Below are 57,671 nucleotides of genomic sequence, written 5' to 3'. Positions count from 1 at the left end.
CCTTACAAACTACTTTTTGCCGCAAATCCTGGATTCTGTCGGCAATTTGCCTGAAGGAGCGGTAATCGATATCCCGCCGCCTGAGCCTGAACAGATTTTGGCAGCCGTTATGGGACAATATCAATTGGTTGGTCTGCTGGTTCTGATACTTGCCTACATGGGGACTATTGCTGGAGAACGGAAAAATGGCACTGCTACACTTTTGTATGTAAGGCCGTTGTCGTTTACTGCTTATTTCCTAAGCAAATGGATCCTGGCAAGTGTGGTTGGCCTGTTGAGTGTCTGGCTTGGGTTGATCACGGCTTATTACTACACGATGTTGTTGTTTGAGAGGATTGACTTTACAAAGTTTCTGCAGTTTGCAGGTACCTACAGTTTATGGATTTTATTAGTAGTAACTTTTGTGCTACTGCTAAGTGCAGCCATGCCTAATGCCGGAATGGCAGCGGCAGCTTCGTTGCTTCTTATTATTATCTTTCAGCTTGCAGATGGACTGTTTGGTGCCTATTGGACAGTTTCGCCACTGAAAATTCCGGGTTATGCCGTCTCGTGGTTGTTGGATAGCCCAGGAAACAAGGAGTTCTGGGGGACAATGGGAATCAGCGTGTTCCTGATTTTGGCAATGCTCGGTTCTGGTATTTGGATGTCTAAATACAATGCCTCAAAAACAAAAGTATAATATTTTAAGCCATAGCCTTTAAGGCTGTGGCTTTTATATTGCAGTGAGTTTTAAGTGAGCCTAAAAGAAGCATTTTTAAGACTCGAACTTTTCGGTTTCACTCTGTTAAACTGAAAAAAAGGAGGCGGTGACTTTGCTGCATCATGTAGAAATAAACGTTTCAGATCTGGATGCTTCAAGAAAATTTTACAGCGCCCTGCTTTCGGAACTTGGATATGTGGAATATCAGAACTGGCCGCTTGGATTCAGCTACAAAAGCGGTTCTGCTTATCTTGTATTTGTCCAAACAGAAATGCACTATTTACAGCTGCCTTATCACCGCAAAGCGACTGGATTAAACCATTTGGCTTTTCATGCAGAATCCCGCGGGAAAGTGGACAGCTTGACTGAGAAAATGAGAAGATTAGGGGTACAGATTTTATACGAAGACCGCCATCCTTATGCTGGTGGTCCGGAACATTACGCGGTTTTTATGGAAGACCCTGATCGGTTGAAAATTGAAATTGCAGCTGCTGAAGGTGGTGGCCATTTTGCCTAGTCAGAACTCGGCACGCTTTATCGTGGCCTTTAATAAAATTGAAAAAACCTTGAAGGAAATAATCGGAGGCGCAAGCTATCTTACCTTTTTCAAAGCGATTGATTTAGCGAAAAAAGACAATGCTACGGTAAGGAAATATGAAGATGACCTACGGGAATTCGCCGACCTTCGAAACGCCATCGTCCATCATCGCACGGCTGCTGAGTATGTAATTGCCGAACCGCACCTTGAAGTTGTAGAATTAATAGAGCATATTGAGCTGTTGCTGTCACAGCCTGTCACTGTCGGTACGATGTTTGCGAGGACAGTGCATACTTTTGATGCGACAGATAGTTTGGCAAAAGTATTACGTATTGTAAAGGTACGCAACTTTATGCAGTTGCCGATTTACAGGGAAGAAGAGTTCATTGGATTAATTACTGCTGCAGGAATTGCACGCTGGCTTGCTCAAACTGTTGAAGAGAAAATCATTTCCCGGGAAATGATCACGATGAATGATATTTTAAAGCACGAAAAAGATGGAAAAAACCATCGTTTTATCGCTTCAAATACGTCTGTTTATGAAGCGGAAGAAATATTTAAGCAATCCGTGATGGAAGGCGGACGTCTGGAAGCGCTCCTCATAACGAGAACTGGAAAGAAAGAGGAAAAATTGACGGGCATAATCACGCCTATTGATTTGATCAAGATCGAATAGAGGTAAGGTATAGATGAAAAAAGTAATTGTATTTCTGGCTTTGGTCTTTTTTGTTTGGGGCTTTGTTTGGGTCAATAATAAATGGGTTGTGACAACAGAATACACAGTAGCGTCAGAAGAATTGCCAGCAGCTTTTGACGGGAAGAAAATTGTACAGATCTCAGATTTGCATAATGCCAGCTTTGGCAAGGACCAATCTTCACTGATTGAAAAAGTGGAAATAGAAAAGCCGGATGTAATTTTTATAACCGGTGATTTGATTGATAGTGACCGTTACAATTTAGATGTCAGTTTAACTTTGGTGGAAGCGCTGGTAGAAATGAGTGAAGTTTATTTTGTAGTCGGAAACCATGAAATATCGGTGAATAAACTTGATGAAATTACAGCAGCATTAGAAGAAAGAGGCGTAAACGTTTTAATGAACGAAACTGCTCCCTGGGAAGTTGAAGGAGAAACGATTCAAATTGCAGGAATCAATGATCCGCTAATGGATGTGGATCTTTCAGAAGAAGATTTCACCCGTCAAGCAATTGATGAGGCGGAGCTGACAAATGCTTTTACTTTATTGCTGGCGCATCGTCCTGAAATGTTCAGCACGTATGTAAAGGAAGAAATCGATGTGGTGTTTTCTGGACATGCCCATGGCGGGCAGCTGCGCATACCAGGCCTGGGTGGCTTGATTGCACCGGGACAAGGATGGTTTCCAACAATGACTGAAGGTGTTTTTCGCGAAAACGATACACAGCTGGTTTTAAGCAGGGGACTTGGAAACAGCGGATTTCCAGTAAGATTATTCAACTTGCCGGAAATTGTGGCAATCACATTGGAAAAAGCATAAGAGGTGTGTAATGGACATAACGTTTAAACTTGATCATCAGGTATTCAATTACCGGGTAGCGGCGGTTTAGATAGAAAATGCCCATGTTTTGCTGCATAAGCAGACAAAAGAATCCCACTGGGCGCTTCCAGGAGGGCGTGCGCAGATGCTGGAAAATTCTAAAGCCTGTGTGCAGCGGGAACTGAGAGAAGAACTGGATGTAGAAGTAGAGGCAGAGGCAGAGCGTATGTTATGGGTGACAGAAAACTTTTTTACATACGATCAAAAAAATACCATGAGCTAGGTTTTTACTACCTGGTACATAGTAAAACAGGAGAAAAATTTTATCGTCCTGAACCGTTTTTTGGACCGGAAGGCGATCATCTGACATACCAATGGATTCCGCTTGAAGAGGTCTGCACTGTAAATCTTTATCCTCACTTTCTGAGAGAGGCATTGCAAAAAATGCCGCAAGCAACGGAGCATTTAATCTTAGCAGATTAAATGCTTTGAAAAATATACAGAGAAGTTCTATAACTAGTAGGGGATAAATGTCAGCAATTTTGTTAGGAGGCGCTTAAAGTGATTAAAAAGAAGGAAGTCACTCTTCATCCTTATTCATCGAAAGTGACTGTCGAATATAGCTTGCCGTCAGACCAATTAAAATTTACAGGTATGCCGCAGGACATAATCGAACGGGATGCCAAAAATCCGGATAAGCACTTGGTTGTCATAAGAGCGCGCGATGAAGTGGCCGGTTTTTTTGAACTGGATGAATCAGATGACCGGAAATTGTATTCAAATAATCCCAAAGCGCTGCTGCTCCGCGGATATTCAGTTAATCCGAAATACCAGGGCCGCGGGATTGCTACTGGCTCGATTTACGCTTTGCCTGATTTTATCCGAAAAGAATTTCCGGAATTCAATGAAGTTGTGCTTGGAGTGAACGCGAGTAATCCGGCAGCTCAGCGGGTCTACCAGAAAGCAGGATTTGAAGATACCGGCAGACGGCTGATGCGGTCTAAAGGCGAGCAGATTGTTATGTGTTTAAGAGTGAATCCGAAACAAGAGAACAGCTAAGGTAGTGACCCCTTAAAGTTAGAGTTTCAGTTATGCAGCTAATTGGCTGGCATGAATTCGGTAGTTCACCGGGCTCATGCCGGCCAATTTTTGCTTGATGCGTTCATGGTTGTAGTAATGGACGTACCGTTCAATTTTCAGTTTCAGTTCTTCGAAGGGGACCAATTCTTCTCCGTAATACATCTCTTGTTTAAGCAGGCCGAAGAAGTTCTCCATGGCCGCGTTGTCGGCACACGTCGCCTTTCGGGACATGCTTTGGAAAATCCGGTTCTCTTTCAATGTCTTCGCCCAGTATCGGTGCTGGTAATGCCAACCTTGATCGGAATGGATGGTGGTCCGATACCTGGCTTGTTCTCCGATGACTGGCAGGGCATTCCGTAACGATTCCATGACGAAGTCGAGGGTTGGGCGTTTCGCCATACTCACGCCAATGATTTCCCCGTTGTAGAGATCCATCAGCGGACTCAAATACAGCTTTTCTTCTCCTGCACATTTGAATTCCGTCACGTCCGTCACGATTTTTTGCAAGGCATGCGTGGTGTGGAACCGGCGGTTCAACCGGTTTTTGGCGATGGTGCCTACTTGCCCCTTATAGGAACGATAGCGCGATTTCCGAATGAACTTTACGCAAGTGAGGTTCAATTCGCCCATGATGCGCTGGACTTTCTTGTGGTTGATGACGTACCCTTGCGCCTTTAATTCCAGAGAGATCCTGCGATACCCGTAACGGCCGTCGTGTTTTTCGAAGAGCGCCAGAATCAACGTTTTCCATTCCAGATCCGGATCTTCCAACCCAAATCGCTGGCGGTGGTAATGATACGTCGCTTCTGGCAGATCGACGATCTCCAGCACATCCGTTAATCGGAATCCTTCTTTTTGGAGTTCGAATGCCAGCGCTGCTTGTGCTTTTCGAGGTAGGCATCCGGATTCTCCTGGAAAGCGTTCAACTTTTTTAAATAAGCGACTTCCAAACGGAGAAGCTCATTCTCGCGTTCAAGTTGTTCTTCACGGGACATCGTCCCAGCCGGTTTTGCCGGTTTCTTTTTCGAATTTTTCGCCATGGGTGGCCGTCCTTTCTTTCTCAGGCCTCCTGCCCCTTCCGCCAAAAATGTCTGTTTCCATTTCACAATAAGCGTCGGGTTGTGCATCTTGAATTCAATCGCTGCGTCCTGGTAGGAAGCGCCTGTTTGTTTCATAAAGTGTAATACATCCAATTTGAATTGAACAGAATACACCTTGTTTTTTTGCCTGTTCCGCAATCCTTCTTTTCCGAATGCCTGGAAAGCCCGCACCCAGCGTGCTATTTGCCCGTGGCTGGATATCCCGTATTTTCGGGCTAAGCGTGGATAACCCAACGGGCCAGCCAAATACTCGTTGACCAGCTTCAGTTTAAATTCTTCGCTATATTTCATCATAGAAAAACACCCCAAAAGTTAGATTTTTAACTCTAACTTTTGGGGTGCAGTACCTAATGCTCTCTTGTTTTCAGCTTGTTGAGAAAGTTGAAATTTGTATTAGTGATCATCCCTTAACCGATATTCCGCCAACCAGCTGCGCTTGCCGCGGGCGAGCGCCAAGCCTCCTCAGCCGCTTCGCGCCTTGCGGGGTCTCGGCTGTCTCGCTATCCCGCAGGCGTCTCCGCTGTTTGGCTCCATATCTAGAGAAGTAAGCATAAGCATTAGAGAGCTTTCCGAATCAGCTCTCTATTCCAGAGAATCTCTAAAGGTGACAAAAGAGAGCTGAATGCAGCGGAAGGCGGCGACTTCTGCGGGAATAGGGCGAGTCCTGAGACCCCGCAGGGAGCGCCAGCGAGCGAGGAGGCTCAGGCCGCACCCCGCGAAAAGCGTCCGCCCTGGAGCGAAATGGAAAAGGCTGTCGAGAGTTTCTCGACAGCCTGGAAACAAGAGAACAGCTGATGTTCTCTTGTTTTTTATTTGGGTCAATATAAAAAAACTGATTTCACGGATATTGTTGCGATACTTAATAATTACCCGAAATACAAATGCTTATGCAAGCTGCAGCCCGGATTGAAACCTGCACTGCATACTGGACACGATGACGAACAGTCCAAATACTCCTGAACAGTCAGTTCATGACCGCATGCACCGCATAAAACGGCTTTTTCATCGAAACGATCTTTTGGCCAGACTTGGGGATTTCCACAACCCACGGCTTGGTGGCATTCAAAGCAAGGATAATAGATGCCACAGCAGAAAAACTTGATGGCAATGCGATCGTTTTCTGAATGATAATGCGCGCAGCGTGTTTCATCGTCAACACCAATTCCTTTTACTGCTAAAGAATGTGCCATTTTTCAACCTCCATTGTGAATAAAGCAAATATTTACTGACTATTCTTCTATTTATGCTACTATTAATTGAACGAATAATCGAATCAATTCTTCGGGGCAAGGTGAAATTCCTTACCGGCGGTGAGCAGGAAACTGTAAGTCCGTGACCCGATCTATGAAAATGAGCAGCAGTGTAAACTTGCGCCAGCTGTCGTGGCTTGACATGCGCCAGCGCTTTTCAGTGTCCAGCTCCGGCAATCAGACCCTCGGGGTCATAAGTCAATCCCTCTTTGCGGCAAAAAGCGCCGCGCAGAGGACTCGCCTTATGCCTGTCGGGCCTTGCGCGATTGCCTGAGCTTTTCATTTTTTCATAGACGGTGGAGCTGGTGTAATTCCGGCACCGACAGTTAAAGTCTGGATGGGAGAAGAAGTTGAAACGTTTTTCGTTATGCATTTTTTCTGATCGGTGAGAATTTATTATTGCTGAAAAAAGATCCGGCTTTTTAAGCATATTATAATAGTGACCTCAGAACTAAAGTGCATTCTCAATAATTTTATTACATCCTCTTTATTATCCTTTCCTAGCCACCCGTCTGCCCCTTGGTGGAAAGAACCCATTTTGTTTTACTTTTTGAGGGCTTACATGCCGAATAACGCGTTCAGCTGCTTGGCTGTAGTCTGTCGAAGAAATTGTTACATATAATTTAATAAGGTCTCATGACCAGACAAAAGCTTTTGGCTTTTTCAAAGGAGCGTGATTACAAGTGTTTACTGGAATAGTGGAGGAAGTGGGAAAAGTTGCCTCACTTCGTGCGAAGCCGCAGGCCATGGAACTGACAATTGCCTGTTCGCTTATTTTAGAAGATGTGAAACGGGGAGACAGCATTTCGATAAACGGAGTCTGTCTGACCGTTTCAACTTTTACGCACGATACATTTACGGTCGATGTTATTCCGGAAACGGTCAAATCTTCTACGATGTCGGAGCTGAGAAGCGGTTCCCGTGTGAATTTGGAACGAGCTATGCCGGCTAATGGCCGTTTTGGCGGCCATTTTGTCAGTGGCCACATTGATGGCGTTGGTGTCATCCGTTCTGTAAAAACAGAATCGAATGCTTTAACGAAAGTAATTGAAGTGGAGCCGGAACTGATGAAATATATGATGCACAAAGGATCGGTTGCAGTAGACGGTACTTCGCTCACCATATTTGAACTCGGCAAGAACACGATAACCATTTCCTTGATTCCGACTACACAGGAAGATTCTCTTTTAGGGGAAAAAGGCATTGGCGCACGCGTCAATATCGAATGTGATTTGCTTGCGAAATACACAGAACGAATTCAAACAGCGAAGCCGGCAATGACCCGCAGCTGGCTGGCTGAAAACGGATTTTGATGGAGGCGAAAGAGATGTTCTATACTGTAGAAGAAGCTGTGCGCGATTTGAAGAATGGCAAAGCCGTTATTGTTATTGATGATGAGAACCGCGAAAATGAAGGTGACTTTGTCGCATTGGCAGAGCATGCAACACCGGAAATCATTAATTTGATGGCAACCGAAGGACGCGGATTGATTTGTGTGCCGGTTGAAGAAGCAATCGCGAAAAGGCTGAAAATCGGTTTAATGACTGATAACAACACGGATGAATATGGAACAGCTTTCACCATAAGCGTTGATCACAGAGATACCACTACAGGAATCAGTGCGTTTGAACGGTCGCATACCATCACAAGTATGTTGGATCCTGACGCTAAAGCGGCGGATTTCAAGCGTCCTGGCCACGTCTTTCCGTTGATTGCCAAAAAAGGCGGTGTTTTGCGCCGTGCCGGCCATACGGAAGCAGCAGTGGATTTAGCGAAACTGGCTGGCTCTGCTCCGGCAGGCGTGATATGTGAAATTATGAATCTGGACGGCACTATGGCCCGCGTTGACGATCTGCAGAAAGTGGCAGAACGCCTAGGCTTAGGGATATTGACCATCCAGGATTTAATCGCTTATAAACGCAAGAATGAAAAATTGATCAAACGGGAAGTGGAAGTGACCCTTCCGACTGAATACGGGGAATTCCGGGCAGTAGGCTATACGGAACTGCTGACTGGACAAGATCACGTAGCCTTTGTAAAAGGAGACATTGATCCGGAGCATCCGGTACTGGTCCGCGTCCATTCCGAGTGCTTGACCGGAGACGTCTTCGGCTCCCATAAATGCGATTGCGGCCCACAGCTGCACTTAGCACTGGAACAAATCAATGCAGCAGGATCCGGCGTTTTACTGTATATGCGCCAAGAAGGCCGCGGCATTGGCTTGATCAATAAATTGAAGGCCTATGAGCTCCAATCCCAAGGGTATGACACGGTAGAGGCCAACCAAAAACTAGGATTTGCAGATGATTTGCGTGATTACGGAATCGGAGCGCAAATATTGCGGGATTTGGGAATCGTAAAAATGAAGCTTTTGACGAATAACCCAAGAAAGATTGCCGGCATTGGCGGATATGGATTGGAAGTCATCGAACGGCTGCCAATCGAAATGCCGACCAATAAAGATAATGAAGCGTATATGAAAACCAAAAAATCGAAACTCGGCCATTTGCTGAATTTCTAAAGGAGAACTGAACATGACGGTACATTTTGAAGGATATTTAAACGGCGAAGGGTTGCGCATCGGCATTGTGGTCGGGCGTTTCAACGAATTTATCACCAGCAAATTGCTTAGCGGAGCGCAAGATGCATTAAAACGCCACGGCGTAAATGACTCGGACGTTTCGGTTGCCTGGGTTCCGGGAGCATTTGAAATCCCGCTCGTTGCAAAAAAGATGGCGACAAGCGGCAATTATGATGCAGTTATTACACTGGGCACGGTCATCAGAGGCGCTACACCGCATTTCGATTTTGTCTGCAGCGAAGTGGCAAAAGGTGTTTCAAGAGCGAGCGACCAAGCGAATATCCCCGTTATTTTCGGCGTTTTGACTACCGATTCAATTGAACAGGCAATTGAACGTGCAGGAACAAAAGCCGGCAACAAAGGCTGGGAATCGGCAGCAGGCGCGATTGAAATGGCAAACTTGATGAAAAAACTGTAAAGCACAACCCGGGACTTTAGGTCCTGGGTTTTTTTATTTAGCTTAAACGCTATAGAAAGGGGAATGGGGATGATATAGAACAACATAGAGAAATTGACTGGAGGAGAAGGGTATTGACTTATTTTGATATTGGGATGAAATTGATTTTCGGGCTTGTGGCATTGCTGGTGGTGACACGGCTGCTTGGGAAAAAAGAGATGTCCCAGCTTACTCCTTTTGATTTTATTTACTCTATTGTTTTGGGCGGAATTTTAGAAGAAAGTATTTACGATGATAAAGTTTCAGGGCTGCATGTATGGTTTGCCGCAGCTGTCTGGGGACTTATGCTGTTTGGCATTGAAAAACTTTCGAAAAAATACGATAGAGTGCGGGTATTGCTTAAAGGAGATGCATCCATCCTGATTCAAGACGGGGAGTTTATGGTAGATGAACTGAACAAAAACCATTTGGAGATGGAACAGCTCAGAACCATGCTTCGTGAACAAGGTGTTTTTTCGCTGCGGGAAGTGCGTGATCTGTATTTGGAGCCAGGCGGTACCGTCAGTTTGCGCAAATATACCGAAAAGGATAACCTCACTCCTGAAATGCTCGGGATTAAACCGAAAGATGATTCCTTGACCTTCTTGTTCATTGACGAAGGCGAGATCAATGAAGGGATTTTAAAGTATGTCGGAAAATCGAGGGAATGGCTTTATTCGGAGTTGGAAAAGGAAGGATTTAAAGACATTGAAGAAATCTTGTATGCTGAATGGTCTAAAACAGACGGATTTTTCATAAAGACTTATAATGAATCTAAAGAAGGCGCCGCAAAAGGAAATTAGGAGGGGCATATGAAAAAAGTGATTTTTTTAGTTCGGCATTGTAAAGCAGCCGGCCAGGATCCGAGTGCTGGATTGACTCCCGAAGGCAATCTCCAGGCTCAAGAACTCGCACGTTTTTTTGAAAGCCAAGAAGTTAACCGTATTATCTCCAGCCCGTATACACGGGCTATTCAATCTATTGATCCGACAGTGGACAAGCTTGGCATTCGTCTTGAAATTGATGACCGCCTGGCTGAACGTGTATTAAGTTCTGGGGAAATGCCTGATTGGATGGAGCGGTTAAGAGCATCTTTCCATGATTTGGATTTGAAATTTTCAGGAGGAGAATCCGGTCTTGAGGCGACTAAGAGAGCCATGGAAGTGCTGAGAGACGCTTCTGATGGCACTGTCTTAGTAACGCATGGCAATTTGCTGGGACTGATATTGAAACGAATCAATGAATCTTATGGATACGAGGAGTGGGTGAAGCTTTCGAATCCTGATGTTTACAAAGTGGAAATAGAAGAGGAAACCCATCAAGTGATGAGAATATGGGAGTAAAATAAAAGCCTGCTGATAAAGGACTTTGTTTTTGATTCTGATTCAATGAAGTTATAATAAATTTATAAAAGGTGGCCGGATTCTTAATCCGGCTTTTATTTCCCGTTCCGTAAACTGATGAAATATTTAACTGGTTCAATTGCCAACTAAAGGGGAGGTGGAACTCATGAACTCAGCAAAGGCAGTTCCCTATCTATTGCTCTTTCTCTTCCTGTTCATCAAAGTAAGTGCGTTTCGAATGCTGATCTTTGACACGAAGTCCATCGGGCATATTGCTTTTGTCGAGTTTCCGGTATGGGCACTCCTTTTGGCGATAGGACTTTTGATTTTTAAAAAGCATAGATGGCTTACCGTTTGGATCTACAGTTTTCTTGTCTCCGGCATTTTCTTTGCAGTGACGTTATACAGCCGCTATTATACGACTATCCCCTCCTATTACGATTTGCAGCAGACAACGCAGTCAAGTACGGTGGGAACAACGATTCTGCTATTGATCAACCCCCTGGATTTTTTATTTTTCTCAGACCTGATTCTGCTGGCTATTATAGGGCGCAGATGGCGCAGGCTGCCACGGACGAATGCACTCAAATACGCTGTCATCGGATTTTTAGTTATCAGCGCCATTACAACCGCCTATGCAATCAAACAGCCAATTATAGACATTTCATATTTTGCAAAAGAAAATGGGTATGCACAATCTCAGCTTGTTCAAATGTATCAGCAGACAACTGAAAAAGCTCATGCCTCTTCAACAGAACTGTCCCCCAAAAAACTGGAAGAATTAAAAGGGAATGAATTCATCCCAGTTCACAGCCATGAAAATTTCGGGTTAGCAGAAGGCCGCCATTTATTTGTCGTGCAAGTTGAATCAATGCAAAATTTTGTGGTCGGGAAATCATTGGCTGGGCAGGAAATCACTCCGAACATCAACGCTTTGTTGGATGAAAGCGCTTATTTCTCCAATGTTTTTCAACAAATTGGCGCCGGCACAACTTCTGACGCCGAATGGATTGCCAACACCGGGTTATACACTGAAGGAATGGTGCCAATCGTAAATCAGCTGAACGGCGATAAAGTGCCTTCACTCGCTAATGCACTTAAAGATAAGGGCTATGGTTCCGCTACTTATCATGCTGATGATATAGAGTTCTGGAACCGGGATGTACTGTATCCTGCTCTTGGGTTTGATGAAGTGTTTTCGATTGAAGATATGCCGGACATCAAACAAGTCGGTTTTGGACCTGCAGATGAAGTATTGTTTGATTTTGCCCTTGACGAACTTCCGCGTCAATTAAAAACCTACGACCGCATTTACTCCAACATCGTCATGATGACAAGCCATACTCCGTTCCTGATGCCTGAAAAAATGCAATATCTGAACTTACCGAAAGAATATGAAGATACACATGTTGGAAACTATCTGCAGGCAGTCCGGTATGCCGATGAACAAGTAGGCGTCTTTATCCAGGAGCTTAAAGATCAGGGGTTATTCGACGAATCACTGATTGTCATATTCGGCGATCATTCTGGAATCCACGGGTCTCCGCTTTCTTTAGAAGACGAAGTGCTGCTGAATGATTTTCTGGGCCATCCTTACTCCCTGAAAGAACGCTATACCGTTCCGCTTGTCATGACTGGAGGCGGTTTGTTCGAAGGGACTGAAATGAAAAGGCTTGGCGGCCAAGTAGATATTATGCCGACTGTGCTGGCACTGCTCGGAATAGAATACGACCACCCATTAATGGGCCATAATTTGTTCCAGTATGAGAAGAATTTGCTTGGCATGCGCTATTATATGCCAGGCGGATCGTTTATCCAATCGGAACAACTGTATAAAGCGCCGGGAGCGAAACTTCCGGACATGCTTTACGATTTGAAAACGATGGAAAAGCGAGGAAAAAACAGTGAGACAAAAAAACATATCCGTGATGTGCAAGTGATCTTAGAGTATGGGGATAGCTTGCTTAAACCCTATATCCAAGACTGAATATCACACGGAGGCATAGAAATTGATTATAATAGTCAGTAAAGATCGAAAAGGGGGAACGCCATATGGTGAAAGAGTTTGAACAAGAAGTTAGCCAAATGATGGATGCAATGTTTGAAAATGAAATGAAAAAAGTGAACGATATGCTCGAACAGGACTTGCTCATCTCGTTAATTGGTGAAGTGAACGCTGGAAAGTCATCGACAGTCAACAAAATCATCGGGGAAAATATCGCCAGCACAAACCCGATGCCCGGAGAGACAATCAGCGTGGATCCTTATAATATTCGCGGACTGGAAAACATCAAATTCATGGACACGCCTGGCCTCAACGACCCGAACGATGAAAATCCGAAAAAGACACTCGAATTTGTTCAGAAATCAGATGTCGTGCTCTTTTTCCTGAATGCAGCGGGAACAGTATTTTCGGAAAGCGAAAAAGAAAAGTTTACAGCGATTGAAAAACACAATAAAGATATTCTCATCGTGCTGAACAAAATCGATGCTGCCGAAGACATACCATCGATTGTCCAGTTCGTTAAAAATCATACAAAAAATAAATACAAAGTCATCGCCATTTCTTCAAAAACTGGTGAGAACCTTGAAAACTTGAAGAAGGAAATTCTTTTTTTGCTCGAAAAGAAGGGAAAAGACCTGCTCTTCGCTAAAAGCATGAAAGAGAAATCTTCTGCTGCCAACCGCTGGATTATCGGCTCCGGTGTCTCGGCAGGGGTAATTGGAGCGTCACCGATTCCAGGGTCTGATGTGATCCCTCTTACTTCTTTACAAGTGGGGCTAATTATTAAATTGTCGAAGTTATATGATAAGCCTCTTAGCAAAAAAGCGGCGAAAGACATGATTGTTATTACGGCAACACAGACAATCGGCCATACACTTTACCGCCAAGCCTTGAAATTCATCCCGGGTGCCGGTTCAGTCATAGGCGGAACAGTCGCTTCAGCAATGACACTGGCGCTTGGCTACGGCGTGAAGTACGCTTATGAAAACAATATTGCCATTGATTACGACATGATTGGCGAATTGTTTGAAAAATACCGGACGCGTGAGAAAAAAGTGTGAAGTGAATGATTGGAGACCGCTCTTTTTAGAGAGCGGTCTTTTATTTTCCCTTAAATTCAGCGCTTGTCGGGGCTGCACGGACGCTTGCGCTTTTCCATATTGTCCAGCTCCAGTGCCCAGATTCTAGAGTCATAAGCCAACCATCTGTACGGCAGAAACACGCCGTTTCGATGGTCCGTCTTATGCCCGTTGAATCTACATGGGCACTTGCGCTTTTCTTAATGGCTTGCGTCTTATTAAAATGTGTTTTACTTTTATAGAAAGAAGAGACGGAGGTTGGATATGAAAATTTTGGTGGTGGAAGACAACCCGAGTGTAAGTTCGATGCTGGAATTATTTTTCTCGAAAGAAGGAATAACGGGAGAGTTTGCAGCAGATGGACTTGAAGGATATCAAAAATATCAGCAGGGAAATTACGATTTGCTGATTCTGGACTGGATGCTGCCAGGGATGGACGGCATTGCACTTTGCCGGAAAATACGGGAAGAAGGAAATCTTGTTCCCATTATCATGCTGACAGCCAAAGACAGCGAATCGGATCAGGTAATCGGGTTTGAAATGGGGGCGGATGATTATGTGACGAAACCGTTCAGCCCGTTGACTTTAATGGCACGCATCAAAGCGGTCATGCGGAGATCCCAAAAAACGGAGCCGGTATCGGATACGATTCAAACAAAGCATTTCCTGGTCAATAAAGAGACAAGAGATGTACAGAAAGACGGAGAACAGGTTCAAAGTCTGACGCCAAAGGAATTTGATCTGCTTGTGTTTTTCCTGCAGCATCCAAAGCAGGTTTTCAGCCGGGAACAGTTGCTTGAGCAAGTGTGGGGCTATCAATTTTACGGGGATGAACGGACAGTCGATGTCCATATCAAGCGGCTCCGCAAGAAAATATCCGGCGGTGACACATTGTTCCATACCGTTTGGGGAGTAGGGTATAAATTTGAAGAACATGCGGATTAAATATTTCTATCAGCTTATTGCCAGCCATTTGAGCATCCTGCTCATCGCTTTTTTGGTTTTGAGTTTATTGTTTGTCCAATATGTAGAAGACTTTGCTTATGAGGAAAAAGCGGAAGAGCTTGAAAGTTACGGCCAAAAAATTCTCGAAGTGCTAGAAAGTCCGCGGCCAGGTTCAGGGCTGCAGTCCTATGTATCGATGTTAGAGGCGAGAAACATCAATTTCATTGTCTTTGACCAGCAAAGCCGGATTCTTTATCCATCTGCCGGTAATTTTCCGCCGGTCGTACTGACACAGGAAGAGTGGAATGTCATTGAACAAGGAGAAACCTTGGTCGTCAACCGTGATGTCCAGCGTTTTGAATATACCGTTACATTTGTGGCATTGCCTTATGTAGAAAATGGCCGGTTGATCGGAGGCGTGCTTTTGGCCTCGCCCATCAGCGGGACAAGTGAAATGATTTCAGAACTCAATAAATCACTCTTGACCACCATACTGATTGCACTGGCCGTAGCATTGCTGCTGAGCTTATTGCTGTCGAAACTGCATGTTAGCCGGCTTCAGCGCATGCAAAAAGCCGTGGCAATGATTAGTGAAGGCAATTATGCAGTCAACTTGCCGGAATCTCATTTTGATGAATTTGGTGACTTGGCAAAAGATTTCAACAAAATGGCAAATAAACTGCAGCGGTCCAATGAAGAAATAGAGCGGCTGGAAAATAGAAGGCGCCAATTCATGGCAGACGTTTCCCACGAAATGCGCACGCCATTGACAACGATTGCCGGAGTGATCGAAGGCCTGCGCAATAATATGATTGAGGAAGACCAGCGGGAAAAAGGAATCCGATTGGTGAGTGATGAAACAAAGCGCCTGATGCGGCTGGTTAATGAAAATTTGGATTACGAAAAGATCCGCTCGAACCAAGTGACGCTGACGAAAGAAGAAATTGAAGCAGATGAACTTTTGGAAATCATCCAGGAACAATTGCAAATGCAGGCAGCTGAGAAAGGAAATGTTATTGAAGTGCAAACAGAGCCTGACCAAGTGATTTATGGAGATATGGATCGCTTGATTCAGATACTGACGAATATCGTGAAAAATAGCATCCAGTTTACAGAGAATGGCCGGATTTTATTGAAGGCATTCCATGAACCGCGATTTATGGTCATCGAAGTGCAAGACAGCGGTACTGGTATTGATGTGGAAGAAATCGATATGATTTGGCGGCGCTTTTACAAATCGGATTTGTCGAGGGGGAGCGGCCAATTTGGCCTTGGGCTATCGATTGTGAAACAGTTGGTCACGCTGCACGACGGCGACATCCGGGTGGAAAGTGAAAAAGGCAAAGGCACGAAGTTTACCATTCACTTGCCGCATAAAGCAAAATCTGCAGATGAACCAGAAATAGTGTGAAGTTATTAAAAGACCTGAAGGCATGTTGCTTCAGGTTTTTTCTAATTACTCTTATTTGACCAAACTTTACATATCTCTTAAAAGTTTGGTCATAGTTTATTCATATTTGCTTGTTAAGATTAATTTAACGAGATGAAGGAAGAGGGTTGAGGATGAAAAAAGCAGTGTATATAGCAATCGGAGCAGTGATTGCCTCAGCAGTGTTCTTGGCAGCAAGCTTTGCGCCGAGCGAAGCGGTAGCAACAGTAAATGGAAAAGAAATCGAGCGGGATGCACTTTATGGAGAAATGGTGCAAGCGTCAGGGGCTGAAACGCTCAATTTAATGATTACAAATGAAATCGTCGACCAAGAAGCTGAAAAAGCGGAAATCGAAGTGACGCAAGAAGATCTTAATAAAGAGATGGCAGTATATGAAGAAGCTTATGGCGGAAAAGAAGCCCTCGCATCCGTATTGAAAGCAAGCGGTCTGTCAATGGATGATTTAAAACAGGAAATAGAAATGTATACGAAAATCAAAAAGCTGATCGGTCCTGAGATTGAAATAACGGATGAACAAATCAAGACCTTTTTTGAAGAAAACAAAGAAAGCCTGGCTCAGCCTGCTCAAGTTGAAGCGAGCCATATCTTAGTGGAGACAAAAGAAAAAGCGGATAAAGTTGCGGCGAAGTTAGCGGATGGCGGAGATTTTGCTGAATTGGCTAAAGAATATTCAACGGATGCAGCTACTGCAGACAACGGCGGTGAACTTGGCTGGTTTGGCGCAGGCAAAATGGCACCTGAATTTGAAAAAGCGGCTTTTGCCCTGGATGCAGATGAAATCAGTGAGCCGGTAGAAACGGAATTCGGTTTTCATATCATTAAAGTAACGGATAAAAAAGAAGCGAAAAAAGCCACTTTAGAAAACAGCAAAGAAAAAATCGAAGAAACTTTATTCAATGAAGCCTTAAACACCAGATTTGCTTCTTGGCTGACTGAGAAAAAAGAGTCATATGAAATTGAAAGTAAATTAACTTAAGGAGAGAAAACATTATGGGATATTATAAATCAAGCGAACCAAAGAAAAAACGTTCAGGCTATTTTGCATCAAGTTTTACGGGATTGATTGCTGGGGCAGTGCTGGTTGGAGTAGTAATTCCTGAATTTGCGGATATGGAGGCATCAGCTGAAAATCAGCCGAGAACCGTAGAAACGGCCAGCGGAGTGCAAAGTCTTTCCGATATCGTCACAACGGATGTCACAGAAATTGTAGAAGCCACTTCAGCAGCGGTAGTAGGGATAACCAATATGAAAACAGCACAGCAGAATCCATTCGTGCCAGCCGCTAATTCAGAAGCAAAAGAAGCGGGCACAGGGTCTGGAGTAATTTATAAAAAAGATAATGGGTCTGCGTATATTGTCACCAATAATCATGTAGTAGAAGGCGCAGAGAAAGTGAAAGTGACATTAGCGGATGAAACTGAACTGGACGCAGAAGTTCTAGGGACCGATGTCTGGACAGATCTGGCAGTATTGAAAGTTGACGGTGACAGCATTTCAACAGTTGCTGAATTTGGAGACTCTTCTGTGCTGAAAGCGGGAGAGCCGGTTATTGCAATCGGTAATCCGCTGGGCCTTCAATTCTCGGGATCGGTAACAACGGGCGTCATTTCCGGAACTGAACGTTTGGTGCCTATTGATATCAATGGTGATGGAACTGAAGACTGGCAGGCTGAAGTTCTTCAAACAGACGCAGCAATCAACCCAGGGAATAGTGGTGGTGCGCTGATCAACAGCCAAGGCCAAGTAATCGGGATTAACTCGATGAAAATAGCCCAGGACGCTGTGGAGGGAATCGGTCTTGCGATTCCGATCAATACTGCTGTTCCAATCATCGAAGACCTGGAAAAAGAAGGCGAAGTTGAACGTCCGGCTATTGGTATCAGCATTATGGATTTGGCAGGTATCCCGAAGCAATACTGGAACACCGAACTGTCTTTGCCGGCTAATGTAACAGAAGGCGTTGTAGTAAGTGAAGTAGCTCCAGGTTCGGGTGCTGACAAAGCGGGAATTCAAGCATACGATGTAATCGTCGAAATGGATGGAGAGCCGGTAAACTCGGTATTGGAACTTCGCCAGCATCTTTATAATGAAACTAAGATCGGTGAAACCTTGAATGTGAAAGTTTACCGTGGTGGAGAATTGGTGGAAGCTGAGATTGAATTAACAGAAAGCCTATAAAAAAGAAGCTTTTCGCAGCGCTGCGAAAAGCTTCTTTTTACTTATAGCTGAACCATAGAAAACTGATTGCTTACAAGCAATCAGCCAAAAAGTCCCCACATATTTGAACTGATTCCAATGATTATAATAATTAGCACAATAATAACGAAGACAACGATACCGATTTGAATGGGTTTATAACCGGTGACTCTCGGTTCTTCCAAACCTTCTTTTTTGTCGGGTGGATGTTTTAAGGTTTCCTTACTGGCTTTCATATATTCTTTTTCTTTTGGGTCTTTTTCACTCATGCCATTACCTCCCCGTTTTACTCTATACAATTTACATACCCTAAAGTTATTGGGTTAATCAAAAAACTTCTCTTCCTCTTTCTTCTCAATGCTTGTCAGCTTTTTCGCCAATTCCTTGCCAAATTGAGGGGAGGATTGTGGATCCCGGCCGGTCAAAATTTGGTCACTTCCCCATACGACGTACTCCTTTTCGTTGGTTTCAGCTTTGTAATTAGCAATTTTACGCAGCTCATCTTCCAGACTGAATGGAAGCAAGCCGCGGACTTCTTTCGGTTCCATGCTGTTCGGATATCCCGTGACATTCAATCCTTCCAGAATGCCGCGCCCATTTGGAAGTTTCGTGTAGACCAGAGGAGCAGGTCCATGGCAGACCGCTGCTACAATGCCGCCAAGTCCGTAAACAATATTGATGATAGCGTGCAAATCTTCATTATGGGCCAAATCAAACATGGCACCATGCCCGCCGACGATGAAAATGGCATCATAATCACTTGCTTTAACGTCTACAATAGGCGTGGTTTTATCGGCAATGCCGGATTCGTAAAGTTTTTTATATTTGCCTTCGGGATCATAATCTTCACTGAGGCTTAATGGATCTACAACAGGTTTGCCGCCTTTAGGCGAAGCAAGGCCAACTGTATGCCCTTCCTCCTGCAAGGCAAGAACAGGTGCGAATAATTCTTCAGCCCACCAGCCTGTTACATAATTGTTTTCTTCATCTGCATATCCACTTGATAAAACTGCCATCACTTTTGCCATAAGTTCTTCCTCCTTAGCGTAACTAATTGTCTATTTGTTCATTTACCCTCTCCGATAAACCTGAAACTTAGAAGGAAGACCGCTTCTTTTGGACTAACTTGACAGCAGACAGCCAAAACTATTGACTAGCGGGCGCAAAACTAGTACCTTTGAATTGTTCGTCTAATTATTTGAAAATTAAAAATAAGGAGATGGTAAAATGAGAGAATTATTCAAGACATCAGTAATAGCTACCGGAGGACGAGAAGGAAGAGTGGTTTCGGAAGATAATATGATCGATATTAAACTTGAAACACCGAAAGAAATGGGAGGTCCTGGAGGGGGAACAAATCCTGAACAGCTTTTTGCAGCTGGATACGCCGCTTGTTTCGATGGCATGTTAAACGCTATCGCCAAAAAGGAAAAAACAGAACTGACTAGCACTTCAGTCAAAGCAGACGTTAGTTTTCTAAAGGATGAAGCCGATAACGGCTTTAAACTTGCCGCTATTCTAAATGTTTCAGTAAAGGGAGTGGACGAAGAGAAGGCCAGAGAGCTGGTAGAGAAAGCTCATGAAGCATGCCCTTACTCGAAAGCGACAAGAGGAAACATCGAGGTAGAATTGAAAGTGGATTAACTCAATAACAAACAAGAAGGTTGTAAATTTACCTTCTTGTTTTTTTATGGAAATAAAATTACAAGACTTTTGTACGATTCAACTAAGGGTATACAGAAAATGGTTTTAAGTGAAAATGGAGGGGTATTCAGATAATATGCATTCATTTGACAGAAAGGAGGAAAATAAGATGGATAAGGAACAAAGAGAACACGAAGCGAAAATGAAGAAGATGGAAGACGACAGAAGAGAGTCGGGAGAGAACAGATATAGTTCTGAGGCTGACAAAACAAATTCCGGAAAAAATGGAGAACAACCAATAAATACTTCCTCTAAAGAAACCGTGAACGAGAAAACAGGCAATAAAAAATTCAATGCCGGTGGCAATGATTCTGACTACGACGGCGGTCATCCAGGATAAAAGTAATCTGATCGCGCGAGGCCGCATCGACTCCCGTTCAAAGAACTCCAGTAAAAACTAAAAAATTATCCAGGAGGTTATGTCTATGTTTTTCCACAGAAGCGAACTTCAATACCATGCTAAACCGGAGTCTCCGGATCCGGTATTCGCCAAGCAAGTACAGGAATTGATCGGCGGACAATTTGGTGAAATGACAGTAGCGATGCAATACTTATTCCAAGGGTGGAGCACAAGAGGAAACGAGAAATACAGAGATTTGCTGATGGATACCGGCACGCAGGAGCTCGGCCATATTGAGCTATTGGCGACTTTAGTTGCACGTCTGCTTGAAGGAGCGCCAGTCTACGAGCAGGAAAAAGCAGCAGCGGATCCGATTGTCGGCGCCATCATGGGCGGCATGAACCCGCAGCATGCGATTGTGCATGGACTCGGGGCTTCACCGAAAGACAGCAATGGAGTTCCGTGGAACGCTGGATATATTGTAGCAAGCGGAAACTTATTGGCTGACTTCCGGGCTAACGTCAACGCTGAATCACAGGGGCGCCTGCAAGTAGCGCGTTTGTACAGCATGACGGATGACCGCGGCGTAAAAGATCTATTCTCTTTCCTATTAGCGCGAGATACAATGCACCAGAACCAGTGGCTTGCGGCCATCAAGGACATGGAAGCCAAAGAAGGCCCAATTGTACCGGCAACGCTGCCGCCTGAATGGGAAGCAACGGAATTCTCACATATTCTTTACACAAATACTGAAACCAGCACCGCTTCACAATTGCCATGGGTAAGCCAGCCGGCTCCGGATGGCCACCCGATTACAGTTCAAAAGCCTGAACCATTAAGTGAAAGACCTATCTTAAAACCAGCTCCACCGGAAGCGCATAACACGCTACCGGAAGAAGAGTTAAAATAAAAGAACAAAAATAAGCCTCTTCCAATAAGAGGCTTATTTCTTTTGCGGATGAGGTGATGTGATGGAAAAAAAGCCTTGGGCAATGACACAAGAATGGCATGATGTGGTTTTTTTACACTGGCCGGTAAAAGAAGTGTGGGTGCGAGCGCACCTTCCTGCTGACCTAAAACTTGATTTGTATGACGGTTTTGCCTGGATTGGCGTCGTTTTATTTGAAGCAAAAGGAACTCGCCTGCGATTTACTCCGCCTACTCCAGGAGTCCAATCTTATCTGGAGCTGAATGTAAGGACGTATGTAAATTATAAGGGGCGTCCAGGAGTTTACTTTTTTTCATTGGATGCAGACAGCATACTAGCTGTGAAAACAGCGAATACAGGAGGATTTCTGCCTTACCGCCATGCTCGGATGGAAATGGACAAGCAAAACGGAAAATATGCTTTCACGAGCAGAAGAACCCATAAAAATTCATTTCCCGAATCATTAAGGTTAACTTATGAAATAACATCCGGTCCCATTCAGCGGACTTACCTGGAGCATTGGCTGACGGAACGTTATTGTTTATGGACAAGACCGGCGAATCGCTTAATTCGAGTGGATATTGAACATTCGCCTTGGAAGCTTCAGTACATCAAAGGGGAAATTTATAAAAACTCAATGGCCAGTTTCTTGCCGGAAAATTTGCATCTTAGTCGTCCTATCGCTCATTACGGAGGAAACCAGAGGGTACTTTTTTTCCCTCCGGTGCCTGAAGATTAAAAAGCAAAAAGAAGTGCGGAGGCTAAAGTCTCCGCATTTTCAGGCTGCCGAGAAACTCTCGATAGCCTTTTCTCATTTCGCTCCAGGTGGGACGCTTTCCGCGGACATGGCTTCAGTCGAAAACCTTGTGCTCCTGCATCGCTTCGCTAGCTTCGTCGCAAAGACTTGGCCTCACAGGTTTCGGCCAATGTCGCTTCGCTGCTCCTGCGAGGCCTTCAGCACATGTTATTTCCGCAGGAGTCGCCCACTTTCCGCTGCATTCTACGTCTCAACTTTACTAATCAAGTCTCCGCACTTCTTTTTTGGAACTATTTACGATTCGGTTCCTGTTTCAGTGTGTGGGATGTCTCTTTATGCTCCCATAAGCGTTTAGTCAGATAAATATGGTAAAACCATTCTCCGGCAGCTAGAAGCACGGCAGAGTAAATAGAGGCCATCACAATTGAAAAATCAGGATTCTCGATCCACAGCGCCGCCAAAAGCCATATGAGGATAAAGTCGAGAACAAGGTCACCGGCAGTCGCGACTTTGTTAGAAGTACGAGGATAGACGATTAAATCACCAATAAATCCAACGGCTGTAACAACCAGGCTGATCAGGAAAATATCAAAAACTCCTGTGCCATAGGTAAGTCCGAAAATCATAAATAATACAGCGAACACCATCGCGAATTTCATGAGTAATACTTCAATAAACTTCATATTGCCCACCTCCTTGTGTATAGATTTATATCTAATCTATACCCGAATTCAAACGGCAAAACCGCAAAAAAAGGAAGAAAACATGGGAGTTATCAAAAAAACCAGAACCTGAAAAACGGTTCTGGTTTTTTTGCAGATTAAGATGTAATAAAATCCCCGCCATTGACATGAATCGCTTGTCCTGTGACGTAAGTAGAATCTTTTGAAGCAAAATAAACGTATGCAGGAGCTACTTCTGAAGGCTGTCCACGGCGTTCCATAGGAGTGTCGCCTCCATGTTTTCCGACTTTTTCAGCGTCGAATGTAGAAGGGATCAATGGCGTCCAAATTGGCCCTGGAGCAACTGAATTGACCCGGATGCCTTTCTCGATCAAACTCTGTGAAAGCGAACGGGTGAATGACGTAATGGCACCTTTAGTCGACGAATAATCAATAAGGGATGAAGAACCTCTATACGCTGTCACAGAAGAAGTATTGATGATGGAATCACCTTTTTGCATATGAGGGACAGCTGCTTGAGATAAATAGAACATGCTAAAAATATTCGTTGTGAATGTCTCCATCAATTGGTCGGGAGTAATATCCAGAAAGTTATCTTGCGGGAATTGCTTTCCTGCATTGTTTACCAGTATATTCAGCTGGCCAAATTCTGAAATTACATCGACGACTAATTGATTGCACTTTTCTACATCGCTGATGTCAACAGCGGATTTAAAACCTTTCACTCCATAGGATTCCACTGCTTTGATTGTTTCCTCGGCGTCTTCGTGTTCATCAAGATAAGCAATTGCCACATTGGCACCTTCTTTAGCGTAGGCCACTGCCACTGCCCGTCCGATTCCACTGTCGCCGCCGGTAATCAATGCCACTTTTCCTTCCAGCTTGCCGGAACCTTTATAGTCCTTATCGTCATAAATCGGTTCAGGAGCCATTTCAGACTCGTGGCCCGGCTGTTCCGGCTGCTCCTGGGGTTCTACTTGCTCATCAATCTTTTCAAATTTGTCTTCATTTGACATTATATCGTCCTCCTTGTAAATAAGCGTCTAAAGGTTTTATTCCCGGTAAAGCCGTGACTAAACTTGGAAAAAGGAAAGGAGAAGGTGGAAGCCAAAAATGAATAAAAAAAAGCGGGCATTTGCCCGCTTCAGACTATAGACAAAGTCTAATATAGATGAATAGGGAGGTATGGTCCCAACCGGTCCGGCCACTTCGCTTTCCGTGGGCTCGGCTTCAGTCTCCTCGTTCCTGAAAACCATGCACCTGCATTGCACCTGCATCGCTGCGCTAGCTTCGGTGCAGAAAAAACCGCCGCTGCGCTAGCTTCGTCGCAAAGACTTTGCCTCGCAGGCGTCGGCCAATGCCTTTGCTCCTGCATTGCACTTGCATCGCTGCGCTAGCTTTATCGCAAAGACTTGCCTTCACCGGCTTCGGCCAATGCTTTTGCAGCTGTTATTGCTGCGCGGTGATAACGCCGCACGCCACCGACTCACTATTGTCAGTTCCTTGGATAAAAAGGGAAGCCCCGCCTTCTTTCAGCAAAGAATTCTCTTCTCCTGTTTTCAGCGTAACGCCTTCCACTACAAATTCTTCGGCAACGGTACCGTCATCTCCGGCTTCAATATCTGGTATATCGCCGCCGAAAGGTTCTCCTGTAGTTTCAAAATCCGGAGCTTCACATTTGCCGGCATCCCGGAATTCCACAGAATGTGGACCGGTTTCAAGTCCTTCCAAGTTAAGGGTTACTCCAACGCCGCTGCTTTCTGTACTCAATTCTGCAGTTCCTGCAGCATTGCCATCGCTGTCCATCATTTCCACAGTGACGAACATAAGATCTTCGCTTGAGCCTTCATCCGAGTTGTCTTCCGCTTCTTCACCATTTGGGGGATCTTCTCCGCCTTCATTTACATTTTCATCTTCAACTTCCGTAGCACCGTCGGTTTCTGTAGGTGGATCTTCGGCATTGCCGCAAGCAGCAAGTAATAGAAGTAAAAAAATTGCCAATACAAGCACAAGCCATCGCTTCATCACTTTCATCTCCCCGTCTGAATTTAGTGTTATTCTCTCATTACACTTTTTAAACTGAAAATAAACGCAATTCAAACAAAGGAGAACTTTTGTAGGAGTCTTTTGGAGATGCCATCCAAATGTCTCTTTAATGCTTTTTACGGTAAACAAATAGGCAGCCTATAATCAGCGATAAAACACTCATAATCAGAGAAGTCTTAAAAAATGGGGGACGGTATGTAAACTTTATTTCATTGCTGCCTTCTGCCAGTGGAACAGCAGCAAAAGCATAATTGGCTTTCAGCACATCCACTTCTTCGCCATTCACAGAAGCTTCCCACCCGCGTTCAAATGGGATATTCACGGTCAAGTAATCGTCTTTTTCTGTGTTATTATATTCCAACTGTACTTGGCTTCCGTCGATATCCAACTTTTTCAATCCGGTATTTCCTCCGCTTTGTTCTTGGAGAACTTGATAAGGCTCCTCAAAGACTTGAAGTTCTGTAAGATGATATTTTCCTTTTGGCATGCGAATTTTCACTATGTCTTCTGCAGGAATCCGTATGGTAATATCGTCAACAAAAGTTCTATAAATTGAAGAGTTTGATTTTCGTGTCGTGTGATAATCATTAACAGCTAAAGGGAAGCCTTCATCCGGTTCAATATGCTTCAAATGGAACGATACGTATAAATCACCTTCAGTAAAAGAAGAATCTTGACGAACAAGGTCAATGCCGCCGCTTTCTCCGTATATTGTCAATAAACCATCCTCGTAGGTAGCATCTGCTTCTTGAACTTTGAAGGCACTGGTCTGTTCTTCAACAGAAGGAAGGGGATGGGCAGCCTCACTGCCATCAAGCACTATTCCGGTAAGCATAGCATGTTCCCGGACAATAGCGGGCTCATCGGACAATTGCTGTTCGTGGTATACAGTTGAAGCAGCACGTGCAAAAGGCAAAGTGTTTTGATTTTCATAAACAATGTAGTTTTCAGAAGACAAAATTTCTGTAAAACCAAACGGAACGTTCGAATCTCCTTTTTCTTTTATCGAGTATTTGCCTTGCAGCAACCCATGGAGATTGGTGCGGTTGCCAAGAGTCGCGTAACGGCTGACGCTCTCGCGTCCCATATCGATTTCCAAGTCGTATAAATAAAAATACAGCAGATTTTTATTCAAGATGCTGGAATATGCACTTAGACCGCGAAAGTCCTGTACAATCGGGGTGTTATTCCGGACGTCTTCCATCCAGTCGATGCGGTAGGTGACACCGTCTTCCAGTTTATGAATTTCCTCGATAAGACCCTGGACTTCAGGGTCATTATATCCAGCGCTAGTCAGCAATTCTTCGTTCACATGCTCAATCTGTCCAATTTTAAGGAGTTTTTCAACTTGATAAAAGTTTGCAAAAATAAGAAGTGAAAAGATTAAAAAACCGGTAAGCAGCAATTTAAGGTGGGGCTGCTTGAACTGCAGAACAGCCAGTACAAGCAACCAGGTAATCAGCAAACTGCTGATAATGAACAGAGTGGACAGCGACTTCAATTCGAAAGTCTTGTCCATCATTGCTGCAATCAGATAAATTGCAGCGGTCAAAGCTCCTGCAACTGCAAATTGGCGCCATGCCAGTTTTTGAAGATGGTCCATACCGACAGCCACTGCTCCCCCGGCAACCAATGACAAGAAGTATTCCCAGCGGTACTGGGGAGCTGAAAAGCCGTTAAAGATGCTGCCAGCTATGGGGCTGTAATGAAGCATGATTCCGATGATCCCCAATGCTGCAAACAGCTGGAAAGCTTTGTGGCGGTATAGGGGAACTGAAAAAAGAAATAACACAAAAATGGCTGGGAGCACAATGAACCGGCTTGTAAATAGGATATTATCGGATAAATCAATCCAAGGTATTTCCTGTTCAAAAGCAGGGCGATGATTATTTAAAAACGCATAAACCGCCGGAACAAATGACACGGCGCTAATGCCGAAACCGATAATTCCAGTAATCAAAAAAGTGGCAATGGCTTTTAACCAGCCGGTTTCCTGAGGGGACAACCGGATAACTAAACGAACTAGTATGTATATTCCTGCTAAAAGAAAATTGATATAAGAAAAATAGAAATTATCGATTAAAGAAATTGATACCGCAAAAAGAAACCAGCCGGGTTTTTGTTCCCGCATGATTTTCTCAATCCCGAAAATTAGGAGCGGCAGCCAAAGAAAAGCATCCGCAAAAAATTCCCAATAAACGGTATGGCGAAAATACATTCCGGATATCCCATAGATGCTGGCTCCGAGAAAAGCAGAAAGCCGGGAAATCTTCATGTACATAAACAAGTGGGAAGTAATGAATAAGACAAAGCTTAAACGGACTACACTGATGAAAACAGCAGCATTTGCCCAAAACAGCACATCAGTGGATGGGATGGCATTCAGTGATTCTAAAATAAAAACAATAATTACACTGATCAAAAACACAATTGAAGTGGAAAAATAATACGAAAGCTCACTGAAAGTCCCTGCCCCAAGCCCGAAATCGAACGAATAGAAAAATTCTCCGCTTGTGTACTGTTCGTAAAGCAAATGTTTAAACGGCAGCATCTGCGAGCTGCCGTCGTCGATTCCGACCATATAATGCCGGCGGGTCCACTGATAGAGAAAAACCAAATGGGCTGCAGCAGCTAGCATAAAACAAGAAAGAAACAATATGATATTAGAAGATTTCCTGCTCATAAATTCACCGTCTTTTAGCTTCAGCCGTTCTGACCGAGCCTTTTAAAATTTTGCTGGAGATAACAAAGGTAATTGGAATGGTAAACAAAACCGCCGCAAACGGAGCGATATTGCTGTTTAAATGCAAATATTCCACGAAAATAAAAATCAATGCAGTGGAAACAGACATATTGACCACTTGGGTCAAAGGGAAATACAAATACTTTTTCAGCGTTGGTTTAGTCCTGTACGTAACGTAACAGTTCAAGAAAAACGAGATATTCAAAGAAATGATAAAGCCGACAATATGTGCAAGCAAATAAGGCAGCGAGAAAATATTGTGTAAGACCAGGTAAATGGAATAGTAAGTGGCTGTGTTAATGACACCGACAAAGATAAAGCGGGTAAACTCTGTGTTTAAGGCGTTAAGACTCATCATAATCATCCGCATTGCTAATATCGATTAAAAAGTTAGGACGTCTTTTGGTTTCATTATAAATCCGCCCTATGTATTCTCCGATGACTCCCAAGCTGATCAATTGAATTCCTCCTAAAAATAAAATAGCGGTGATGGTGGTGAAATAACCCGGAGCACCTACACCTTCTTTTAGTATTTCATAAAAGGTCACACCGATGTAGATAAGTGAGAGGAGTAAGACGAGAAACCCCGTATAAAAACAAACTCGCAGCGGCTTTAAGTTAAAAGAAATAATGCCGTCAATCCCGTAATTGACGAGACTCCAGAAAGACCATTTGGATGTTCCGGCAACACGCTGAACGTTTTCATAGCTAATAATCTTTTTGCTTAAACCAATCCAGGAATACAGGCCTTTTGAAAAGCGGTTGCTTTCGCTTAGAAGCAAAATGGAATTGATGGCTTTTCGGCTGAGTAACCTGAAATCACCTTCACCATCTACAAAGTCTACATCCGTAACGGAATTCACAAACTTATAGTATAAGGAAGATAAAAAGCTTCGCAGCTTCGAATCCCCTGTCCGGGACCGTTTAGCCACCACTTGATGGAAGCCTTCTTCAAATCCGTCAATCAGCTGGCCGATCAATTCAGGAGGATGCTGCAAATCGCTGTCCATTAAAATAGCCGCATCTCCTTTGATGCGGTGGAGTCCTGCCAGGATAGCGGATTCTTTGCCGAAATTTCGGGTCAGGGAAATATATTTAACGTCGGCATGAGTTTTGGCGAGCTTCAGAATTTCCTGCAGGGTGCCGTCACTGCTGCCGTCATTGATAAACATGATTTCATACTCGTATGGAAGCGGGTGAAATTCCTGGACCAACTTTTCATACATAGATAAAATATTTGCTTCTTCGTTGTAAGCTGGTACAACAATTGAAATCAGCTTCATCTTTACTTCACCTCTTACTGTTTTTTGCCGCGCAGTTAAAAAAGGTCATTTGGTTTTGTTTACCCTGCTTCGCACTGAAATATGCTGGAACAGCGAGCTAATGAATAAAGAAGTGTAACTTCTGTGACAAACGAAACTTATTGAAATATTAATCGTATATATTTATATCAGGATTTTTTCAACATTTCCATGGTTAAACGTTTCCTTATCATGATGGGACGCTAGAAGAGGCAGCATGGTTTCATTTCAAGGCTGCTGGCTGTAACCCTTAATGATTGAAATTTTCCGGATTTACAAATACTATTAAAACTAAGTACATATCGATGAATGGAGAGTGCGAAGAATGGCTATCAATCTTGTAAAAGGTCAGAAAATCGATTTAACTAAAGGACGTTCATCGCTTTCAAGCTTAATGGTCGGCCTCGGCTGGGATCCGATTGCCCCTAAAAAAAGCGGCGGATTTTTAGGCGGCCTGCTTGGAGGCGGCGGCGGTGGAGCTGATGTTGACTGTGACGCATCGGTCATCCTGCTTGATGAAAACGGCAAGTTAAAAGGGAAAGAAAACCTAATTTACTTCGGCAACAAAAAAAGCAAAGATGGCAGTGTTGTCCACTCTGGAGATAACTTGACCGGTGCTGGAGAAGGAGACGATGAAACGATTCAAATCAATTTGAAGAGTATCTCTCCATCAGTTCACCGCCTGGTGTTTGTTGTGAATATTTATAATGCAAAACAAAAGAAGCAGGATTTCGGCATGATCCAAAATGCTTTCATCCGTTTGGTCGACAACCAATCCAAAGAAGAACTGATTCATTATAACCTAACTGACAACTATGCTGGCAAAATGTCGTTGATTCTTGGTGAACTTTACCGCCAAGGAACCGAATGGAAATTCTCAGCTGTCGGTGAAGGTACTATTGATCCTGATATTGGTTCAATTGCAAACAAATACGCATAAGGAGTGGTAGAAGAATGGCAATCAATTTATCTAAAGGACAAAAAGTAGACTTAACAAAATCAAACCCGGGATTAACCAATGTAATCGTAGGTCTTGGATGGGATACGAATAAGTACGATGGAGGGCAAGATTTTGACCTTGACTCATCCGTATTCTTATTAAATTCAAGCGGCAAAGCATCGTCTGAAGCTGACTTTGTCTTCTACAACAATACAGTAGGTGCTGCTGGTGCCGTTGAACATACAGGCGATAATAAAACCGGCGAAGGCGAAGGAGACGACGAGCAAGTAAAAGTGAACTTGTCATCAGTCCCTTCTTCAATCGAGCGCGTGACATTTGCCATTACGATCCATGACGCAGAAACACGCGGCCAAAACTTCGGCCAAGTAAGCAATTCTTATGTACGCATCGTAAATGGCGACAGCAATGAGGAATTGATCCGTTACGATTTAGGAGAAGACTTCTCAATTGAAACAGCGATTGTGGTAGGAGAGCTGTACCGCCACAACAATGAATGGAAATTTAATGCTATTGGCAGTGGTTATCAAGGTGGGCTAGGCGCACTTGTTCGTGACTTTGGATTAGAAGGCTAATTGTAAGAGAAAAAGCAAGGAGCACACCTCCTTGCTTTTTTAGCCTTTATTTACTTAAGTAAATATTAATTTTTTGGGACTTGCTTTTAGCGGTGCCGGGAGGAACAATAATGAGACATTTTGACGTATTAACTGATTCTGAGCTAAATACTTTTTTTAAATATTCCCCGGCAGAATTCAATCGTGATACGGAACGGGAAACTTTAGGGTTGGCACTGGGTGCTGCCCTTTACACCCCGGGTTCCAGACCTGATTTTGGAAACAAGATTCTATCTGGGCAATACAGACGCGGCGCTTTTTCGGGATTGGCCACACTGATCATCTGTCTGGAAGATGCAGTGGCCGATTCGGAACTGCCACAGGCGGAAGCTAATGTTATAAAAGAGCTAAAATTGTTGGAAAGGGCAAGGACCTTTCAGCCGGAAGCCGGACCGGCGCTTTTTTTGCGTATCCGAAATGCTGCCCAGCTTGATAAACTGATTGCAGCTGCCGGTGCCGCTTTAGGTGTCTTAACTGGAATTGTCTTTCCGAAAAGCAGACCTGAAAATCTTCCTTCTTTTTTTGCAGCATTGGACCGCGCAAGCGAAGCCGCAGGCCGAAAGCTTTTTGCCTTGCCTTTGCTTGAAACCAGAGAAGTGTTGTATTCAGAACTGCGTGATCAGACACTTCAGGAAATTCATCAGATTCTGCTGGCCGAAGTGGATCGGGTGTTGACTGTCCGGGTTGGAGCTACTGATTTTTCTAGTCTTTACGGATTGCGCCGTCCTGCGGAGCGGACTATCTACGATGTCCACGTCATCCGGGATGGATTAACTGCCATTCTGAATCGATTTGGCAGAGCAGAAGACGGCTTTATCGTCTCAGGACCGGTATATGAACATTTTACTTCGGGGCAAGGAAACTTGCTTCCGTCGAAACCGGAACAAGTATTATGGCAGGAAGTGCAGTTGGATGCCTTAAACGGCTTTAAAGGGAAAACATGCATCCATCCTTCCCAAATCCAGATCGTCAATGCAGGTTACATCGTTTCCCATGAGTCTTTTGAGGATGCATCGCTGATCGTGTCGGAAAGCTTTAAGCGCAATGGCGTTCTGCAAAGTCCGAAGCGCAACAAAATGAATGAAGTAAAACCGCATTTAAGCTGGGCAAAGAAAGTACTAGCCCAGGCGGAAGTATACGGGGTGCTAAATGAAAACTACAAACCGATCGATGTCCTCAACTATATTGGATCAACCCAATTATCAAATCAACTATAAACTTTGGCAGCAGCTGGATCTCTCGATTGCTGTTGATTACACATATAAAGGGCTTCCAGTGGAATCCCTTTTCTCTATGGCCCTCCGCGTGAACAAAAAGCGCCAGTTTTTATTTGTCAGCCCCTTGATTGCTAAACATTTAGCCGTCAGTCCAGCCATTGCGCTTGGTACAGGTACTTTACTGGCTTATTTATTGATGGAAGATGCCGAAATCGACTTTCTTTCTCATGCGGAAGAATTGGTTCAACTTATAAAAACTGGAGAAGCAGATCCGGAAAACATCAAGGAAGCTTTTGCTTATAAAACAGCATTGCCTAAAAAAACAATTTTTATTGGAATGGCGGAAACAGCTACAGGACTCGGCCATGCAGTATTCCAGCATTTTGAAGATGCGGCATATATTCATACAACCCGTGAAAACATCAGTGGGTTGACCCCTTCTTTTGTCTTCGAAGAAGAACATTCCCACGCGACTTCCCATATCGTATATGCTCCGAAAGGAATGTTTGAAGAAGCGGAAACCATTGTGCTGATTGACGACGAAATTTCGACCGGCAATACTTTTGTGAATTTGATCAAGGCACTGGATGACCAGTTTCCTGGCAAGAAATATAAAGCATTATCGATTTTGGACTGGCGAAGCGAAGAGCAGCAGGAAAAGTTCAGAGAACTGGCAGAAAGCCGAAAAATTCAAGTGGATGTTCTGGCTTTGGTGAAAGGGCAGTTTAACCTGCATCATAGCGAGTCGCCGAATGAAGCCGCAATAGAGCATTTAACAGGCAGCCATGGGGTTTCATCACTGCAGGAACTAGCAAAAGCGCAGCAGCTTTCGCATAAATCAGCAACCGGTCAAGATTATCTTTCTTTGACAGGGAGATTTGGTCTGACAAGCAGTGAACATGCGGAAGTCAGCCGATGGGCCGAGCAGATGGTTCAAGCAGTCGGAGGAGCCAAGGATGGTGAAAAGCCGCTGATCATCGGCATTGGGGAAAATATGTATCTGCCGATTCGCTTTGCCTATGCTTTGAGCAGCAATGCGCTGGTGCAAACCACTACAAGAAGCCCGATTTTTGCCTCGACTAACGAAGATTACCCCATAAAAGAAAAAGTGAAATTCCTCTTGCCTGATTCAGAAGGAGTCGACCAATTCCTGTACAATTTGAAGGAACTGGATATAAACAAAATCTACCTGATTGCTGAATCTGTAGTGGATGAATCTGCCTGGCAGCCGCTGCTTGCTTATCTTGAGGAAAAGGCATCTGTTGAATGGATATCATTAACGACAGCAAAAAGGAGAGATTGAGCCTAATGATTGCAACCGGATTGGTGAAAACAAGCTATCCAGAAGAAGACATCATATTTTTGTTGAAAGATGTGACAGAAGAATTTGCGGAAAGTACATTGGAAGAACGTGAAAAAGCGGTACGGACAGGCGCTCATTATTCAGAACGACTGCCAATGGAGTATCGTCCATCTGTGGAATATACAGCTCTGTATCACAAAACGGTCGCAAAAACGAAACAGCGTCTGGGTTTTTTAATCGGACTTTTAACGCGCCGAATCGCATTGAATGCCGAAACTGAAGATATTGTGCTTGTTTCTTTGGCTCGTGCCGGAAGCCCGATCGGCATTTTAATCCGCCGGTACGCAGCCCAAGTGCTTGGTTTTGACTGGCCTCATTATAGTGTATCGATTCTGCGGGGAAAGGGAATCGATGAGAATGCCATTGAAGCCATTCGTGAATTGCATCCTGCAAGCCGGATCCAATTCGTCGACGGCTGGACTGGAAAAGGTGCCATTCAAAAAGAGCTGACTCAATCAGTCGGCAGATTGAATGCCCGCAGCGGGCTGGACTTGCATGATGATATGGCGGTGCTTGCAGATCCGGGAGCGTGTGCGGTTTTATTCGGGACGCGTGAAGATTTTCTGATTCCAAGCGCCTGCTTAAATGCCACAGTATCCGGACTTATAAGCAGAACCATTTTAAACGGGCAATTTATCGGCAAAGATGATTTCCACGGGGCAAAGTTCTATGGCGATTTGCTTAAAGAAGATTTATCCAATGATTTTGTCGACCAAGTCACGGCCTGCTTTATGGGTACCGTAAAAGACGTAGAAAACGCAGCCTTGGCAACTCCTGTATCAGTTGAACGCACGTGGCAAGGCATGAAAGAAGTGGAAGAAATAGGTCGAAAGATGTATAATGAAAGCGACTATACATTGATCAAACCGGGGGTTGGGGAAACTACCCGCGTATTGCTTCGGCGCAGCCCATGGAAAGTGCTTGTAAATGACTTGGAACATCCGGACGTGCAGCATTTACTTGTTTTAGCGAAGGAAAAAAACGTGCCTGTAGAACTTGTGCCGGAATTATTTTACCGCGCAATCGGGCTGATCAGATCGGGGAAAGAAATATGACGATTTTATTTGCCAGTGACTTGGATCAGACATTAATTTATTCGCGTAGAACGATGGGCACTGGAGTTTCAGAAGAGGAATTGGTGGAAGTAGAGCGCATTGAAGGCAAACCGCAGTCTTATATGACAGAAAAAAGCCAATCCGCATTATGGAATCTGGATTCTTCTATTTGTTTTTTGCCAGTGACAACACGAACTCAAGCACAGTACGAGCGTGTAACAGGTATTTTTGAAAGGGATGGACGCCCTCGTTTTGCAATTGTCTCGAACGGCGCAGTCATCCTTGAAAATGGCTTGCCAATTCGGGAATGGTCGGATAATATCCGCCAGCAATGTGTCAGCCGGAATACAATCATCCATGAATTGCTGCCTGAAATCGAGCGCCATTTCACAGAGGAATGGGTACTTGATGTACGGGAAGCGGATGATTGGTTTGTCTATATGATTGTGGACCGTGAACGTTTTCCGGAAGAAAAACTCGAGTTTTATACTCAGACGTTCGGGGAAATCGGCTGGTCGCTGTCGCTTCAGGGAAGAAAGCTTTATTTCATGCCTGAAAGCATCACTAAAGCCGGCGCCATGGAATATGTAAAAAATCGCATCAACGCGGAATACGTAATAGCAGCAGGAGATTCACTTCTGGATCTTGGGCTGCTTGAAAAGGCGGATCTTGGTTTATTGGCTGCCCACGGAGAAGCTGTAAAAAGCAAAGTTCCGTTATCCGGGCATATCCGAATAACAGATAAAAAAGGAATTAAAGCCGGAGAAGAAATACTGGAAAAAGTTTCTAGTGTTTTCCTTCAGCATCGATGAGGAGGGAGTCCCATGGTTCAATTGCATCCGGTACGCGTGAGAACGTGGGATCCGGAAAAATTGGGAGAATGGCTGACAAAGCCGATTGTTAATCATCCAGAAACAAAAATCGAAGAAGAAACCATTACGTATCCGCAGCTGCTTGGCCAATTTGTAGGAATGCCGCTGGATGCCGATGATTATTTTGCTTCGATATACGATTTAATGGAAGAAGCGGAAGGCCGGCTAATCCGTCTTTCCGGCAATTTGAATAAACATATCACTCAAGATCGGCTGCGGAATTTGCAGGATTTGTTTGACATGAACAACAAGGAGCGGGGACTATCCCCTAACCGGATCGTGGCTTTTCTGGATGGCAAAGGTTTGCTGCCCAGATTGAAAGATGCAGGGTTGAATCGCCGCATTCGCCTGGTGATGATTGATATTCTGAAAGCTTTTCAAGCACAATCTGGAGGAAGCACGACCCATTCTTCTTTCAGGCGCATCGCGACAGACCTTGTTAAATGGACTTTTAACCATATTGAACCGGAGCTTGAGAAATTGGATCTTGAAAAAGGGCTGCCGGCGTTTTTATGGTACGGAAACACTAGTGAAAGTGAAAAATGGTTTTTAAAATTTTCTGCTGCTTTCGGGTTTCACATTATCGTATTTGATCCGACCGGAAAACACTGGCTGGAGACTGTTTTGGAAGAGAAAGACTTGCCAACCCATAGTTTTCAAGTGACCGGAGAAGCGGTCCTGCCATTTCCGGACGAAAAGCCGGAACGTGTCGGAACGGTGGCATACCGGGCGACCCAGGAAGTAGACCGGTTATTGCACCATGATGATTCCGGCCTCTATAAGCCGTATCAATTCAAGTCTTACTTAACAAAATCCATTCGATTGAAAACGACCATTGACGAAGCATTTATGCTGGCTAAAGAGCGGGCAATGGTGCGGCCGTCTTTCGGCGTGGAGCGTGGAAGCGTCATCATTCCAGTGGTTTTTGCCAAAGTGATGGGGATTGAAAAAGACCGGAAGCGTTTTTGGGATAATATTCACAATTTAACTGAACGGGAAGATACGCTGTTGATCCGAAGTTTTCCTTTTATCGAAGAGCGAAAAGGAAATCAGCAGTTCCATTACCGTGGAGCGCTTGGAAAAGATGGGCGCCTCGACCCTGAGAAGATGAAAGCGGCAAACTGGTGGAAATACGGCAGATTGCCGGATGGCCTGCAGATAGCACTTTGTGAAGCCATCGCGCGGCATGTAGAAAAGCCGATGCTGATTCCGCAGGCCGGCGAATCTTTCGAAGACTTGCAGCTTTATCAATTTTCCCAGTCGATGTCAATGCCAGATGCGGTCATTCAGCTAATCCAGCAATTCGATTATCCGCAATTTGTGCCGACACTGCTGTTCTACAATGAAGAAAAGGACGGCGAACTGAGCAGGGCAGATGCGAATGCTATCGCATTGATTCATACATTCGGGCTGGATGTCATTATCATTAATCCGCAAGGGCATCAGGATATTGAACGCTGGATTGACGCAGAATCGATTGATACTCACTGGCTCGATGACAGAAGCTATAATGAACCTTATCGTGAACCGTCAGTGGTCAAAAAATTGTTTAGAAAATGGCTTTAACCATTAAGGGAGGGATACCGATGAGCACAATGCCAAATCAAATCGAACAGCAAGAGCTGGTCATGCAAGATGAAAATAACTTGAAAGTCCAGTTGAAGAAAGATCCGGAAGTTCTGGCACTGGCTTCAAAGATCAACCCGAAAAACCAGATCGAATTACTGGAATTCGGGCGCGAACCCGCAAACGAAATTTCCGCCTTTACCGGAAAAGTCCTGAATTCCGTCCAGGCAAATAGCATGGAAGAATCCAGTGAACTCTTGAAACAGCTTGGCAAAATCATGGATAAATTTGATAAAAAGGATTTTGTTGAAAAGAAGGGCTTCCTTAATAAAATCTTCAATAAAGGCAATAAAGTGATTGAGCAATTGTTCAATAAGTACCAAACAATGGGTACTGAAATTGATAAAGTGTATGTTGAAATCACGAAATACGAAACAGAAATGAAAAAATCGACGTCGACCTTGGAAGAGTTATACGATCAGAACTTCCATTACTTCATGGAACTTGAAAAGTACATCGCGGCAGGCGATATCAAGGTTCAGGAACTGAAAGCGCAGGAACCGGAAGTGCGCAAAAGAGCGGAGTCCGGCAACCAGATGGCTTTGATGGAACTGAATTCCTTGCAAAATGCCATCGAATTGCTTGAACAGCGGGTGTATGACCTGGAAATGGCAAAACAAGTGTCTTATCAGTCAGCGCCGCAAATCCGTATGCTTCAGCGAGGCAATACAAAACTGATCGGAAAAATCAACTCCGCTTTTGTTACAACTATTCCTATTTTCAAAACGGGCTTGATTAATGCCATTGCTGCCAAACGCCAGAATTTAGTGGCAGAAGGCATGAATGAATTGGACCGCCGCACAAATGAAATGCTGCTCAACAATGCCAATGACATTTCACGCCAAAGCGTCGATATCGCACGGATGTCAGGCCAGCCAAGCATCAAGATTGAAACGATCGAACAAACATGGGAAACTATTATGCAGGGCATGAATGACACGCGTGAAATCGAAGCGGAAAACCGCAAGATGCGTGAACAAGGCCGTCTGCGCATTGAAGAATTGCAAAAGAAATACGAAGATACTCAACGGAAAGCGAATTAATCAAGGGAGGAAATTAGTATGTCGACTATCAATTTAACAAAAGGTCAGAAAATCGATTTAACAAAAACCAATCCAGGATTGACAAAAGTGCTTGTCGGCCTTGGCTGGGATACGAATAAATACAGCGGCGGCGGAGATTTTGACTTGGATGCTTCCATTTTCCTGGTAGCTGAAAATGGCAAATCACGTGGTCCGGAAGATTTTGTTTTCTATAATAACCTGACGGGCGGCAACGGTTCCGTTGTGCATGCGGGAGACAATTTAACAGGAGAAGGCGACGGAGATGATGAACAAGTGATCGTCGACTTGCCGAATGTGCCTGCAGATATTCATAAAGTTGTCTTTACAGTAACCATCCATGAAGGTGAAAGCCGTGGCCAGAACTTCGGCCAAGTATCGAACGCTTTTATCCGTGTATTGAACGAAAGCACAAACGAGGAAATTTTGCGCTACGATTTAGGCGAAGATTTCTCGATTGAAACGGCGCTTGTGGTAGGGGAATTATACCGCCATGCCGGCCAGTGGAAGTTCAATGCCATCGGAAGCGGTTATCAAGGCGGCTTAGCAGCGCTTGTGAGCGATTTCGGCTTGAGCTAAAGATAAATAATGAAAACGTCCATCAGAAATTGATGGACGTTTTTTTATATGTCTTTAAGATAAAAAAAGATGGGATGCGGGCTCCCCATCTTTTGATGCATTGATTTTAAGTTGATTAAGTGAGATATAAAGAAAGCTGCGGGAAGATGATAACAATCACAAGCACGATAATGAAAATCGCGAAAAATGGCACTACACCTCTAATGACTTCTTCCACTTTTTCGCCGGATATTCCACTCACCACGAACAGGTTCAGCCCAACGGGCGGGGTGATCATCCCGAGTTCCATGTTTACTACCATAATAATGGCGAAGTGAATGACGTCAATTTCCAATGCAGTGATGATCGGCAAAAGAATCGGCAAGGTGATTAAAATGATGGCCGTGGGTTCCAGGAACATGCCGAGTACAAAAAACAGCAGTGAAACAATCAGCAGGAACATCCACTTATTAAAACCGCTGTCGCTGACCCACTGGGCAAAATCCTGTGGAACTTGCTCGGTTGTCAAGAATGTTCCGAGAACAAGAGCAGCAGCGATAATCAGGAAAATCATAGAAGTTGTGTTGATCGATTCCGTCAAGATGTTTCTGAACTGGAACATATTCAACTCTCTGTATACAAAAACGGAAATGATGAGCGCATATAATACGGCAAGGAATGAAGCTTCTGTCGGTGTTACAACCCCGCTGTAAATCCCTCCTAAAATAACGACTGGCATAATGAGTCCCCAGAAGGATTTGATTGTCGGTCTTATTCGGTCTTTTATGGGAACTTTGGGCAAACCGCCGTAACCTTTTTTATGTGCAACAATAACTGCATAGATAATCAATGCAAAACCTAATACCAGTCCTGGCAGGATGCCGGCAGAAAACAATTTTCCAGTTGACTGTTCCGACACTGATCCATAAAGGATCAGTGGGATGGAAGGCGGAATCAGAATGCCGAGCGTCCCGGCTGAAGCCACTAAGCCCATGGAATACCTTTTATCGTATCCGGCTTTGACCATCATCGGAATCATAATGGCACCGATAGCAGCAGCGGTTGCAGGGCTTGATCCGGAAATTGCTGCAAACACCATACAAGTAAGAACGGTAACAACGGATAAACCGCCTTTCGTATGGCCAACCCAAGACTTGATGGCTTCAATCAGGTATTTCGATATTCCGCCTTGAGCCATAATGAGGCCGGCAAACACGAAACCGGGAATCGCCATCAATGTCGTGCTGTTGACGCCGGTGAACATTCTTTGGATTACGGTATCAAGGGAAAAATCCACCAGGTAAAGTCCGATGATGCTTGAAACCGCCAAACTTATGGCAATAGGCACACGCAGTAAAGCAAGAATGAATAACAACCCAATGACGATTACTGTTTCCATAGAATATCATCCCCTCCGGTTTCATCTTCTTTCTTAACGAAATATCTATAAGCTTTTTCACAGAAACGAATAAACAATAGAAATCCGGCGAGCGGCATGATCAAGTAGTTGATCCAAATTGGAAATCCAAGGTCGATCGTTTTGATTTGCTGGTCATACGCCACCATAACCATGTCCATGCCTGTCCAAAAAATGAATATGCTAAAAAAGAGTCCTACTAAAAGAGTGACAGTCTGTGAGAACCTTCTGAATTTAGGACCTGATTTGTCGTAAAGAAGATCGATGGCAATATGCTTGTTTTCTTTTAATGCGGTTGAAAAACCGATAAAGATAGCCCACACCAGGAGCATTGTATAAATTTCAGTGGCCCAGCTCTGGGAGTTTCCTAAAACGTACCTCATGAAAACTGAGTACAAACTGATACCGATTCCAGCTAAGAAAAACAAAGATGAGAAAGCGCTTTCAATCAGATCTAAGATTTTTAATACTTTCATTTCATTTCCTCCTTCATCCATTAATGTATTTTGGATACGAGATTACAAACTAAATCATAATATAAGATTAACGTGATAACAAGAGCAAATATTTAAATAATTTAAATAATTTAGACACTTTATATAATTATAATTAATAAAATATATGATAGAAATATTAACAATATAGAATTTACATTGAAATATAAGTAAATAGAAAATTTAAATTTTTCTTTACATTGAGTTTTTTCTATGCTAATTTTGGTTTGAGTTGTATCCAAAAATCAAGGTAAGGGAATTCGACTCTCGGTTAGCCATAAAATTCAATTAACAGGAGGGATGCGGGTTGATATGAAAACCCTTTCAAAACGCAGCGTCTGTAAAAGATTGGTTTTATGAATAAAACACATAAGGGGGAATAATGTATGAAGAAGTTTGCCTTATCTTTATTTTTATTGACGTCCAGTGCCTTTTTGGCTGCATGCGGCAGTGACGAAGCAGCATCAGGCGGGGCGGGAGGAGACGGCGTTGAAGAGATGACGATTAAATTCTCTCACGTTGTTGCAGAAAACACACCGAAGCATCAAGGGGCTTTGGCAATGAAAGAGTATATCGAAGCAGAATCGGATGGAAAAATCGAAGTGGAGATTTATCCGAACAGTTCTTTGTTTGGGGATCAGGAAGAATATCAAAACCTGGTAGCAAATAACGTTCAGTTTATTGCGCCCGATTTAACGAAGTTTGTGGGGAATAACCCGCAGTTCAACGTTCCGGCCTTGCCATTCATGTTTGATAACGATGAAGAAGCGATTGCTTTCTGGGATGGGGAAAAAGGCACGGAAATCTTGAGCAGCCTTGAGGCCGATGGAGTCCTTGGGTTGAAAATGTGGCCAAACGGCGGCAAACATCTAACCAATAACGAACGTCCGATTGAATCCCCGGATGATGTGAAAGGTTTGAAATTCCGTACACAAGGCGGACAGGTTTTGGAAGCTCTTTACTCTGAGCTTGGCGCTGGTTCAGAATCGATTCCGTTTTCAGAACTATACACGGCACTTGATCAAGGTGTTGTAGACGGACAGGAAAATACATTCAGCAATATTGAGTCCAAAAAATTCGACGAAGTCCAAAAATATATGACAGTGATGAACCATACCCGTGTCGATTACGCAATTTTCACCAACACGGAATTCTGGGAAGGCATGAATGATGCCACCAGAGAAATCGTGGAAGCAGGCGTTGAAGAAGGAACAAAAGTGGCACGGGAGGAAGCAATCACATTAAACCAGGAAGCATATGACCTTATCAAAGAACGGGGCGAAACTGAAATCACTGAATTGACGCCTGAACAAGTGGAAGAATTCAGAAAAGCTTTGGAACCGATTTATGATGAATTCGAAGAAGAAATCGGTGCAGACGTTTATGAAGCAGCACGTAAAGCATCTGGCCAATAATTGATTTCGTATACGCTTGAATTGAAAAAGTTGGCTTTTTTATAGCCAGCTTTTTCAGTTTAATGGAAATTGTGAAAACTCTTAATCTAAACGTAATCAAATAAAATAAAGAGGAGAATGATGATGAATAAAGAAAAATTCGAACAAGGGCTGGAAATTCGAAAAAGCGTTTTAGGTGCGGAATACGTCGACAAATCCATTCAAAACGCAACAGATTTCAATATGCCCATGCAGGAATTAGTGACGGAGTATTGCTGGGGAGAAATTTGGTCAAGACCGGGTTTATCAAGAAAAACACGGAGCATTATAAACCTTGCGATGATTACGGCACTTAACCGTCCGCATGAATTGAAACTTCATGTCCGAGGAGCTATCAATAACGGTTTGACAAAAGAAGAAATCCAGGAAGTGTTCTTGCAAACAGCAATCTACTGCGGAGTGCCAGCTGCTATCGATAGCTTTAGAACTGCGAAAGAAGTACTGGATGAGATAGAGCAAGAAGAAATTAATCCTTCTTGAAAGAGAAACCGGAAAAATATGAAATTAAATGAAGGTTGTTTGGTCTGGAATATATCAATAAATATTTTTATGTATTTTGGATACAAAATACGAAAATTTTCCGTGGAATATTTTCAACCAGACACCTTTATAGAATCGATAGATTACTAAAATATTATCAATAGTCAGGGAATTGAAATAGACAGCGTAAATTGGATACGATAGCCCTTAGATGAAAAAAAACGGTTTCATTAAAGTGGAGGAGGATTTTCATGAAATTCCCTAAACGTGTGCAAATCAATGAGGTGGTCTTAAGAGATGGATTACAGCTTGAAGCGAAAATTCTCAGTTTAGAAGAAAAGAAGTCTTTATATAACTTATTAATTGATGCGAACGTCAAAACCATTGAATTCGGTTCCTTTGTACATCCTAAACTAGTTCCTCAAATGGCCAATAGCGGCGAGCTTTATTCCGCTGTTTCAACAGAGCCTGATCACCCCACTTTAATTGCGTTGATTCCAAATTTAAAAGGTGCTGAAAATGCCCGTCTTCATAATGTGGATCGAGTAAATTTTGTTTTTTCCGCCAGCGATACGCATAATCAGCAAAACGTACGCAAAAATACAGAAGAATCGCTCGAAGATCTTAAAGCGATACTGGCATTTTGCCGCTCCCATGAAATTGAATTGAATGTCTCCATAGCAACGACATTCGGCTGTCCCTTTGAAGGTGAAGTGCCGGTGGAAAGAATCCAGAAGCTGGTGAGTCGATTAGTGGAGATGGAAATCGGCACGATTACACTGGCAGACACCACTGGAATGGCAAACCCGAAACAAGTCTTTGATTTGCTGAGCTTGCTGCGGGAAGAATTCCCGTCTCAAAAATTTAATCTCCATTTCCATAATACAAGGGGGATGGGGCTTTCAAATATTCTGGCGAGCCTGCAAGCGGGCATTGACAGCTTTGATACTTCGCTTGGTGGACTTGGCGGCTGTCCATTTGCACCAGGTGCAACTGGAAATGTCTGTACAGAAGATGTTGTCCATATGCTTCACCATATGGGGATCGAGACCGACTTGTCGCTAGATGGGTTATTAAAAGCTTCTTCAGCTCTGGAAAAGATTGTAGAGCATCGAACATCGAGTTATCTTTTGAAAGCCGGACCTTCTGACCGTAAATATCCGGTGCCGAGCAGCTGAAAAATAATTGCAAATGAAATAGTTCAACTAAATAAATACGGGAGGCTGAATTATGGCAGACTGGCAGACGATTTTACTGAACGAGGAATATGTTTCTGAAAACGTGTATATCTTGCAACTGAACCGCCCTGACGCGATGAACTCATTAAATACATTGATGGGCATTGAACTGATTGAATGCTTGAAGTTTTTGCAGACAAAGCCTGATTTGCGTGTCTTGGTTTTAACCGCATCCGGAGAAAAAAGTTTCTGTGCAGGAGCGGATTTAAAAGAACGAAAAGGAATGACCAATGAGCAATGGAAACAGCAGCACGACATCTTTGAAGATGCCTACGGGCAGCTTCGAAATTTCCCGTATCCGGTCATAGCAGCAGTAAATGGCTTTGCTTTGGGCGGTGGAATGGAGATGCTCTTAAGCTGTGACCTGCGGTACGCCGCAGACCATGCGAAAATGGGGCTGCCTGAAGTGACACTGGGAATTATCCCGGGAGTTGGAGGAACTCAGCTTTTGCCGAGAACAATTCCTGTCGGCCTGGCCAAAGAATTTTTGTTTAGAGGAAATCAGATAACAGCTGATAAAGCATTGGAAGCCGGAATTTTGAACGGGGTCTTCACGAAAGAAGAATTGCTCCAGGGCACTTTGGAAATTGCCAAAGAAATCGCGAAAAATGCACCTCTTTCACTGAAGTCCATTAAGAAATCAATCAATACCGGACTTGAAACAGACCTCAATACAGCTTTGGTCATTGAACTCGACCAGTACTATAAATGTGCCAATTCAGAAGACCGGCAAGAAGGAGTTCTTGCGTTCAACGAAAAACGGAAACCGCAATGGCAAGGGAAATAGCTGAATAAATGCTATTTTAGCAGAAGTCTTTTGAGAGAGGCTGAACATCCTTACTTATTAGAAAAGGAGCCGAAAAAATGGAGCTTAGCAAAAAATTAGCGGAATACAGCTTAGGGCTGACGTATGAAAAGTTGCCGGCAGAAGTAGTCGAGTTTACGAAACTCTGCATTCTGGACTATTTTGGATCAGCTATTGCGGGTTCGGAGAAAGTGCCCGTTCAAATGATCAGCGAGTTAGCGAAGGAAATGGGGGGAGCGGAACAGGCTCACCTTGTGACCGGAGGCCGGTCATCTATTTTAAATGCGGCATTGGTAAACGGAGCGGCAAGTCATGTGATGGAGTTGGACGACATTCATAAAGGGTCGATTATCCATGCTGCGACAGTTGTGATTCCAGCCGCACTTGCAGTGGCAGAGTGGAAAGAAATATCTGGGAAAGAGCTGATTGCGGCGGTCGTTGCCGGTTATGAAGTTTGCTTCAGAATTGGTGAAGCCGTTTCGCCTTCACATTATTATTATTGGCATAACACGGCAACATGCGGAACTTTCGGTGCGGCAATCGCCGCTGCCAAGCTTCTGGATTTAACAGTCGAGCAAACAATTGCCGCTCTTGGAAATGCAGGCACCCAGGCAGCCGGTCTGTGGGAATTTATCGAAGATGGTGCTATGACGAAACAGCTTCACACGGGCAAAGCCGCAATGAATGGATTATTGGCTGCGCTATTGGCACAAAAAGGCTTTACTGGCCCCCAGAAAATCCTGGAAGGAAACCGTGGATTTTTCAAGGCGATGAGTGAGGAATACGACGTTTCTCGTATTACGGAAGGATTAGGTGAAGAATTTAAGATCATGGAAAATTCATTCAAAATCCATGCTTCTTGCCGCCATACTCACCATGCGGTTGATTTATTGATTGATATTTTCAATGAACGCCATCCTGCGCTTGAAGAAATTGAGTCGGTTACCGTACAGTCTTACCAAGTGGCCCTTAATATTACGGACAATGATAACCCGAAAACGCAGTATGCAGCAAAGTTCAGCCTGCAATTTTGTTCAGCGCTTGCGTTATTGAAAGGAAGCGCCACATTGGATGATTTCAGCGACTCCATGTTATGGAACGAGGAAATCCGCCAGTTATTGAAAAAAGTCAAAGTGGTTACCGATCCGCAAATTGATGCCAGTTATCCAAAGCAGTGGGGTGCGGCCGTTGAAGTTCGCTTGGCTAATGGAGAAACGGTCAGGAAACAAACGGATTTTCCAAAAGGGGATCCCGAAAACGCCGTAACGGCCCAAGAACTCCGGGATAAATTCCTGAACATGACAAGCAAGTATCCGGAACAAAAGAGGCAGCAGATAGCTGATGATTTATTGGAACTGGAAAAGGTTGAAAATATCGAAAAAGTAATGGTCACTTTATAACATATCCCAACAGCAAAGAGGGAGAACCGATGATTGATAAAAGAAATGAACAAATGAAATCGATACAAAAAAAATTAAATTCATTGAAAGATCACGAACTCAATGAAATGGCTCATCTCTTGTCCCTCTATCAGGATCAGGAAATTTCGCAGGATCATCCAAATGCCGTACCGATGCATTTTTTAGGCAGGTTTCTGGGGATTACCCAAAATCAGGACGGCACTTCCGAAATGAAGCTTGGTCTGCAAAACGCTAATACTTATGGCGTTGCTCAAGGAGGAGCTATCTACACACTGGCAGATGTGGCAATTGGTTTTAGTATTTTACAAGATGTAGAAGAAGGACAAAAAGTACTGACATTGGAACTGAAAGTCAATTTCATCGAAAAAGGGCAAGGTTCCCGGCTGATTGCTTCTCCAATAATTTTACGGCGTGGAAAAAGCACTGTAGTCTCTGAATGTGCGGTAACAGATGAACAAGGGAAACTAGTTGCAAAAGCTCTTGGCACTTTTTATATCACCAGCTCCCGGAAAAGGCAAGAGGAGGAGAAACCATGAGAGAAATTCAGTACCAGGCAATTGTAGATGAAGTCAGTGATATGTGTAAAAGAGCCAATTACGACCTTGGAGATGATGTCTACAGTGCTTTCAAAAAAGCATTGTCAGCCGAAAAGTCGGAAACCGGGAAAGAAGTTCTGACCCAGCTGATTGAAAACGCTGATATTGCAAAAACCGAGCGTGTTCCGATGTGCCAGGATACTGGAACAGCCGTTTTTATTGTAGAGCTGGGACAGGACTGCCATGTGACGGGCGGCAGCTTAGTCGACGCAATTAACGAAGGGGTAGCCAAAGGCTATGATGAAGGGTATTTGCGGAATTCTATGATCTACAATCCGCTGAACAGGAAAAATACAGGCAATAATACACCGGCAATTGTCCATCTTGAATTGGTGGAAGGCGATGAATTGACACTTCACATGACTGCAAAAGGCGGAGGCGCGGAAAATATGAGTGCGATGAAGATGCTTAAACCTTCCGATGGCATCGAAGGGGCTAAAGACTATATCTTATCAATCGTCAAAGTGGCCGGGCCAAATGCCTGTCCGCCGCTGGTAGTGGGAATTGGAATCGGAGGGAACTTCGAGCGCTGTACGTATCTGGCAAAAAAATCATTGTTCCGCCCGGTCGGGGAACGGCACGAAGACCCGGCTATCGCTGAACTCGAAGAAGAGCTGCTGAACGAAATCAACCGGCTCGGAATCGGCCCACAAGGAATGGGAGGGAGCACGACAGCATTGGACGTGAAAGTGGAAGTGGAGTCCTGCCACATTGCAGCTTTGCCGGTGGCAGTAAATTTGAACTGCCATGCAAGCCGGCATCAAACGACTACGATGAAGTGAGGAGAGTGTATTTTGCAAAAGAAAATAACACTTCCATTGACGGACGCTGACATTGATTCGCTGAAAGCAGGAGACCGCGTGTTATTGTCCGGTACTGTTTTCACAGCGAGAGACGCGGCACATAAACGGATGATTGAACAAGAAAAAGAAGGCATTCCATTTCCGATTGATGTAGAAGGCCAAGTCATTTACTATACGGGGCCGACGCCCGCTAAGCCGGGAGAAGTGATCGGCTCGGCGGGCCCCACTACAAGCGGAAGAATGGATTTATACACGCCGAGGCTTTTGGAAAAAGGATTAAAGGGTATGATTGGGAAAGGCTATCGGAATGAAGAAGTGAAAGCTGCCATAAAGCAGCACCGGGCGGTTTACTTCGGAGCTGTGGGAGGCGCGGCGGCTTTGATTGCACGTTCGATAAAATCAGTTGAAGTGATTGCATATGAGGATTTGGGGACAGAAGCGATCCGCAAATTGACGATTGAGAACTTTCCGGTGTTTGTCGTCAATGATGCGCATGGCGGTGATATTTACCAGGAAGGGGTTGCCCAGTTCAGACAAGAGCAGTAGCGCTAGGAAATTATTGCAAAAGGGGGCAGATCATCAATGAGAGCAGGAATTATTGGGCTGGGCAATATGGGAGGCAGGATGGCTAAAAGGTTGCTGGAACAAGGGGTGGAAGTCGGCATTTTCGATTTAAATAAAGATTTTGTGCGGTCTTTCGTGGAATTAGGAGCGGAAGAAGCGGAAAGCCCGGCTGATCTGGCTTCGAAATTCCAGTACATCATCACCGTTTTGCCGAACGTCTTTATTGTCAAAGAGACGCTGACAGGGTCTGAAGGATTGATGAAAGGCCTGAAACCGGAAAGCCTGTTAATCGAAATGACGACTTCCATCCCTTCTGTCACTAAGGAATTAAGCGGTATGTTGAGAACCGAAGGCTTCCGTATGATTGATGCGCCGGTAAGCGGCGGAGTGAAAAAAGCTGAAGATGGTACTTTGTCCATCATGGTTGGAGGAGAAGAGCGTGATTTCGATGAAGCGAAGCCGCTTCTCTCATTAATTGGACAGAATATTTTTCATGTCGGAGAATCAGGAGCGGGCCATACTATTAAGGCCTTGAACAATATGATTTCTGCTACCACTTTAGCTGCGACAGGCGAGGCGATGGCACTTGGAGTAAAACTCGGATTGGATCCGAATAAAATGCTGGACGTCATCAACTCCAGCACCGGCAGAAGCTTCTCAAGTGATTTTAAATTTCCGAACCAAGTGCTGACAAGAAATTTCGAAGTCGGATTCACGCTTGATTTGATGGTCAAAGATTTGAAAATTGCGATGAGCATGGCGGAAGAAGAGAAAGTTCCGATGTTTATCTCCAGCGCATCCTTTCAATTATGGAAACATGCTTGGTCCCAAGGCGGAGGAAACCAAGACCACACAGCCATCATAAAATACATTGAGGAGATGTTTGGTGTCGAAATAAAAGGATGAACAGTTCATCCGTGCTCTATGCTTAGAAATAATGATAAAATGACTTCATTCTTTCTTTTCATGGCAGAAAAGTAATTAAGGGGTGCATCATGGAGAAGTTCAGATTAACCGAACAGGACAGAGCGACGTTACAGTTTAAAGTAACAACAAAATTAAGGGAACTGATCTTAAAAGGCGAATTCAAAATGGGTGAGCGCCTTATGCAAGAAGAATGGGCACATAAATTAGGCGTAAGCCGCATGCCTTTGCGGGAAGCCTTGCGCCAGCTTGAAGTGGAAGGTTTAGTGCGCATTGAGCCAAGAAGAGGAGCAGTGGTGACTCCGGTCTCTGTTGATGACATTGAAGAGATTTACCAGTTGCGTGCTCTCTTAGAAGGTGAAGCTGTTGTAAAGTCCCTTCCGTTTTTAGACACGGAAGTTATTGAAGAGCTGGAAACCATCTATAAAAAAATGCTTGAGCTCAAAGCGGATGAAACCGATATGGAAGCTTACATGAAATTGAATGCAGAATTTCACCGCATTATACGGGAAGGCTGTCCGTGGAGAAGAATTCAAGGGTTTATTGAAACCTTATGGAAAGGGATTCCTCCATATACCCCAAGCCTGCTTGCTAATCATCTGCCGGAATCTCATAAAGAGCATGGCTTGATGCTGCAATATATTAAAGAAAAAGATGCGGAAAAACTCAGAGAAGTGACGATGAAACATATTATCCGCACAAAAGAAAATTTGATTAAAATGATTGGCGATAAGTAAGCATTAACCAATTGGCAGTAGACAGGCAGAGGGGAGATCTGTTGATGAAGACATTGGATTTAGCCGTCATTCCGGGAGACGGAATTGGAAAAGAAGTAGTGCCGGAAGCACTTCGTGTACTGGATGCTATAGCAGAAATTCATGGAGGGCTGGCATTTAATTACACACATTATCCATGGAGTTCAGAATATTACATTGAACATGGAAGAATGATGCCCGAAAACGGATTAGAGCTGATAAAAGAAAGCGATGCCATTTTCCTGGGAGCTGTAGGAGATCCTTCTTTAGTGCCGGATCATATTTCGTTGGCGGGCTTATTATTAAAAATCCGCCGTGAATTCGAACAAGTCATCAATGTGCGGCCTGCTAAACAACTTAGAGGAATGGTCTCGCCATTATCAAATCCGAAAAACTTCGATATCCTGATTATTCGAGAAAACAGTGAAGGCGAATACAGCAGCATCGGCGGCAGGGTCCATAGCGGGATGGATGAAGTAGTGGTTCAGAATGCGGTATTTACCAAAAGGGGTGTTTCCCGTGTAATGGAGTACGGCTTTGAAATTGCCCGTAAAAGAGGCGGCCATCTGACTAGTGCCACAAAATCAAATGGGATTGCTCATTCGATGCCATTCTGGGATGAAGTATTCCAAGAAATGGCTGCTGGCTATCCGGATGTCAAAACGAACAGCGAACACATTGACGCGCTGTCCGCATTTTTTGTGACCCGTCCGGAAACGCTTGACGTAGTCGTCGCCAGCAACCTGTTCGGTGATATTCTCAGCGATCTCGGAGCCGCTATTATGGGCAGCATTGGAATCGCTCCAGCCGGGAACATCAATTTGAATGGAAAGTTCCCATCAATGTTTGAACCGGTCCATGGTTCGGCACCGGATATTTACGGGCGCGGCATTGCCAATCCTATCGGCCAAATCTGGACAGCGAAAATGATGCTCGACCATTTAGGAGAACCGGAATTGGGAGAAATCATCCTGAATGCGATTGAAACCACATTAGAAGCAGGCATCAAAACTGGAGACATCGGCGGCAAATCCAATACGGTTGAAGTAACGGATGCAATTATTGCTGCTATGAAAAAACAAGCAGGAAAATAATGCGTAATTTCATTCAGTAGAGGGCACCTTCCGCTAGCCGTAAAGGCGGGATAAAAAGCGGGGAATCGGATTAGAAATTTATCAGCGATGCATGATTGATTTCATTCCCTATTCCCTTTCTCATATTTACAATTGTCGGAATTTTTAGTAGTATTGGAATTAATAATAAATTGTATCCAATATCCTATCTGAAAGTAGCTGGAAAATTATTGTTATTGATTTAGAGTTTTCCGTTTTATAGATGTGCAGAAAGAGGAAAGCGGTTTCAATGATAAGATCAAAGACTCTGAACTAATCTGGTACGAAGAGGCAGGGAATCCACTGGACTATCATCTGCAGGCGGAACTATCCAAGCATTATCCGCATGCCATCGCGACAGGAGAGAACCTGTTCTCTTTGCAGGATGCTGCGAACCTGCTTCGATCAAGTATTCTATATTATAAATGCCTGGAGTTGATGAGATGGCTGAAAAGATGGAGTTTGATTCTGGAATTGCTCAAGAATACGACAAAGGCGTTCGGCGGACACTTCCAACATACGATCCGATGCTCCGGCTTTCGCAGACGTTCCTGCGTGCCAATCTGGCTAAAGACGCTTCTCTTCTGATTATCGGAGGAGGCGGCGGAAATGAACTGAAAGCGTTCGGTCCGCTAAATCCAGGCTGGACTTTCACCGCGGTGGATCCGGCAAAAGCGATGCTTGAAGTGGCAAAGATGAAAACACAGGAGCTGGATATGGAAAAGCGGGTGGAATTCATCCATGGGACTATAGCCGATGTGCCTGATGAAGCAGCCTTTGACGGTGCAACTTGCATCCTTGTTCTCCACTTTATAGCCAAAGTCGAGGACAAGCTTGCACTTCTTAAGAAATTAAGATCACATTTAAAGCCGGATTCCCCTTTTGTGCTGGTCTCAAAGGTCGGAGATGCAGAAGACCCCGAGTTCAAGGAGCTAGTTTCGTTATGGAAAAATTACTGGCTCGATACGACCCGTATGACGGAAGAACAAGTGGAGGCTTTGATGAAAGGAACACTGACGGAATCGGTTATTCCCGAAGAAAAGCTGAGGGAAGTGCTGATAGAAGCCGGGTTCCACCGGATTGCAAACTTTTTCAAAACCAATCATTTTGGCGGCTGGATATGCTACGCCAAGTAAAAAAGAAATTTAATATAAGAATTTTAAAGCAGAAAAGTGGATGTGAAACAGGTTAAATTCTTCTCTGTTTTCACGGCAAAAAAGTCGTAGAACCGGAAAGGCTGGAAGCCATGAAAATATTTGAAAACGAAGATTTTAAAATTTATGCGTCTTTTGCATTCGCTCTTCTTGCCTTTGCTGTTGTTTATTACGGTTTGCCGGATGCCTTCTCCTATTCGGGGAAAATCATGACAGGCATTATTGTTGCCGGGGTTATTTTGTGGGCTTTAGAGCCGGTTTCATTAGGATTGACGGCATTGATGATTTTACTGGCAATGCTGCTGTTTAATGTAGCGGATGCTGCTGTCATTTTCAGCGGTTTTGCTTCTCCGGCTACTTACCTTATTGTTGCCGGCATGATGCTGGCAACCGCTGTAAATGAAACAGCGCTTATTAAAAGGATGACCTATAAAATCCTAAAGCGCTGGGGAAGCCATTCTAACGGGCTTCTTGGCAGCATAATTATCATTCAGCAGCTGCAGGCTTTCTTTATCCCTTCTACTGCTGTCCGTTCAGCGCTTATTTTACCGGTCTCTTCTATGATTATTGAAACGACAGGGGCCAAAGCTGGCAGCAATCTCAGGAAAATGATCATGCTCGGTGTAGCTTTCGGCGGCATCATCAGCGGCACGTCGGTCATGACAGCAGCAATCGGCAATATCTTGACGGTTGAACTGCTCAATCGGTTTGCCGGGATAAAAATCACGTATTTCCAGTGGTTTTTCTATACCTTTCCTTTATGGGCTATTCTTATTCCAGCCATCTGGATCATGTTAATAAAAGTATTTCCTTTACCAAAAGATCAGCAGTATTTTCCAAAGATTGAAGAAGAGATGGAAGGTAAGCTGGCGGAGCTTGGCCCCGTCAATCAACGGGAAGTCCGCTGTTTCGTTATCTTGCTGTTTATAGTCGGCTTATGGCTGGCTGAACCGCTCCACGGAATGCATCCGAGTATTCCCGCTTTAATCGGTGTAGTACTGATGACCTTGCCAAAAATCGGAGTGGCCGATTGGGAGCCGGTTGTAAAGATCAACTATAATACAATTTTGCTGATCAGCGTCACGCTGTCGATGGGCTATTCGTTCGTCGATTCTGGTGCTGCAGACACCATCAGCCAATATTTGAGTGTAAGCTGGTTTATGTCTTTGATCCAAAATCCATTATTAGCCGTCATTATTGTCACTTTCCTGGCTCAAGTATTCCATAAATTGATTTCGAATGTCGCAACTGCAGTAGTCGTTCTCGTTCCCATTATTATAAGTGTTGCCCAGAATGCCGGAATTGATCCCTTGGTCACCGGTTTTGCAACCGGGTTGAGCTGCTTGTTCGGATTTGTGCTGATTGTGGAGTCGATGCCAAATCTATTGGCTCACAGCACGGGAATGATTGCCCAAAAAGACTTTTTGAAACCGGGTTTGTATGCCACGGCTATTTCAATTGCCGCTACAATCCTGGTTGCTTCTACTTGGTGGAGCTGGATCGGTTTGGTTTAACAGTAAATGATTATCTATCACTTTCTAAAAGGAGGGAATTTTATGTTGCCATTGGAAGGAATAACCGTTGTCTCGTTGGAACAAGCCGTTGCAGCTCCTTTTGCTACCAGACAGCTTGCGGATTTAGGCGCCAGGGTCATCAAAGTGGAGCGGCCGGGTCCGGGAGATTTCGCGCGCGGCTATGATAAAACCGTTAAAGGGATGTCCAGCCATTTTGTCTGGATAAACCGTTCAAAGGAATCGCTTGCACTTGATCTCAAGCAGGAAGAGGCAAAAAAAGTTTTGGAAGAACTGTTGGGCAAAGCAGATGTGTTTATCCATAATTTGGCGCCAGGAGCTGTTGACCGGCTCGGATTTAGTGCAGCGGAACTGAAAGAAAAATATCCGCAGTTGATTATTTGCTCTATCTCCGGTTATGGCACTTTCGGTCCTTATACGAATAAAAAAGCTTACGATCTCTTGATTCAATGTGAAGCTGGCCTTGTTTCGGTAACTGGAACAGAAGAGACACCGTCTAAAGCGGGAATTTCTATCGCAGATATTGCAGCAGGGATGTATACCTACACAGGTGTGTTGACCGCATTAATCGCTCGGTCTAAAACAGGCAAAGGCGCCGTCATAGAAGTGTCAATGCTTGAAGCGTTAGCAGAATGGATGGGTTATCCGTTGTATTATTCCGCTTACGGAGAAGAAGAACCGAAACGGACTGGTGCCAGCCATGCCACCATTTATCCGTATGGACCGTTCATGGCAGGAGACCAAAAATTTGTTTTCATGGGAATCCAGAACGAACGCGAGTGGGTGCGTTTCTGCGAGGAAGTTCTGAAGAACACGGATATTGCGACCGATGGCCGGTTCAATAACAATTCCAACCGTGTCGCCAATAAAGAGGCATTGAAAAGCATCATTGAAGACGTTTTCCAGCAGCAGGAGGCGAATCAGATCATTGAGCTGCTGGAAGAAGCGAAAATTGCCAACGCCCGGCTCAATACGATGAAGGAATTGGAAGACCATCCTCAATTAAAAGCGCGTAACCGCTGGAGCGAAGTGGATTCACCGGCAGGCCCTTTAAAAGCTTTGCTGCCGCCGGTAACATCTGATGAATTTGATTCTGTTATGAAACCGATTCCGGAAGTCGGGGAACATACGGAAGCGATATTGAAAGAGTTCGGATTTAATCCGGGTAAAATGCAGCAGTTTACAACAATAGATGGTGCTGGAAAAACCACATGAGGAGCATTTAAAAAAGACGATCCATATTCGAAAGGACGGAGAAGTTAGTGGCCAAGTTAAATGTGCAGGAAAGAGAACGATTAAGAGAAGAAATACGCCAATTATGTTCGCAATATCCAAACGAGTATTGGAGAAAGCTGGATTTAGAGCGTGAATATCCTTATGAATTTGTAGATGCCTTAACGAAAAGCGGCTATTTATCTGCTTTAATCCCGGAGGAATATGGCGGAAAAGGCTATGGCATGACGGAAGCGACAATTATTCTGGAAGAAATCAACCGATCTGGCGGCCATGCGGCAGGATGCCATGCCCAGATGTATACAATGGGTGCTCTGTTGAAGCATGGCAGCGAAGAGCAGAAGCGCAAGTATTTGCCGGAAATTGCTACAGGCAGCCTCCGCTTCCAGGCTTTTTCAGTTACGGAGGACTCTGCGGGGTCTAATACGACGGCTATTGAGACGTTTGCAGAAAAAACGGATGGCGGTTATATTGTCAATGGCCATAAAAACTGGACGAGCCGGGTGCTGCAGTCGGATTTGCTGATGCTACTTGCGAGAACTACTCCTACTGACCAAGTGGGCGCAAAAAAAACCGAAGGGCTCAGCTTGTTCCTAGTAGACTTGCGGGAGATAAGGGAAGGCCAGCCGGAAACTTTCGTCGTTGAACCGGTCCGCACAATGTTCAATTACGCCACCAACCAGGTTTTTTATAAGAACATGAAAATTCCTTCCGATTGCCTAATTGGGGAAGAAGGAAAAGGATTCCGTTACGTGCTCGATGGCATGAATGCGGAACGGACTTTGCTTGCTGCCGAAGCCATTGGCGACGGATACTTTTTCATTGAAAAGGCGGTTAATTACGCCAATGAACGGGAAGTGTTTGACCGGAAAATCGGCACAAACCAAGGAATTCAATTTCCGATTTCCCAAGCGTATGCAGCCATCAAAGCAGCAGATTTGATGCGCTATGAAGCAGCCCGGAAATACGACGAAGGTGAAAAATACGGGGAACAAGCTAATTTAGCAAAGTATTTAGCAAGTGAAGCCAGCTGGAAAGCTGCGAATGTTTGCCTGGATACACACGGCGGCTATGGTTTTGTTGATCAGTATGATGTGGAGAGAAAGTTCAGGGAAACCCGTATGTACCAAGTGGCGCCAGTCAGCAATAATATGATTTTGGCTTTCTTGGGACAAAATGTCCTTGGCATGCCAAGATCTTATTAAAATTATTGCATGATGAATGCAGGAGATTGCCGATTTTATTCGGCAATCTTTTTTATAAGGAGAAGAAAAATAAAAAAAGTTAATTTCTTCTGGAACCGTAAAGGATAAAGGTTTTCCGGAAATGAAAACGGTTCCATAGTAATCTAAATATTTTTTATATATTGACAACTTTTTTGGATTTGTTATGATGGACTCAATTCAAAAATAAATTAACTATTTTGACGAAGATAAGCTTTATGCACAGGAATCTTCAGAGAGCTGATGGGTGGTGAAAATCAGCGGTTCCGGCGTTTGGCAGCACTTCTGAATAGATGGATTGAAACTAAGTAGGTCCATCCGGCTCGTGCCCGTTACGCATGTGAACCAATGAGACTGCTTTTGAATCTGAAGCAGTGAATTAGGGTGGTACCGCGAATCGAAAGACTCTTCGCCCCTTGCATTTTATGTGAGGGGCGTGGAGTCTTTTTTTATCGCGCTTTAACGATCAGTAAGATTCCCACTTTCCCAAGTGGGAGGTCAACTGACCGTAAAAGTCCGATTGGATCAATTAACAATCAATGGGGCTGAAGACCTCACTGATTGAAGTTTCTCATTATTGCTGCTTCCAAATACGAAAGGGGAATACCATTATGCTGACTGACCAACAAATTTTACGAATCCCAGGACCGACGCCAATCCCGCCGAGCGTCAACCGGGCCATGAGCCAGCCGATGATCGGCCATAGAGGGCAAAGCACTTCCGATATGATCAGTGCTATCCGACCAAAATTGAAACGCGTTTTTGGTACACAGCAGGAAGTGATGATTTTAACGGGCAGCGGAACGGCTGGCCTTGAAACGGCAGTCGTCAATACAGTAGCGCCAGGCGAAGAAGTATTAGTGGTAGTAACAGGGGCTTTTGGAGAGCGTTTTGTGAAAATCTGCAAGGCTTATGATATAAAAACCCATTTGCTGGAAGTGGAGTGGGGGCAAGCAGCAGACCCGGAAACAGTAAAAGCATTCTTACAGAAGCATCCTGAAATAAAAGTGGTGCTATCGACTTTTTGCGAAACATCAACCGGTGTATTAAACCCGGTGAAAGAAATGGCAGCAGCTGTGAAAGAAGTGTCCGAAGCATTGTTTATTGTTGACGGTGTATCTTGTGTTGGAGGAACAGAAACGAAAATGGATGAGTGGGAAATTGATATCGTTGTGACCGGTTCCCAAAAAGCCTTTATGCTTCCTGCAGGGCTCTCCTTCGTAGCAGCAAGCGAACGTGCCTGGTCTAAAATCGAAGCGAACACGCAGCCCCGTTTTTATCTCGATCTGAAAAAGCACCGTGACAATATATTAAAAGACACGACACCCTTTACGCCGGCGCTATCAATTTTGTTCGGCTTGCAGCAAGTGCTTGAATTGCTGGAAGAAGAAGGGTTGGAGCAGGTCTATAGCCGGCACCAGCTGATGATGAATATGACGCGCGCTGCGTTTAAAGCATTGGATATTCCGCTTCTGACAAACGACGAAGCAGCTTCTCCTACCGTTACAGCGGTTAAACCGGCGGACTTCGATTCAGAAGCGTTCCGGAAAATCATGAAGAAAGAGTTTGGCCTTGAAGTTGCGGGGGGGCAGCAGCATTTGGCAAAAACCATCTTCCGCATCGGCCATATGGGGTATTGTTCTCCAGCCGATATGCTGCAGGCGATAGCGGCAATGGAAATTGGTTTGATTAAAGTGGGGAAAGAAATCGAACTTGGCAAAGGTGTCCAAGCTGCACAGCAAATTTATTTGAATGAAGGAGAGTAATCACAATGACATATAATATCTTAATCAGCGATCCATTAAGCGAAGATGGAATTTATCCGTTGCGCCAGGCCGATGGCTTTAACCTTGTCATGGAAACCAATTTAACGCCGGAGCAATTGGGTGAACGGATCAAAGATTTTGATGCCTTGCTTGTCCGAAGCCAGACACAAGTCACACGGGACATAATTGAAAAAGCGAAGCATTTGAAAATTATCGGCCGAGCCGGAGTGGGGGTCGACAATATTGATCTGGAAGCGGCTACGGAACATGGTGTCATCGTCGTCAATGCGCCGGACGGCAATACAAATTCGGCTGCTGAACATACCATTGCGATGCTGATGTCGATGGCACGTAAAATTCCGCAGGCCTTCTATGCTTTGCGCAACCAGAACTGGGACCGGAAATCGTATGTCGGAGTGGAACTCAAAAACAAGACACTCGGCGTTATCGGACTTGGGCGGATCGGTACGGAAGTGGCGGCGCGGGCAAAAGGGCAGCGCATGAATGTCATTGCCTACGACCCGTTCCTGACTGCTGAAAAAGCGAAAAAAATGGGCGTTGATTTCGGCACAGTAGAAGATGTATTGAAAGCGGCGGATTTTATCACAGTCCATACCCCTTTAATGAAGGAAACGCGCCACTTGATCAATGCAGAA

At 44.2% G+C, this 57,671-nt stretch carries 59 protein-coding genes, 1 pseudogene and 1 other annotated feature (2 of these 61 only partly in view); of the genes and pseudogenes, 47 read left to right on the top strand and 13 right to left on the bottom strand.

Features of this window, described 5'->3' with window-relative positions:
• The 6 genes from QWY16_RS16740 to QWY16_RS16715 form a co-directional block, all read left to right on the top strand.
• Positions 1–679 carry the 3' portion of an ABC transporter permease gene (locus QWY16_RS16740; protein ID WP_300990364.1) on the top strand. Its footprint begins 107 nt before the window's first position, so only the last 679 of its 786 coding nucleotides appear in the window; the start codon falls outside the window, past its left edge; its stop codon occupies positions 677–679.
• Between the two features lie 133 nt (positions 680–812).
• Complete coding sequence (locus QWY16_RS16735) at positions 813–1,217, top strand: VOC family protein (RefSeq protein WP_300990363.1); 405 nt, start codon at positions 813–815, stop codon at positions 1,215–1,217.
• On the top strand, positions 1,210–1,914 hold the full coding sequence (locus QWY16_RS16730) for a CBS domain-containing protein (protein WP_300990362.1): 705 nt from the start codon (positions 1,210–1,212) through the stop codon (positions 1,912–1,914). The genes QWY16_RS16735 and QWY16_RS16730 overlap by 8 nt, the downstream gene beginning before the upstream one ends.
• Positions 1,915–1,927: 13 nt before the next feature.
• Positions 1,928–2,752, top strand: coding sequence for a metallophosphoesterase (locus tag QWY16_RS16725; protein WP_300990361.1), 825 nt, complete (start codon positions 1,928–1,930; stop codon positions 2,750–2,752).
• Positions 2,753–2,840: 88 nt separating this feature from the next.
• Positions 2,841–3,035, top strand: a complete 195-nt coding sequence (locus QWY16_RS16720; RefSeq protein ID WP_300990360.1) for an NUDIX domain-containing protein — start codon at positions 2,841–2,843, stop codon at positions 3,033–3,035.
• Positions 3,036–3,313: 278 nt separating this feature from the next.
• Entirely contained in the window at positions 3,314–3,811 is a 498-nt protein-coding gene (locus tag QWY16_RS16715) for a GNAT family N-acetyltransferase (RefSeq protein WP_300990359.1), read from the top strand.
• Between the two features lie 30 nt (positions 3,812–3,841).
• Here QWY16_RS16715 and QWY16_RS16710 read toward each other — a convergent pair.
• The 3 genes and pseudogenes from QWY16_RS16710 to QWY16_RS16700 form a co-directional block, all read right to left on the bottom strand.
• Positions 3,842–4,708 (bottom strand): annotated as a pseudogene (locus tag QWY16_RS16710) (IS3 family transposase); the annotation flags it as partial.
• Entirely contained in the window at positions 4,669–5,226 is a 558-nt protein-coding gene (locus QWY16_RS16705; RefSeq protein ID WP_300989257.1) for a helix-turn-helix domain-containing protein, read from the bottom strand. The pseudogene QWY16_RS16710 and the gene QWY16_RS16705, both read right to left, overlap by 40 nt.
• A 572-nt stretch (positions 5,227–5,798) precedes the next feature.
• Entirely contained in the window at positions 5,799–6,122 is a 324-nt protein-coding gene (locus QWY16_RS16700; protein WP_300990358.1) for a CHY zinc finger protein, read from the bottom strand.
• Positions 6,123–6,865: 743 nt separating this feature from the next.
• Between QWY16_RS16700 and ribE the strand changes: the two genes are divergently transcribed.
• The 11 genes from ribE to QWY16_RS16645 all read left to right on the top strand — a co-directional run bounded on the left by ribE (position 6,866) and on the right by QWY16_RS16645 (position 18,200).
• A complete protein-coding gene (ribE, locus tag QWY16_RS16695; protein ID WP_300990357.1) occupies positions 6,866–7,495 on the top strand; it encodes a riboflavin synthase in 630 nt (209 codons plus the stop codon).
• A gap of 14 nt (positions 7,496–7,509) precedes the next feature.
• Positions 7,510–8,703 carry a bifunctional 3,4-dihydroxy-2-butanone-4-phosphate synthase/GTP cyclohydrolase II gene (locus QWY16_RS16690; RefSeq protein ID WP_300990356.1) on the top strand — a complete coding sequence of 398 codons (1,194 nt, stop codon included), beginning with the start codon at positions 7,510–7,512 and terminating at the stop codon, positions 8,701–8,703.
• 13 nt (positions 8,704–8,716) lie between these two features.
• Positions 8,717–9,181 carry a 6,7-dimethyl-8-ribityllumazine synthase gene (gene ribH / locus QWY16_RS16685; RefSeq protein WP_300990355.1) on the top strand — a complete coding sequence of 155 codons (465 nt, stop codon included), beginning with the start codon at positions 8,717–8,719 and terminating at the stop codon, positions 9,179–9,181.
• A 113-nt stretch (positions 9,182–9,294) separates the two neighbouring features.
• Positions 9,295–10,002, top strand: a complete 708-nt coding sequence (locus tag QWY16_RS16680) for a DUF421 domain-containing protein (protein WP_300990354.1) — start codon at positions 9,295–9,297, stop codon at positions 10,000–10,002.
• A 9-nt stretch (positions 10,003–10,011) separates the two neighbouring features.
• Positions 10,012–10,542, top strand: coding sequence for a histidine phosphatase family protein (locus tag QWY16_RS16675; protein ID WP_300990353.1), 531 nt, complete (start codon positions 10,012–10,014; stop codon positions 10,540–10,542).
• A gap of 166 nt (positions 10,543–10,708) precedes the next feature.
• Positions 10,709–12,529 carry an LTA synthase family protein gene (locus QWY16_RS16670; protein ID WP_300990352.1) on the top strand — a complete coding sequence of 607 codons (1,821 nt, stop codon included), beginning with the start codon at positions 10,709–10,711 and terminating at the stop codon, positions 12,527–12,529.
• Positions 12,530–12,594: 65 nt separating this feature from the next.
• The gene (locus QWY16_RS16665) at positions 12,595–13,608 is read left to right on the top strand and encodes a GTPase (RefSeq protein WP_300990351.1); all 1,014 of its coding nucleotides are present in this window, start codon (positions 12,595–12,597) and stop codon (positions 13,606–13,608) included.
• 282 nt (positions 13,609–13,890) lie between these two features.
• Positions 13,891–14,571 (top strand): response regulator transcription factor, encoded by a 681-nt coding sequence (locus QWY16_RS16660; RefSeq protein WP_300990350.1) that lies wholly within the window; start codon positions 13,891–13,893, stop codon positions 14,569–14,571.
• The gene (locus QWY16_RS16655) at positions 14,561–15,982 is read left to right on the top strand and encodes an ATP-binding protein (protein WP_300993495.1); all 1,422 of its coding nucleotides are present in this window, start codon (positions 14,561–14,563) and stop codon (positions 15,980–15,982) included. Before QWY16_RS16660 ends, QWY16_RS16655 begins: the two co-directional genes overlap by 11 nt.
• A gap of 152 nt (positions 15,983–16,134) precedes the next feature.
• Positions 16,135–16,998: a peptidylprolyl isomerase gene (locus QWY16_RS16650; RefSeq protein ID WP_300990349.1), complete on the top strand. Its 864-nt coding sequence runs from the start codon at positions 16,135–16,137 to the stop codon at positions 16,996–16,998.
• A gap of 14 nt (positions 16,999–17,012) precedes the next feature.
• Entirely contained in the window at positions 17,013–18,200 is a 1,188-nt protein-coding gene (locus tag QWY16_RS16645; RefSeq protein ID WP_300990348.1) for a S1C family serine protease, read from the top strand.
• 80 nt (positions 18,201–18,280) lie between these two features.
• Here the strand turns inward: QWY16_RS16645 and QWY16_RS16640 are convergent, their stop codons facing one another.
• The gene (locus QWY16_RS16640) at positions 18,281–18,487 is read right to left on the bottom strand and encodes a hypothetical protein (protein ID WP_300990347.1); all 207 of its coding nucleotides are present in this window, start codon (positions 18,485–18,487) and stop codon (positions 18,281–18,283) included.
• Between the two features lie 54 nt (positions 18,488–18,541).
• Positions 18,542–19,246 carry a type 1 glutamine amidotransferase domain-containing protein gene (locus QWY16_RS16635; protein WP_300990346.1) on the bottom strand — a complete coding sequence of 235 codons (705 nt, stop codon included), beginning with the start codon at positions 19,244–19,246 and terminating at the stop codon, positions 18,542–18,544.
• Positions 19,247–19,445: 199 nt separating this feature from the next.
• Between QWY16_RS16635 and QWY16_RS16630 the strand changes: the two genes are divergently transcribed.
• From QWY16_RS16630 to QWY16_RS16615, 4 genes are all read left to right on the top strand, one after another.
• Positions 19,446–19,862: an organic hydroperoxide resistance protein gene (locus tag QWY16_RS16630; protein ID WP_300990345.1), complete on the top strand. Its 417-nt coding sequence runs from the start codon at positions 19,446–19,448 to the stop codon at positions 19,860–19,862.
• A 169-nt stretch (positions 19,863–20,031) separates the two neighbouring features.
• On the top strand, positions 20,032–20,262 hold the full coding sequence (locus QWY16_RS16625; RefSeq protein WP_300990344.1) for a hypothetical protein: 231 nt from the start codon (positions 20,032–20,034) through the stop codon (positions 20,260–20,262).
• 85 nt (positions 20,263–20,347) lie between these two features.
• Positions 20,348–21,172 (top strand): manganese catalase, encoded by an 825-nt coding sequence (locus QWY16_RS16620; protein WP_300990343.1) that lies wholly within the window; start codon positions 20,348–20,350, stop codon positions 21,170–21,172.
• 61 nt (positions 21,173–21,233) lie between these two features.
• Entirely contained in the window at positions 21,234–21,929 is a 696-nt protein-coding gene (locus QWY16_RS16615) for a YqjF family protein (RefSeq protein ID WP_300990342.1), read from the top strand.
• A gap of 308 nt (positions 21,930–22,237) precedes the next feature.
• On the opposite strand, the gene QWY16_RS16610 is transcribed toward QWY16_RS16615, so the two are convergent.
• The 6 genes from QWY16_RS16610 to QWY16_RS16585 all read right to left on the bottom strand — a co-directional run bounded on the left by QWY16_RS16610 (position 22,238) and on the right by QWY16_RS16585 (position 28,702).
• Positions 22,238–22,630 carry a DUF2512 family protein gene (locus QWY16_RS16610; protein WP_300990341.1) on the bottom strand — a complete coding sequence of 131 codons (393 nt, stop codon included), beginning with the start codon at positions 22,628–22,630 and terminating at the stop codon, positions 22,238–22,240.
• A 137-nt stretch (positions 22,631–22,767) separates the two neighbouring features.
• Positions 22,768–23,646, bottom strand: a complete 879-nt coding sequence (locus QWY16_RS16605; RefSeq protein ID WP_300990340.1) for an SDR family oxidoreductase — start codon at positions 23,644–23,646, stop codon at positions 22,768–22,770.
• A 433-nt stretch (positions 23,647–24,079) separates the two neighbouring features.
• On the bottom strand, positions 24,080–24,655 hold the full coding sequence (locus QWY16_RS16600) for a superoxide dismutase family protein (protein ID WP_300990339.1): 576 nt from the start codon (positions 24,653–24,655) through the stop codon (positions 24,080–24,082).
• A 127-nt stretch (positions 24,656–24,782) separates the two neighbouring features.
• Positions 24,783–27,359 (bottom strand): YfhO family protein, encoded by a 2,577-nt coding sequence (locus QWY16_RS16595; RefSeq protein ID WP_300990338.1) that lies wholly within the window; start codon positions 27,357–27,359, stop codon positions 24,783–24,785.
• A 4-nt stretch (positions 27,360–27,363) separates the two neighbouring features.
• The gene (locus QWY16_RS16590) at positions 27,364–27,774 is read right to left on the bottom strand and encodes a GtrA family protein (RefSeq protein ID WP_300993492.1); all 411 of its coding nucleotides are present in this window, start codon (positions 27,772–27,774) and stop codon (positions 27,364–27,366) included.
• Positions 27,764–28,702, bottom strand: a complete 939-nt coding sequence (locus QWY16_RS16585) for a glycosyltransferase family 2 protein (protein WP_300990337.1) — start codon at positions 28,700–28,702, stop codon at positions 27,764–27,766. The genes QWY16_RS16590 and QWY16_RS16585 overlap by 11 nt, the downstream gene beginning before the upstream one ends.
• A 343-nt stretch (positions 28,703–29,045) precedes the next feature.
• On the opposite strand from QWY16_RS16585, the gene QWY16_RS16580 reads away from it, so the two are divergent.
• The 9 genes from QWY16_RS16580 to QWY16_RS16540 all read left to right on the top strand — a co-directional run bounded on the left by QWY16_RS16580 (position 29,046) and on the right by QWY16_RS16540 (position 38,065).
• Positions 29,046–29,660: a TerD family protein gene (locus tag QWY16_RS16580; RefSeq protein ID WP_300990336.1), complete on the top strand. Its 615-nt coding sequence runs from the start codon at positions 29,046–29,048 to the stop codon at positions 29,658–29,660.
• 14 nt (positions 29,661–29,674) lie between these two features.
• Positions 29,675–30,253, top strand: a complete 579-nt coding sequence (locus tag QWY16_RS16575; protein WP_300990335.1) for a TerD family protein — start codon at positions 29,675–29,677, stop codon at positions 30,251–30,253.
• 110 nt (positions 30,254–30,363) lie between these two features.
• Complete coding sequence (locus QWY16_RS16570; RefSeq protein ID WP_300990334.1) at positions 30,364–31,509, top strand: HpcH/HpaI aldolase/citrate lyase family protein; 1,146 nt, start codon at positions 30,364–30,366, stop codon at positions 31,507–31,509.
• On the top strand, positions 31,442–32,812 hold the full coding sequence (locus QWY16_RS16565) for a phosphoribosyltransferase domain-containing protein (protein ID WP_300990333.1): 1,371 nt from the start codon (positions 31,442–31,444) through the stop codon (positions 32,810–32,812). Before QWY16_RS16570 ends, QWY16_RS16565 begins: the two co-directional genes overlap by 68 nt.
• 5 nt (positions 32,813–32,817) lie before the next feature.
• Positions 32,818–33,927: a cysteine protease StiP family protein gene (locus QWY16_RS16560; protein ID WP_436837149.1), complete on the top strand. Its 1,110-nt coding sequence runs from the start codon at positions 32,818–32,820 to the stop codon at positions 33,925–33,927.
• Positions 33,924–34,739 carry an HAD family hydrolase gene (locus QWY16_RS16555; RefSeq protein ID WP_300990331.1) on the top strand — a complete coding sequence of 272 codons (816 nt, stop codon included), beginning with the start codon at positions 33,924–33,926 and terminating at the stop codon, positions 34,737–34,739. The genes QWY16_RS16560 and QWY16_RS16555 overlap by 4 nt, the downstream gene beginning before the upstream one ends.
• 12 nt (positions 34,740–34,751) lie before the next feature.
• The gene (locus QWY16_RS16550; RefSeq protein WP_300990330.1) at positions 34,752–36,365 is read left to right on the top strand and encodes a YceG family protein; all 1,614 of its coding nucleotides are present in this window, start codon (positions 34,752–34,754) and stop codon (positions 36,363–36,365) included.
• Between the two features lie 20 nt (positions 36,366–36,385).
• Complete coding sequence (locus QWY16_RS16545) at positions 36,386–37,468, top strand: toxic anion resistance protein (protein ID WP_300990329.1); 1,083 nt, start codon at positions 36,386–36,388, stop codon at positions 37,466–37,468.
• 18 nt (positions 37,469–37,486) lie between these two features.
• Entirely contained in the window at positions 37,487–38,065 is a 579-nt protein-coding gene (locus QWY16_RS16540; protein WP_300990328.1) for a TerD family protein, read from the top strand.
• Positions 38,066–38,180: 115 nt separating this feature from the next.
• On the opposite strand, the gene QWY16_RS16535 is transcribed toward QWY16_RS16540, so the two are convergent.
• Both QWY16_RS16535 and QWY16_RS16530 read right to left on the bottom strand, forming a co-directional pair.
• Positions 38,181–39,443 carry a TRAP transporter large permease gene (locus tag QWY16_RS16535; protein ID WP_300990327.1) on the bottom strand — a complete coding sequence of 421 codons (1,263 nt, stop codon included), beginning with the start codon at positions 39,441–39,443 and terminating at the stop codon, positions 38,181–38,183.
• A complete protein-coding gene (locus tag QWY16_RS16530) occupies positions 39,431–39,937 on the bottom strand; it encodes a TRAP transporter small permease (protein WP_300990326.1) in 507 nt (168 codons plus the stop codon). The genes QWY16_RS16535 and QWY16_RS16530 overlap by 13 nt, the downstream gene beginning before the upstream one ends.
• Positions 39,938–40,341: 404 nt before the next feature.
• Here QWY16_RS16530 and QWY16_RS16525 point away from each other — a divergent pair, with 404 nt between their 5' ends.
• From QWY16_RS16525 to serA, 17 genes are all read left to right on the top strand, one after another.
• Complete coding sequence (locus QWY16_RS16525; protein WP_300990325.1) at positions 40,342–41,370, top strand: DctP family TRAP transporter solute-binding subunit; 1,029 nt, start codon at positions 40,342–40,344, stop codon at positions 41,368–41,370.
• A gap of 117 nt (positions 41,371–41,487) precedes the next feature.
• Positions 41,488–41,889, top strand: a complete 402-nt coding sequence (pcaC, locus tag QWY16_RS16520; protein WP_300990324.1) for a 4-carboxymuconolactone decarboxylase — start codon at positions 41,488–41,490, stop codon at positions 41,887–41,889.
• A 251-nt stretch (positions 41,890–42,140) separates the two neighbouring features.
• Complete coding sequence (locus tag QWY16_RS16515) at positions 42,141–43,067, top strand: hydroxymethylglutaryl-CoA lyase (RefSeq protein ID WP_300990323.1); 927 nt, start codon at positions 42,141–42,143, stop codon at positions 43,065–43,067.
• 52 nt (positions 43,068–43,119) lie between these two features.
• A complete protein-coding gene (locus QWY16_RS16510) occupies positions 43,120–43,914 on the top strand; it encodes an enoyl-CoA hydratase/isomerase family protein (RefSeq protein WP_300990322.1) in 795 nt (264 codons plus the stop codon).
• 77 nt (positions 43,915–43,991) lie between these two features.
• Positions 43,992–45,332 carry an MmgE/PrpD family protein gene (locus QWY16_RS16505; protein ID WP_300990321.1) on the top strand — a complete coding sequence of 447 codons (1,341 nt, stop codon included), beginning with the start codon at positions 43,992–43,994 and terminating at the stop codon, positions 45,330–45,332.
• Between the two features lie 29 nt (positions 45,333–45,361).
• Positions 45,362–45,889: a PaaI family thioesterase gene (locus QWY16_RS16500; RefSeq protein ID WP_300990320.1), complete on the top strand. Its 528-nt coding sequence runs from the start codon at positions 45,362–45,364 to the stop codon at positions 45,887–45,889.
• Complete coding sequence (locus tag QWY16_RS16495; RefSeq protein WP_300990319.1) at positions 45,886–46,731, top strand: fumarate hydratase; 846 nt, start codon at positions 45,886–45,888, stop codon at positions 46,729–46,731. Before QWY16_RS16500 ends, QWY16_RS16495 begins: the two co-directional genes overlap by 4 nt.
• 12 nt (positions 46,732–46,743) lie before the next feature.
• Positions 46,744–47,298, top strand: coding sequence for a Fe-S-containing hydro-lyase (locus tag QWY16_RS16490; protein ID WP_367281322.1), 555 nt, complete (start codon positions 46,744–46,746; stop codon positions 47,296–47,298).
• A gap of 36 nt (positions 47,299–47,334) precedes the next feature.
• Positions 47,335–48,222, top strand: a complete 888-nt coding sequence (locus tag QWY16_RS16485; RefSeq protein ID WP_300990318.1) for an NAD(P)-dependent oxidoreductase — start codon at positions 47,335–47,337, stop codon at positions 48,220–48,222.
• Positions 48,223–48,311: 89 nt separating this feature from the next.
• Positions 48,312–48,977, top strand: a complete 666-nt coding sequence (locus tag QWY16_RS16480; RefSeq protein ID WP_300990317.1) for a GntR family transcriptional regulator — start codon at positions 48,312–48,314, stop codon at positions 48,975–48,977.
• Positions 48,978–49,021: 44 nt separating this feature from the next.
• Positions 49,022–50,089, top strand: coding sequence for a tartrate dehydrogenase (locus QWY16_RS16475; RefSeq protein ID WP_300990316.1), 1,068 nt, complete (start codon positions 49,022–49,024; stop codon positions 50,087–50,089).
• Between the two features lie 461 nt (positions 50,090–50,550).
• Positions 50,551–51,243 carry a class I SAM-dependent methyltransferase gene (locus QWY16_RS16470; protein ID WP_300990315.1) on the top strand — a complete coding sequence of 231 codons (693 nt, stop codon included), beginning with the start codon at positions 50,551–50,553 and terminating at the stop codon, positions 51,241–51,243.
• 110 nt (positions 51,244–51,353) lie between these two features.
• Entirely contained in the window at positions 51,354–52,775 is a 1,422-nt protein-coding gene (locus QWY16_RS16465) for an SLC13 family permease (RefSeq protein ID WP_300990314.1), read from the top strand.
• 42 nt (positions 52,776–52,817) lie between these two features.
• A complete protein-coding gene (locus tag QWY16_RS16460) occupies positions 52,818–54,008 on the top strand; it encodes a CaiB/BaiF CoA transferase family protein (protein WP_300990313.1) in 1,191 nt (396 codons plus the stop codon).
• Between the two features lie 47 nt (positions 54,009–54,055).
• Positions 54,056–55,231: an acyl-CoA dehydrogenase family protein gene (locus tag QWY16_RS16455; RefSeq protein WP_300990312.1), complete on the top strand. Its 1,176-nt coding sequence runs from the start codon at positions 54,056–54,058 to the stop codon at positions 55,229–55,231.
• Positions 55,232–55,440: 209 nt separating this feature from the next.
• Positions 55,441–55,669 (top strand) — a binding site (T-box leader).
• A gap of 191 nt (positions 55,670–55,860) precedes the next feature.
• A complete protein-coding gene (locus tag QWY16_RS16450; RefSeq protein ID WP_300990311.1) occupies positions 55,861–57,015 on the top strand; it encodes a pyridoxal-phosphate-dependent aminotransferase family protein in 1,155 nt (384 codons plus the stop codon).
• Between the two features lie 5 nt (positions 57,016–57,020).
• A protein-coding gene (serA, locus tag QWY16_RS16445; RefSeq protein ID WP_300990310.1) for a phosphoglycerate dehydrogenase crosses the window boundary here: on the top strand, positions 57,021–57,671 show its 5' portion. It continues 936 nt past the right edge of the window; only the first 651 of its 1,587 coding nucleotides appear in the window; its start codon is at positions 57,021–57,023; its stop codon lies beyond the right edge, outside the window.

The sequence above is a fragment of the Planococcus shenhongbingii genome (assembly GCF_030413635.1).
Classification (GTDB): Bacteria; Bacillota; Bacilli; order Bacillales_A; family Planococcaceae; genus Planococcus; species Planococcus shenhongbingii.
This window is presented reverse-complemented; position numbering and strand designations above follow the sequence as displayed.

Bases quoted from the DNA above. Each gene is read 5' to 3' on its own strand.
- QWY16_RS16725 (WP_300990361.1), top strand. From the start codon at position 1,928: ATGAAAAAAGTAATTGTATTTCTGGCTTTGGTCTTTTTTGTTTGGGGC.
- QWY16_RS16705 (WP_300989257.1), bottom strand. From the start codon at position 5,226: ATGATGAAATATAGCGAAGAATTTAAACTGAAGCTGGTCAACGAGTAT.
- QWY16_RS16700 (WP_300990358.1), bottom strand. From the start codon at position 6,122: ATGGCACATTCTTTAGCAGTAAAAGGAATTGGTGTTGACGATGAAACA.
- QWY16_RS16690 (WP_300990356.1), top strand. From the start codon at position 7,510: ATGTTCTATACTGTAGAAGAAGCTGTGCGCGATTTGAAGAATGGCAAA.
- ribH (WP_300990355.1), top strand. From the start codon at position 8,717: ATGACGGTACATTTTGAAGGATATTTAAACGGCGAAGGGTTGCGCATC.
- QWY16_RS16675 (WP_300990353.1), top strand. From the start codon at position 10,012: ATGAAAAAAGTGATTTTTTTAGTTCGGCATTGTAAAGCAGCCGGCCAG.
- QWY16_RS16670 (WP_300990352.1), top strand. From the start codon at position 10,709: ATGAACTCAGCAAAGGCAGTTCCCTATCTATTGCTCTTTCTCTTCCTG.
- QWY16_RS16665 (WP_300990351.1), top strand. From the start codon at position 12,595: ATGGTGAAAGAGTTTGAACAAGAAGTTAGCCAAATGATGGATGCAATG.
- QWY16_RS16660 (WP_300990350.1), top strand. From the start codon at position 13,891: ATGAAAATTTTGGTGGTGGAAGACAACCCGAGTGTAAGTTCGATGCTG.
- QWY16_RS16655 (WP_300993495.1), top strand. From the start codon at position 14,561: ATGCGGATTAAATATTTCTATCAGCTTATTGCCAGCCATTTGAGCATC.
- QWY16_RS16650 (WP_300990349.1), top strand. From the start codon at position 16,135: ATGAAAAAAGCAGTGTATATAGCAATCGGAGCAGTGATTGCCTCAGCA.
- QWY16_RS16645 (WP_300990348.1), top strand. From the start codon at position 17,013: ATGGGATATTATAAATCAAGCGAACCAAAGAAAAAACGTTCAGGCTAT.
- QWY16_RS16640 (WP_300990347.1), bottom strand. From the start codon at position 18,487: ATGAGTGAAAAAGACCCAAAAGAAAAAGAATATATGAAAGCCAGTAAG.
- QWY16_RS16635 (WP_300990346.1), bottom strand. From the start codon at position 19,246: ATGGCAAAAGTGATGGCAGTTTTATCAAGTGGATATGCAGATGAAGAA.
- QWY16_RS16630 (WP_300990345.1), top strand. From the start codon at position 19,446: ATGAGAGAATTATTCAAGACATCAGTAATAGCTACCGGAGGACGAGAA.
- QWY16_RS16625 (WP_300990344.1), top strand. From the start codon at position 20,032: ATGGATAAGGAACAAAGAGAACACGAAGCGAAAATGAAGAAGATGGAA.
- QWY16_RS16620 (WP_300990343.1), top strand. From the start codon at position 20,348: ATGTTTTTCCACAGAAGCGAACTTCAATACCATGCTAAACCGGAGTCT.
- QWY16_RS16615 (WP_300990342.1), top strand. From the start codon at position 21,234: ATGGAAAAAAAGCCTTGGGCAATGACACAAGAATGGCATGATGTGGTT.
- QWY16_RS16610 (WP_300990341.1), bottom strand. From the start codon at position 22,630: ATGAAGTTTATTGAAGTATTACTCATGAAATTCGCGATGGTGTTCGCT.
- QWY16_RS16605 (WP_300990340.1), bottom strand. From the start codon at position 23,646: ATGTCAAATGAAGACAAATTTGAAAAGATTGATGAGCAAGTAGAACCC.
- QWY16_RS16600 (WP_300990339.1), bottom strand. From the start codon at position 24,655: ATGAAGCGATGGCTTGTGCTTGTATTGGCAATTTTTTTACTTCTATTA.
- QWY16_RS16595 (WP_300990338.1), bottom strand. From the start codon at position 27,359: ATGAGCAGGAAATCTTCTAATATCATATTGTTTCTTTCTTGTTTTATG.
- QWY16_RS16590 (WP_300993492.1), bottom strand. From the start codon at position 27,774: ATGAGTCTTAACGCCTTAAACACAGAGTTTACCCGCTTTATCTTTGTC.
- QWY16_RS16585 (WP_300990337.1), bottom strand. From the start codon at position 28,702: ATGAAGCTGATTTCAATTGTTGTACCAGCTTACAACGAAGAAGCAAAT.
- QWY16_RS16580 (WP_300990336.1), top strand. From the start codon at position 29,046: ATGGCTATCAATCTTGTAAAAGGTCAGAAAATCGATTTAACTAAAGGA.
- QWY16_RS16575 (WP_300990335.1), top strand. From the start codon at position 29,675: ATGGCAATCAATTTATCTAAAGGACAAAAAGTAGACTTAACAAAATCA.
- QWY16_RS16570 (WP_300990334.1), top strand. From the start codon at position 30,364: ATGAGACATTTTGACGTATTAACTGATTCTGAGCTAAATACTTTTTTT.
- QWY16_RS16565 (WP_300990333.1), top strand. From the start codon at position 31,442: ATGAAAACTACAAACCGATCGATGTCCTCAACTATATTGGATCAACCC.
- QWY16_RS16560 (WP_436837149.1), top strand. From the start codon at position 32,818: ATGATTGCAACCGGATTGGTGAAAACAAGCTATCCAGAAGAAGACATC.
- QWY16_RS16555 (WP_300990331.1), top strand. From the start codon at position 33,924: ATGACGATTTTATTTGCCAGTGACTTGGATCAGACATTAATTTATTCG.
- QWY16_RS16550 (WP_300990330.1), top strand. From the start codon at position 34,752: ATGGTTCAATTGCATCCGGTACGCGTGAGAACGTGGGATCCGGAAAAA.
- QWY16_RS16545 (WP_300990329.1), top strand. From the start codon at position 36,386: ATGAGCACAATGCCAAATCAAATCGAACAGCAAGAGCTGGTCATGCAA.
- QWY16_RS16540 (WP_300990328.1), top strand. From the start codon at position 37,487: ATGTCGACTATCAATTTAACAAAAGGTCAGAAAATCGATTTAACAAAA.
- QWY16_RS16535 (WP_300990327.1), bottom strand. From the start codon at position 39,443: ATGGAAACAGTAATCGTCATTGGGTTGTTATTCATTCTTGCTTTACTG.
- QWY16_RS16530 (WP_300990326.1), bottom strand. From the start codon at position 39,937: ATGAAAGTATTAAAAATCTTAGATCTGATTGAAAGCGCTTTCTCATCT.
- QWY16_RS16525 (WP_300990325.1), top strand. From the start codon at position 40,342: ATGAAGAAGTTTGCCTTATCTTTATTTTTATTGACGTCCAGTGCCTTT.
- pcaC (WP_300990324.1), top strand. From the start codon at position 41,488: ATGATGATGAATAAAGAAAAATTCGAACAAGGGCTGGAAATTCGAAAA.
- QWY16_RS16515 (WP_300990323.1), top strand. From the start codon at position 42,141: ATGAAATTCCCTAAACGTGTGCAAATCAATGAGGTGGTCTTAAGAGAT.
- QWY16_RS16510 (WP_300990322.1), top strand. From the start codon at position 43,120: ATGGCAGACTGGCAGACGATTTTACTGAACGAGGAATATGTTTCTGAA.
- QWY16_RS16505 (WP_300990321.1), top strand. From the start codon at position 43,992: ATGGAGCTTAGCAAAAAATTAGCGGAATACAGCTTAGGGCTGACGTAT.
- QWY16_RS16500 (WP_300990320.1), top strand. From the start codon at position 45,362: ATGATTGATAAAAGAAATGAACAAATGAAATCGATACAAAAAAAATTA.
- QWY16_RS16495 (WP_300990319.1), top strand. From the start codon at position 45,886: ATGAGAGAAATTCAGTACCAGGCAATTGTAGATGAAGTCAGTGATATG.
- QWY16_RS16485 (WP_300990318.1), top strand. From the start codon at position 47,335: ATGAGAGCAGGAATTATTGGGCTGGGCAATATGGGAGGCAGGATGGCT.
- QWY16_RS16480 (WP_300990317.1), top strand. From the start codon at position 48,312: ATGGAGAAGTTCAGATTAACCGAACAGGACAGAGCGACGTTACAGTTT.
- QWY16_RS16475 (WP_300990316.1), top strand. From the start codon at position 49,022: ATGAAGACATTGGATTTAGCCGTCATTCCGGGAGACGGAATTGGAAAA.
- QWY16_RS16470 (WP_300990315.1), top strand. From the start codon at position 50,551: ATGGCTGAAAAGATGGAGTTTGATTCTGGAATTGCTCAAGAATACGAC.
- QWY16_RS16465 (WP_300990314.1), top strand. From the start codon at position 51,354: ATGAAAATATTTGAAAACGAAGATTTTAAAATTTATGCGTCTTTTGCA.
- QWY16_RS16460 (WP_300990313.1), top strand. From the start codon at position 52,818: ATGTTGCCATTGGAAGGAATAACCGTTGTCTCGTTGGAACAAGCCGTT.
- QWY16_RS16450 (WP_300990311.1), top strand. From the start codon at position 55,861: ATGCTGACTGACCAACAAATTTTACGAATCCCAGGACCGACGCCAATC.